Origin of the sequence: Streptomyces sp. NPDC001933 (assembly GCF_042890955.1) — a bacterium.
In the GTDB taxonomy this organism is placed as follows: Bacteria; Actinomycetota; Actinomycetes; order Streptomycetales; family Streptomycetaceae; genus Streptomyces.
Genome location: NZ_JBIASS010000014.1, coordinates 148,887 through 205,453 on the forward strand (window position 1 = coordinate 148,887; position 56,567 = coordinate 205,453).

General features: G+C 72.0%; 49 protein-coding genes (1 of these 49 only partly in view). 26 read left to right on the forward strand and 23 right to left on the reverse strand.

Going from position 1 to position 56,567, the window contains the following annotated elements; translation table 11 throughout:
* Positions 1-9: 9 nt before the first annotated feature.
* The 4 genes from ACFYY7_RS30050 (at position 10) to ACFYY7_RS30065 (ending at position 6,912) form a co-directional block, all read left to right on the forward strand.
* Positions 10-591 carry a MarR family winged helix-turn-helix transcriptional regulator gene (locus tag ACFYY7_RS30050; RefSeq protein WP_388666395.1) on the forward strand — a complete coding sequence of 194 codons (582 nt, stop codon included), beginning with the start codon at positions 10-12 and terminating at the stop codon, positions 589-591.
* Between the two features lie 408 nt (positions 592-999).
* Complete coding sequence (locus ACFYY7_RS30055) at positions 1,000-1,986, forward strand: hypothetical protein (RefSeq protein WP_388666398.1); 987 nt, start codon at positions 1,000-1,002, stop codon at positions 1,984-1,986.
* Between the two features lie 106 nt (positions 1,987-2,092).
* Positions 2,093-3,940, forward strand: a complete 1,848-nt coding sequence (locus tag ACFYY7_RS30060) for an HSP90 family protein (RefSeq protein WP_388666401.1) — start codon at positions 2,093-2,095, stop codon at positions 3,938-3,940.
* A 2-nt stretch (positions 3,941-3,942) separates the two neighbouring features.
* Positions 3,943-6,912, forward strand: a complete 2,970-nt coding sequence (locus ACFYY7_RS30065; protein WP_388666405.1) for a hypothetical protein — start codon at positions 3,943-3,945, stop codon at positions 6,910-6,912.
* A gap of 76 nt (positions 6,913-6,988) precedes the next feature.
* Here ACFYY7_RS30065 and ACFYY7_RS30070 read toward each other — a convergent pair whose 3' ends face one another.
* On the reverse strand, positions 6,989-7,945 hold the full coding sequence (locus tag ACFYY7_RS30070; RefSeq protein ID WP_388666408.1) for a helix-turn-helix transcriptional regulator: 957 nt from the start codon (positions 7,943-7,945) through the stop codon (positions 6,989-6,991).
* 96 nt (positions 7,946-8,041) lie between these two features.
* Here ACFYY7_RS30070 and ACFYY7_RS30075 point away from each other — a divergent pair, with 96 nt between their 5' ends.
* The 3 genes from ACFYY7_RS30075 (at position 8,042) to ACFYY7_RS30085 (ending at position 11,547) form a co-directional block, all read left to right on the forward strand.
* The gene (locus ACFYY7_RS30075; protein WP_388666411.1) at positions 8,042-9,031 is read left to right on the forward strand and encodes a zinc-binding dehydrogenase; all 990 of its coding nucleotides are present in this window, start codon (positions 8,042-8,044) and stop codon (positions 9,029-9,031) included.
* Positions 9,028-10,152 (forward strand): winged helix DNA-binding domain-containing protein, encoded by a 1,125-nt coding sequence (locus ACFYY7_RS30080; RefSeq protein ID WP_388666414.1) that lies wholly within the window; start codon positions 9,028-9,030, stop codon positions 10,150-10,152. Before ACFYY7_RS30075 ends, ACFYY7_RS30080 begins: the two co-directional genes overlap by 4 nt.
* A gap of 156 nt (positions 10,153-10,308) precedes the next feature.
* Positions 10,309-11,547: a serine hydrolase domain-containing protein gene (locus ACFYY7_RS30085; RefSeq protein ID WP_388666417.1), complete on the forward strand. Its 1,239-nt coding sequence runs from the start codon at positions 10,309-10,311 to the stop codon at positions 11,545-11,547.
* Between the two features lie 21 nt (positions 11,548-11,568).
* Here ACFYY7_RS30085 and ACFYY7_RS30090 read toward each other — a convergent pair whose 3' ends face one another.
* Positions 11,569-12,249 carry a phosphotransferase gene (locus ACFYY7_RS30090; protein ID WP_388666420.1) on the reverse strand — a complete coding sequence of 227 codons (681 nt, stop codon included), beginning with the start codon at positions 12,247-12,249 and terminating at the stop codon, positions 11,569-11,571.
* 185 nt (positions 12,250-12,434) lie between these two features.
* Here ACFYY7_RS30090 and ACFYY7_RS30095 point away from each other — a divergent pair, with 185 nt between their 5' ends.
* The 3 genes from ACFYY7_RS30095 to ACFYY7_RS30105 all read left to right on the forward strand — a co-directional run bounded on the left by ACFYY7_RS30095 (position 12,435) and on the right by ACFYY7_RS30105 (position 15,221).
* Positions 12,435-13,796 (forward strand): alpha-lytic protease prodomain-containing protein, encoded by a 1,362-nt coding sequence (locus ACFYY7_RS30095; RefSeq protein WP_388666642.1) that lies wholly within the window; start codon positions 12,435-12,437, stop codon positions 13,794-13,796.
* 208 nt (positions 13,797-14,004) lie between these two features.
* Positions 14,005-14,838 (forward strand): carbohydrate-binding protein, encoded by an 834-nt coding sequence (locus tag ACFYY7_RS30100; RefSeq protein ID WP_388666423.1) that lies wholly within the window; start codon positions 14,005-14,007, stop codon positions 14,836-14,838.
* A gap of 152 nt (positions 14,839-14,990) precedes the next feature.
* Positions 14,991-15,221 carry a hypothetical protein gene (locus ACFYY7_RS30105; RefSeq protein ID WP_388666426.1) on the forward strand — a complete coding sequence of 77 codons (231 nt, stop codon included), beginning with the start codon at positions 14,991-14,993 and terminating at the stop codon, positions 15,219-15,221.
* Here ACFYY7_RS30105 and ACFYY7_RS30110 read toward each other — a convergent pair.
* The 6 genes from ACFYY7_RS30110 to ACFYY7_RS30135 form a co-directional block, all read right to left on the reverse strand.
* On the reverse strand, positions 15,184-16,881 hold the full coding sequence (locus ACFYY7_RS30110) for a bifunctional 3'-5' exonuclease/DNA polymerase (protein WP_388666429.1): 1,698 nt from the start codon (positions 16,879-16,881) through the stop codon (positions 15,184-15,186). The two genes, ACFYY7_RS30105 and ACFYY7_RS30110, sit on opposite strands and share 38 nt — an antisense overlap.
* 150 nt (positions 16,882-17,031) lie before the next feature.
* Complete coding sequence (locus tag ACFYY7_RS30115) at positions 17,032-18,090, reverse strand: type III polyketide synthase (protein WP_376305940.1); 1,059 nt, start codon at positions 18,088-18,090, stop codon at positions 17,032-17,034.
* A gap of 542 nt (positions 18,091-18,632) precedes the next feature.
* A complete protein-coding gene (locus ACFYY7_RS30120) occupies positions 18,633-19,838 on the reverse strand; it encodes a cytochrome P450 (RefSeq protein ID WP_388666432.1) in 1,206 nt (401 codons plus the stop codon).
* Between the two features lie 209 nt (positions 19,839-20,047).
* Positions 20,048-21,049 (reverse strand): DUF1259 domain-containing protein, encoded by a 1,002-nt coding sequence (locus ACFYY7_RS30125; RefSeq protein ID WP_388666435.1) that lies wholly within the window; start codon positions 21,047-21,049, stop codon positions 20,048-20,050.
* Between the two features lie 223 nt (positions 21,050-21,272).
* Positions 21,273-23,432, reverse strand: coding sequence for an FtsX-like permease family protein (locus ACFYY7_RS30130; protein WP_388666438.1), 2,160 nt, complete (start codon positions 23,430-23,432; stop codon positions 21,273-21,275).
* Positions 23,426-24,235, reverse strand: a complete 810-nt coding sequence (locus tag ACFYY7_RS30135) for an ABC transporter ATP-binding protein (RefSeq protein ID WP_388666441.1) — start codon at positions 24,233-24,235, stop codon at positions 23,426-23,428. Before ACFYY7_RS30135 ends, ACFYY7_RS30130 begins: the two co-directional genes overlap by 7 nt.
* A 105-nt stretch (positions 24,236-24,340) precedes the next feature.
* Here ACFYY7_RS30135 and ACFYY7_RS30140 point away from each other — a divergent pair, with 105 nt between their 5' ends.
* Positions 24,341-25,531 carry a DUF2786 domain-containing protein gene (locus tag ACFYY7_RS30140; RefSeq protein ID WP_388666443.1) on the forward strand — a complete coding sequence of 397 codons (1,191 nt, stop codon included), beginning with the start codon at positions 24,341-24,343 and terminating at the stop codon, positions 25,529-25,531.
* Between the two features lie 136 nt (positions 25,532-25,667).
* Positions 25,668-27,902 carry an FUSC family protein gene (locus ACFYY7_RS30145; RefSeq protein WP_388666446.1) on the forward strand — a complete coding sequence of 745 codons (2,235 nt, stop codon included), beginning with the start codon at positions 25,668-25,670 and terminating at the stop codon, positions 27,900-27,902.
* A gap of 16 nt (positions 27,903-27,918) precedes the next feature.
* Here ACFYY7_RS30145 and ACFYY7_RS30150 read toward each other — a convergent pair whose 3' ends face one another.
* A complete protein-coding gene (locus ACFYY7_RS30150; RefSeq protein WP_388666449.1) occupies positions 27,919-28,407 on the reverse strand; it encodes a hypothetical protein in 489 nt (162 codons plus the stop codon).
* A 265-nt stretch (positions 28,408-28,672) separates the two neighbouring features.
* Between ACFYY7_RS30150 and ACFYY7_RS30155 the strand changes: the two genes are divergently transcribed.
* The gene (locus ACFYY7_RS30155; protein WP_037690973.1) at positions 28,673-28,915 is read left to right on the forward strand and encodes a DUF397 domain-containing protein; all 243 of its coding nucleotides are present in this window, start codon (positions 28,673-28,675) and stop codon (positions 28,913-28,915) included.
* 170 nt (positions 28,916-29,085) lie between these two features.
* Here ACFYY7_RS30155 and ACFYY7_RS30160 read toward each other — a convergent pair whose 3' ends face one another.
* A complete protein-coding gene (locus tag ACFYY7_RS30160; RefSeq protein WP_388666453.1) occupies positions 29,086-29,583 on the reverse strand; it encodes an ATP-binding protein in 498 nt (165 codons plus the stop codon).
* Between the two features lie 326 nt (positions 29,584-29,909).
* On the opposite strand from ACFYY7_RS30160, the gene ACFYY7_RS30165 reads away from it, so the two are divergent.
* From ACFYY7_RS30165 to ACFYY7_RS30180, 4 genes are all read left to right on the forward strand, one after another.
* Positions 29,910-30,791: a helix-turn-helix transcriptional regulator gene (locus tag ACFYY7_RS30165; RefSeq protein WP_259927850.1), complete on the forward strand. Its 882-nt coding sequence runs from the start codon at positions 29,910-29,912 to the stop codon at positions 30,789-30,791.
* A gap of 55 nt (positions 30,792-30,846) precedes the next feature.
* Positions 30,847-32,304: an aldehyde dehydrogenase family protein gene (locus ACFYY7_RS30170; protein WP_388666457.1), complete on the forward strand. Its 1,458-nt coding sequence runs from the start codon at positions 30,847-30,849 to the stop codon at positions 32,302-32,304.
* Positions 32,305-32,398: 94 nt separating this feature from the next.
* Positions 32,399-32,950, forward strand: a complete 552-nt coding sequence (locus ACFYY7_RS30175; protein ID WP_388666460.1) for a DinB family protein — start codon at positions 32,399-32,401, stop codon at positions 32,948-32,950.
* Positions 32,951-32,968: 18 nt separating this feature from the next.
* Complete coding sequence (locus tag ACFYY7_RS30180; RefSeq protein WP_388666644.1) at positions 32,969-33,589, forward strand: PadR family transcriptional regulator; 621 nt, start codon at positions 32,969-32,971, stop codon at positions 33,587-33,589.
* Positions 33,590-33,612: 23 nt separating this feature from the next.
* On the opposite strand, the gene ACFYY7_RS30185 is transcribed toward ACFYY7_RS30180, so the two are convergent.
* The 3 genes from ACFYY7_RS30185 to ACFYY7_RS30195 all read right to left on the reverse strand — a co-directional run bounded on the left by ACFYY7_RS30185 (position 33,613) and on the right by ACFYY7_RS30195 (position 37,112).
* The gene (locus ACFYY7_RS30185; protein WP_388666463.1) at positions 33,613-35,037 is read right to left on the reverse strand and encodes a glutamate decarboxylase; all 1,425 of its coding nucleotides are present in this window, start codon (positions 35,035-35,037) and stop codon (positions 33,613-33,615) included.
* Positions 35,038-35,049: 12 nt separating this feature from the next.
* Positions 35,050-35,673, reverse strand: coding sequence for an NAD(P)H:quinone oxidoreductase (gene wrbA, locus ACFYY7_RS30190; protein ID WP_388666466.1), 624 nt, complete (start codon positions 35,671-35,673; stop codon positions 35,050-35,052).
* Between the two features lie 152 nt (positions 35,674-35,825).
* Positions 35,826-37,112: an ion channel protein gene (locus tag ACFYY7_RS30195; RefSeq protein WP_388666469.1), complete on the reverse strand. Its 1,287-nt coding sequence runs from the start codon at positions 37,110-37,112 to the stop codon at positions 35,826-35,828.
* Positions 37,113-37,248: 136 nt separating this feature from the next.
* Here ACFYY7_RS30195 and ACFYY7_RS30200 point away from each other — a divergent pair, with 136 nt between their 5' ends.
* Entirely contained in the window at positions 37,249-38,007 is a 759-nt protein-coding gene (locus ACFYY7_RS30200; protein ID WP_388666472.1) for a MerR family transcriptional regulator, read from the forward strand.
* A gap of 57 nt (positions 38,008-38,064) precedes the next feature.
* On the opposite strand, the gene ACFYY7_RS30205 is transcribed toward ACFYY7_RS30200, so the two are convergent.
* Positions 38,065-38,430 carry a YbjQ family protein gene (locus ACFYY7_RS30205; RefSeq protein WP_388666475.1) on the reverse strand — a complete coding sequence of 122 codons (366 nt, stop codon included), beginning with the start codon at positions 38,428-38,430 and terminating at the stop codon, positions 38,065-38,067.
* A 171-nt stretch (positions 38,431-38,601) separates the two neighbouring features.
* Between ACFYY7_RS30205 and ACFYY7_RS30210 the strand changes: the two genes are divergently transcribed.
* Positions 38,602-39,315, forward strand: a complete 714-nt coding sequence (locus ACFYY7_RS30210; RefSeq protein WP_388666478.1) for a DedA family protein — start codon at positions 38,602-38,604, stop codon at positions 39,313-39,315.
* Between the two features lie 24 nt (positions 39,316-39,339).
* Here ACFYY7_RS30210 and ACFYY7_RS30215 read toward each other — a convergent pair whose 3' ends face one another.
* Complete coding sequence (locus ACFYY7_RS30215; protein ID WP_388666481.1) at positions 39,340-41,049, reverse strand: threonine/serine exporter ThrE family protein; 1,710 nt, start codon at positions 41,047-41,049, stop codon at positions 39,340-39,342.
* A gap of 326 nt (positions 41,050-41,375) precedes the next feature.
* A complete protein-coding gene (locus tag ACFYY7_RS30220) occupies positions 41,376-41,870 on the reverse strand; it encodes an inorganic diphosphatase (protein ID WP_031090989.1) in 495 nt (164 codons plus the stop codon).
* A gap of 86 nt (positions 41,871-41,956) precedes the next feature.
* On the opposite strand from ACFYY7_RS30220, the gene dacB reads away from it, so the two are divergent.
* The 6 genes from dacB (at position 41,957) to folE (ending at position 49,585) form a co-directional block, all read left to right on the forward strand.
* Positions 41,957-43,462 (forward strand): D-alanyl-D-alanine carboxypeptidase/D-alanyl-D-alanine-endopeptidase, encoded by a 1,506-nt coding sequence (gene dacB / locus ACFYY7_RS30225; protein ID WP_388666484.1) that lies wholly within the window; start codon positions 41,957-41,959, stop codon positions 43,460-43,462.
* Between the two features lie 49 nt (positions 43,463-43,511).
* A complete protein-coding gene (locus tag ACFYY7_RS30230; protein ID WP_388666487.1) occupies positions 43,512-44,645 on the forward strand; it encodes a zinc-dependent metalloprotease in 1,134 nt (377 codons plus the stop codon).
* A 200-nt stretch (positions 44,646-44,845) separates the two neighbouring features.
* Entirely contained in the window at positions 44,846-45,928 is a 1,083-nt protein-coding gene (gene tilS / locus ACFYY7_RS30235; RefSeq protein WP_388666490.1) for a tRNA lysidine(34) synthetase TilS, read from the forward strand.
* A gap of 100 nt (positions 45,929-46,028) precedes the next feature.
* Complete coding sequence (hpt, locus tag ACFYY7_RS30240; protein WP_072487175.1) at positions 46,029-46,568, forward strand: hypoxanthine phosphoribosyltransferase; 540 nt, start codon at positions 46,029-46,031, stop codon at positions 46,566-46,568.
* Positions 46,569-46,795: 227 nt separating this feature from the next.
* Positions 46,796-48,826 (forward strand): ATP-dependent zinc metalloprotease FtsH, encoded by a 2,031-nt coding sequence (gene ftsH / locus ACFYY7_RS30245; RefSeq protein WP_356084181.1) that lies wholly within the window; start codon positions 46,796-46,798, stop codon positions 48,824-48,826.
* A 153-nt stretch (positions 48,827-48,979) separates the two neighbouring features.
* Positions 48,980-49,585, forward strand: a complete 606-nt coding sequence (folE, locus tag ACFYY7_RS30250; RefSeq protein WP_388666493.1) for a GTP cyclohydrolase I FolE — start codon at positions 48,980-48,982, stop codon at positions 49,583-49,585.
* A gap of 52 nt (positions 49,586-49,637) precedes the next feature.
* Here folE and ACFYY7_RS30255 read toward each other — a convergent pair whose 3' ends face one another.
* The 6 genes from ACFYY7_RS30255 to ACFYY7_RS30280 all read right to left on the reverse strand — a co-directional run bounded on the left by ACFYY7_RS30255 (position 49,638) and on the right by ACFYY7_RS30280 (position 54,613).
* Positions 49,638-50,120, reverse strand: coding sequence for a DUF3180 domain-containing protein (locus ACFYY7_RS30255; RefSeq protein WP_383712086.1), 483 nt, complete (start codon positions 50,118-50,120; stop codon positions 49,638-49,640).
* 51 nt (positions 50,121-50,171) lie between these two features.
* A complete protein-coding gene (folK, locus tag ACFYY7_RS30260) occupies positions 50,172-50,783 on the reverse strand; it encodes a 2-amino-4-hydroxy-6-hydroxymethyldihydropteridine diphosphokinase (RefSeq protein WP_388666496.1) in 612 nt (203 codons plus the stop codon).
* Positions 50,780-51,139, reverse strand: coding sequence for a dihydroneopterin aldolase (folB, locus tag ACFYY7_RS30265; RefSeq protein WP_266731883.1), 360 nt, complete (start codon positions 51,137-51,139; stop codon positions 50,780-50,782). Before folB ends, folK begins: the two co-directional genes overlap by 4 nt.
* Positions 51,140-51,340: 201 nt before the next feature.
* Positions 51,341-51,823, reverse strand: coding sequence for a nuclear transport factor 2 family protein (locus ACFYY7_RS30270; protein WP_266731884.1), 483 nt, complete (start codon positions 51,821-51,823; stop codon positions 51,341-51,343).
* Positions 51,820-52,617, reverse strand: coding sequence for a dihydropteroate synthase (gene folP / locus ACFYY7_RS30275; RefSeq protein WP_388666647.1), 798 nt, complete (start codon positions 52,615-52,617; stop codon positions 51,820-51,822). The genes ACFYY7_RS30270 and folP overlap by 4 nt, the downstream gene beginning before the upstream one ends.
* Before the next feature lie 94 nt (positions 52,618-52,711).
* Entirely contained in the window at positions 52,712-54,613 is a 1,902-nt protein-coding gene (locus ACFYY7_RS30280) for a phosphatidylglycerol lysyltransferase domain-containing protein (RefSeq protein WP_388666499.1), read from the reverse strand.
* 138 nt (positions 54,614-54,751) lie between these two features.
* Here ACFYY7_RS30280 and ACFYY7_RS30285 point away from each other — a divergent pair, with 138 nt between their 5' ends.
* Positions 54,752-55,876 (forward strand): alpha/beta hydrolase, encoded by a 1,125-nt coding sequence (locus tag ACFYY7_RS30285; protein WP_388666502.1) that lies wholly within the window; start codon positions 54,752-54,754, stop codon positions 55,874-55,876.
* 21 nt (positions 55,877-55,897) lie between these two features.
* Here ACFYY7_RS30285 and ACFYY7_RS30290 read toward each other — a convergent pair whose 3' ends face one another.
* Positions 55,898-56,567, reverse strand: partial view of an ABC transporter ATP-binding protein gene (locus ACFYY7_RS30290; protein ID WP_388666505.1) — the 3' portion only. The gene runs 533 nt beyond the window's last position; 670 of the gene's 1,203 nt are visible here — the last part of the coding sequence; its start codon lies off the right edge, out of view — the gene reads right to left on this strand; its stop codon occupies positions 55,898-55,900.

The window sequence follows — 56,567 nt, forward strand, 5'->3', positions numbered from 1 at the left end:
CTTTGTGCCATGAGCGAAGGTGATGCGGACGCGGTGGACGGAATCGCCGAGGACTGGCGACGGGAACGGCCGGACCTGGAGGTGTCCGCGCTGGCGACCGTCGGCCGACTGGCGTTCGTCGCGGAGAACGTCATCGGCCCGGTGGGGGAACGCGCCGTAGGGCGGCACGGCATCGGCAAGGGTGACTTCGATGTCCTCGCGACGCTGCGGCGCACCGGCGCCCCGTACGCCCTGAGCCCGTCCGCACTCTCCGCCGAGCTGATGATGTCGCGAGCGGGAATGACGAAGAGGCTGGACCGCCTGGAGAAGGCCGGCCTCGTGGAACGCGCCCTCGACACCGGTGACCGCCGCAGCTTTCGTATCACCCTCACCGCAGAGGGCCGCCGCGTCGCCGACGCCGCCCTCACCGACCTCGCGGCCAGTCTTTCGGTCCTGGTCTCCGGGCTCACCGACACCGAGCGTCACGGCCTCGACCGGGCGCTTCACGCCCTCCTGCGCGCCGGGCGGGATCTGTCGCACGAAAAGACAGAAGGGTCAGGTCCGGTGAGCCCGTGCGCGGGAAGGAACGTGCGGGGCGGCGGCCCGGGGTGAATCCCCGGAGCGTGCGGACTGGTCGACCGGGAGTCTCCTCGGAATCGGATGCGTGAGTGACGCGTGAGCGGACGGTGCGGCACCCGTTGGATCGGGCGTCACTCCGTCTTGGTCGATGCGCCTGTGACCAGGTGGAACCGGATCGCGTGCGATCGCGGAGCAGCGAACGGCGCGCACTTGCAGGCCCTCGCAATGCGTAGGTCCCGGGTGCGAATCCCGAAGGCGGCTCCGTAGAAAACCCCAGGTCAAGATTTTGACCTGGGGTTTTTGTCATGGATGGCGCTCGGGGCCGATGGATGACCTTCAGGGCCCGGGTTGTGAAGCATCCGTGAATACTCCGTGGAAGCGATGTCGGTGGGGCCGCTTATGCTGCACCGGACGATCGCGCGGGACCAGGGGAGGGCTCGGATGTTCGGCAAGCTGTTCGGCAGGGGTGGGGAGAGACCGGCGGCGGATCCGTACGCTCTGCCCGTTCCGCGTCGGCAGAGGAACGGGATGTACACGCTGCACGCGCTCGGCGATCAGCGGGTGCTCGGGCTGGTGGAGGCGGCCGGGGCGGGGGACTGGGAGGGGGTCAAGGCGGCGTTGGTGCCGTTCGACCTCGGGCGTGACCACGGAGTCCTGGACCAGTTGGCCGACTTGGACGGTGTGCAGGACTGGATCGGCCGTGCCGTCGAGGAGGACAAGGAGCACCGGGCGACGGCGCTCCTGATATCCGGGGCGCGTCACGTCAGCTGGGGCTGGGAGGCGCGTACGGCCGAGCGTGCGGTGAACGTCACGCAGGATCAGTGGCGGGTCTTCCACGAGCGGCTCCACATCGCCGAGGAGCAGCTGTTCGAGGCCGCCGAGTTGCGGCCGGAATGGGTCGCGCCGTGGCACCGCCTCCTCATCTCGGGCCGCGGCATGTCGCTGGGGACCGTCGTCAACCGGACCCGTCTCGACGCCGCCCTGCGCCGTGATCCGCTGGACCTGGAGACCCACATCGACTGGGTGTCGCAGTTGCAGCCCCGTTGGGGCGGCGAGCCGGGGCAGGCCCTGGCGTTCGCCCGCGACGCGTTCGCCCGCGCCCCCGAGGGGCACCGGATCGGCTGTGTGATCGCCATGGCGCACATCGACGAATGGGTCGAGTCGGAGAGCGTGGGCTGCCTCGAAACCCCTGAGATCCAGGCCGAGTTGAGGAACGCGGCCGATCACAGCATTCTCCATCCCGGCTATGTGCGGAATCCGGGCTGGCAGCGGGACTTCAACATGTTCGCCATGGCCCTGTCGCTGGCCGGTGAGCGTCACACGGTCCGGCGCGTCTTCCAGGCGCTCGACGGCGCCTGCACGGAATGGCCCTGGTCCTACTTCGCGGAGCCCCAGAAGCAGTTCGCCCGCTTCCAGCGCCGCGCCTGAGCGTACGCCGGTCCCGGTCCCGGCCCTCGTGCCGATACCGCCTGCTGCCGGTGCCGATGCCGGCCGCACCCTGCCACCCGTCGCCCCTTTCACCCCGGACTGCCTGATGACATTGCCCGACACCGCCGCGACCCCGGCCGGCGCCGATCGCACCTTCCAGGTGGATCTGCGCGGCCTCGTCGATCTCCTCTCCCACCACCTCTACTCCAGCCCACGCGTCTACCTGCGCGAACTCCTGCAGAACGCGGTGGACGCGCTGACCGCGCGGAGCGGCCTCGCGCCGGACGCCCCCGCCGACGCCTTCGGCATCCGCCTGTACGCCGACGGTTCGGTGGTGCGCGTCGAGGACGACGGCGTCGGTCTCACCGAGGACGACGTGCACGCCTTCCTCGCCACGATCGGGCGCAGCAGCAAGCGCGCCGAGCGGATCGCCGAGCAACGCGGCGACTTCATCGGCCAGTTCGGGATCGGGCTGCTCTCCTGCTTCCTGGTCGCGGACGAGATCCACGTCCTGAGCCGCTCCGCCCGCACCCCCGACGCACACGCCGTGGAGTGGCGAGGGCGCGGCGACGGCAGCTACACCGTCCGCACCCTGCCCGCGTCCGCCCGCCCCCGGCCCGGCACCACCGTCACGCTGACGCCGCGCGCGGACACGGACGAGTGGACCCGGCCGGCGCAGGTGCACGCGCTGGCCCGGCAGTTCGGCTCCCTGCTGCGTCATCCGGTGACCTTCGACGACGGCACGGGGGAAGCGGGCGTGGCCGTCAATCCGGAGCCCGCGCCCTGGGCGCGTTCGTACCTCACGCCGGGGGCCCGTTCCCGGGCGCTGGCCGCGTACGGCGAGGAGGTCTTCGGGTTCACGCCGCTGGACACCATCGAGCTGGACCTGCCTGCCGTGGGCCTGAAGGGCATCGCGTGCGTGCTGCCCGAGGCGGTGCCGGCCGGGCGCCGCCACGGCCACCGAGTGCACGTCAAGGGCATGCTGCTGTCCGAGCAGGCCGAGGAGATCCTGCCCGAGTGGGCGTTCTTCGTCCGCTGCGTCGTCGATGCCGAGAGCCTGCGCCCGACGGCGTCCCGCGAGTCCCTGTACGAGGACGACACGCTCGCCGCCGTCCGCGACGCCCTCGCCGAGCGGCTGCGCGCGTGGATGGCGCGGGCCGCCGCCAGCGATCCGGACCTGCTCGGCCGGTTCCTCCAGGCCCACCACCTGGCCGTGAAGTCGCTCGCGGTGCACGACGACGAGATCCTGCGGATGCTGCTGCCCTGGCTGCCGTTCGAGACCACCGACGGGCACAGCACTCTCGACGAGTTCGCGCGTACCCACCGCACCGTGCTCGTGACGTCGAGCGTGGAGGAGTTCCGGCAGGTCGCGGCGATCGCCTCGGCCGCCGGGCTCGGCGTCGTCAACGGCGGCTACACGTACGACCGCGAACTGGTCCACCGGCTGCCCGAGATCAGGCCCGAGGTCAGCGTCGCCGACCTCGACCCGGCGACCCTCACCGCCCACCTCGACCCGGTCGACCGCGAGACGGAACTGGCCGCCGTGGCCTACCTCGCCCTGGCCCGCGACGCCCTCGCCGTCTTCGACTGCGATGTCGCGCTGCGCACCTTCCAGCCCGCCTCCGCCCCCGCCCTCCTCGTCGACAGCCGCGAGGCCCGGCACGAGCGGACCCGTTCCCGGCTCGCCCGTGAGCAGGAGGGCGGCGTGTGGGGCGACATCCTCGGCGCTCTGCGCCAGGAGGCCCCGCGGGCCCAGCTGATCCTCAACCAGCTCAATCCGCTGGTCCGCGCCGCCGTCACCATCGAAGAGCCCGAACTGGCCCGTACCAGCGCCGAGGCCCTCTACGGGCAGGCCGTGCTGCTGTCCCGGCGCCCGCTCAGGCCCGCCGAATCGAGCCTCATCAACCGCTCCTTCCTCGACCTCCTCGCCCACGCCCTCCGCAAGGACAGCTGACGATGACGACCGCACCCCAGAACACCGACGAGCTGTACCAGGCGCTCCAGGAGAACGACCGGCGCCCCTACGGCCGCGCCCGCACGGTCACCGCCGAGGAACTCGTGGACGCCGCCGAGCAGTTCGCGGAGCCCGTCCCGCTGGTCCACGCGCTCTTCGAGCTCCAGGAGGCGTACACGTACGGCTCCGAGCCCCGGAAGTCGCCCGTCGTCTTCGCCCGCCTGCTCACCCTGTTCGACGAGCAGCCCGACGTCTTCGACGAGCGCCGGCGCCACACCCTGTTCTGGCGGTTCAAGTGGGTGGCCAACGCCCTGCGCGTGCTGCCCGAGATCCCGCTGGCCAGCCTGCGCCAGTGGCTGACCGAGATGCGCGACCGGTACGAGAAGGCCGGCCTGGGCCTTCAGCCGTACTACGGCCAGGCGTACCAGCTGGCCGCCCACATCGGCGAGGACACCACCCTCGCCTACGAGCTGTGGGCCGGCCGCTCCCGGACCCGGCTCAGCGACTGCGAGGCCTGCGAGACCTGCGAGCGCGCCCTGTACCACCTCGCGGCGGGCGAGGACGAACGGGCGCTGAGCGCCTGGGAACCCGTCCTGGCCGGGACGGAATCCTGCCAGGAGGAGCCGGCCCGCTCCGTCTCGTACGCGCTGCTGCCCCTGCTGCGCGACGGCCGCGCCGACCGGGCCCGTGAACTGCACCTCGCCGGTTACCGCAACTGCCGCCGCAACCCCTCGATGGCGGGAGAGGTGGGACGGCACCTGGAGTTCTGCGCGCTGACCGGCAACGAGACACGCGGCCTGGAACTGCTCGCCGAGAACCGGAACCTGTTCGGCGAGGTGGACTCGCCGCTGGACCTGTTCGACTTCCTCACCGGCGTGGAGGTCCTCCTCCAGCGCGTCGAGCTCCTCGGCCACGGCGAGCTGCCCGCCGCCGGATACGCGGGCCGCAGCTGGACGGTGGCCGGACTGCGCGCCGAGGTGCGGGGCCGCGCCGACGACCTTGCCGCCCGCTTCGACGCACGCAACGGAACCACGGCCCAGACCGACCGCCGCCGGGCCCGTCTCGACCGGGCCCCGCTCGTGGACGCGCTGGAGCTCACCCTGCGCACCCGCGGCCTCGACGAGGTGACCCCGGCCGCCCCGGTTGCCGCTCCCCCGGCCCGTACGGCCGCCGCCGTCCCGGACTCGCTGCCCGAACTCATCGTTCGCGCCAGGGAGTTGGATGTGCAGGGGCACCCGGACGCGAAGGCGTGCTGGGCGAAGCTGCGTACGCTCGTCGCCGCCGGCGACTACACCCACCCCGACGACCCGGCCGTGGGGCCGCTCGCACAGCTGCGCGCGGACCTGCTGGGCGACGAGGCGAGCCGGGCGGGTGACCGGGACGAGTTCGCCGAGGCCGCCGCTCTCCAGGAGGAGGCCGCGGGCCTTTACGACGACGCCGGGCTGCCGGGCCATGCGGCGGTCGCCCGCGCCTGCGCCCTGCTCGCCGCCGCCGAGGCCCCCGCCGAGACCTCCGCGGAGGGCGACGCCGAGACCCCCGCGGAGGGTGACGCCGCCGCCGAGGCGAAGGCCGCCGCGCTGGGCGCCGCCCACGCGTCCATGGTCCGCCTGCACGAGGAGACGGCCGGCCTCGCCCCGCACCAGGAGGCCCGTCTGCTGCGGCTGCGGGCGACCGCGCTGGGCATGCGCCTGCAGAACTCGGGGAACGAGGAGCACGTCGCGCCGGTCCTCGCCGAGGCCGACCTGCTGCACGCGCTCGCGACCCGGCACGACCTCGGCGGGCAGATCTCCCGCGCGCTGCTGATCCGGGCCACCACCCACGCCCTCTCCGGTGACCTGCCCACCGCGGTCACCGGGATCGACGGCCTCCTCGACCGGCTGAGGACGCACGGCCCCGCCTGGTACCTGCCCCACACGCTCGCCCTGCGCGGCCGGATCCACCTCGCCCTCCAGGACGCGCGGACCGCGCGGGCGGACCTGGCCGAAGGCCTGCGACTGGCCGCCGACTGGCCGGCCGACGTGGCCGAGACCGCCCGCCTCCACAGCGATCTGGCCGAGGCGTGCATGCACCTCGGCAGCCCCGACGAGGCGCTGCGGCACCTGACGCGCTCGGCGGAGCTGCAGCTGCGCGGTGGCAGCCGGACGGACGCGTACTGCGCCTACAGCAACGCGGCTCAGCTCTGCCTCGACCTGGGCCGGGTCGAGGACTGCATCGCGCTGCTCGACTCCCTCCTGGCCGAACCGGACGTCACCGCCGGAGAGGTGGACGACCGGCTCGTCGCCCAGCTGCGCCTGACCCGCGCCCGCGCGCTGCACGCGGGGGAGGACCTCAAGGTCGCCGCGGCGGAGCTCGTCGCCCTCGCGGCCGAGTCGGCCGGCTGGGAGGACGACCCGGGGAGCCACGCCATGATCGCCGCGGAGGCGGCCGTACTCCTCGGCGAGTCCGGCGAGTTCGGCCGGGCGCGCGAGGCCGTGGACCAGGCGCTCGCCGCCCATGCGCGGGCCCCGCGCTACGAGCAGCTCAGCAACTGCCTGCGGGAACTCGCCCGTCTCCAGGCCGAGCAGCAGGGCCCCGACGGCCTGGCCGGCGCCCTCGCCCTCCTCGCCGAGGCCGGCCGGATCGCCGACGAGGCCCGCGCCGCCGAGTACGAGGCCCGCGGCCGCTCCCTGGACACCGCCCTGGCCTACGAGCACGGGCGGGTCAATGCCTACGCCGGTGAGTACGAGGACGCCCTGGCCGCCCTGGAGAAGGCCCTCGCCCTGCTCGGTGAGCCGGGGGCGGAGGAGGACCACGCCGGCGAGTGGGCCGAGTGCGTCCGTCTCGCGGGTGCCGTGGAGGGCATCTATCTGGAACGGCCCGCCGCCGCCCTGCCCCGCCTCGCCGCGGCGGTGTCGCGACTGAACGCCCTGGGCCACACCGAGGAGACCGAGCCGCTGACCGCCTTGGCGGCGCGGCTGCGGGACGAGGAGTGACGCCCCGCCCGTCCCTGCGCGCGTCGGACGGATGCGCGCAGGGGCGGGCGATCTGCCCGCGCGGTGGCGGGGCAGGTCACCGGGGCGGGCGGGTGGCCCGGAGGAAGCGGGCGCCCCATTCGTGGACGTGTGCGACGAACTCCGGTGGTCCGAGGACCTCGAACTCGGCTCCCATGTTGCCCAGTGCCTGGGCCGGCCAGTCGAGGGAGGTGGAGGACATGGTGAGGCGGCAGCTGGTCTCGTCGAGCGGTTCGATCGTGCCCCACTGACCGACCGTCCGCCGGATCCGCTCGGCGGGCGCGTGGACCAGGACCTCGACCCGGTACGGGGCGGGGGCGCCGCTCGTCGTCCGGACGAAGGCCGCGGCGTCATCGGCCGGGAGCGGGCGGGGCCGGAAGCGCGTGCCGGTCGCCGTCGGCCCGGTCAGCCGGTCGAGGCGGAAGCTGCGCCAGTCGTGCCGGTGCAGGTCGTAGGCGACCAGGTACCAGCGTCCGTCACTGGCGACGACGCGGTGCGGCTCGACCTCGCGCTCGGTCGGTGCCGAGCCCCTGGCCGTGTAGCCGAACCGCAGCCGTTCCTCGTCCCGGCAGGCCTGGACGATCGCGGTGAGCACCCCCGCCGCGACGACCGGCCCGGACACGGAGGCGGAGACGGTCATCGCGCCCAGGGCGTCCACCCTGGCCCGCAGCCGGGGCGGCAGGACCCGTACCACCTTGGTCAGCGCCCGCAGGGACGCCTCCTCCATCCCCGCGATCCCGCTCCGTGCGGCGTCGCCGATGCCGACCGCGAGAGCCACCGCCTCCTCGTCGTCCAGCAGCAGCGGCGGCAGCACGGCGCCGGGTGCGAGCTGGTAGCCGCCGTCCGTGCCCCGGGCGGCGCTGACCGGGTAGCCGAGCTCGCGCAGCCGGTCGATGTCGCGGCGCAGGGTCCGCTCGGACACCCCGAGCCGGCCGGCCAGTTCCAGGCCGGGCCAGTGGCGGTGGGTCTGCAGCAGCGAGAGCAGTCTGAGCGTCCGTGAGCTGGTGTTCGCCATGCCCGGATCCTCTCGCGACTTCCGGCCGGAAAGTGGCCGGAAGCGTTCCTAGAGTCGATCCCGAAGGCCGAACCGGACCGACGTGAGGACCAGAGAATGATCACCCGTGAGATCCAGCTGGCAGCCCGGATCACCGGCATCCCCACCCCCGAGCACTTCACCGTCGCCAAGACGGAGGTGGACGGCGAGGTCCTGGTGCGGACCGACCAGGTGGGGCTCGCCGCGACGTATCTGGAACTGATGCGGGCCGACTGCACCATCCCGGTGCCCGCCTGGGAGCCCGGCCAGCGGGTGGGGGTCGCCACCATCGGCACGGTCGTCCGGTCCGACAGCCCCGAGCTCGCGGTCGGTGACCTGGTCCAGTCGATGAGCGGCTGGAGCGAGTACTCGGCGGGTCCGGCCGCCGGGTACGTCAAACTCGACCGCGGGCTCTTCGCCGACCCCGGCTACCACCTCGGCCAGGGGCCGACCGCGTACTACGGGATGGCCGACGTGGCGGGCGTGGGCGAGGGCGACGTGGTGTTCGTCTCCGGGGCGGCGGGCGGGGTCGGCTCGCTGGCCGGGCAGATCGCCAGGTGCCTCGGGGCGGCGCGGGTGATCGGCAGCGCGGGGAGCCCGGAGAAGGCCGACTATCTGGTGAACGAGCTCGGTTACGACGCCGCGTTCGACTACCACGACGGCTCCCCGGCGGACCGGCTGAGGGAGCTCGCGCCCGACGGCATCACGGTGTTCTTCGACGTCGTGGGCGGCGAGCAGTACGACGCCGCGTTGCGGGCGGCCCGGCCCGGGGCGCGGTTCGCGCTGTGCGGCTCGCTGTCGAGCCAGCTCGGCGACGCGGCGGAGCGCTTCCCGAAGCCCGACCAGGAGGCGGCCGGGGCCAGGGGCGTGAAGCTGCTGCCGTTCTCCTGCTACCACACACCCGATCAGATCGCGGCCTGGCGGGAGTGCTTCAGCACCTGGCTGGACGCGGGCCGGTTCGTCTACCCGCAGACGGTGGTCGAGGGCGGGATCGAGGACGTGCTGGCGGCGTTCCTGGCCCTGCTCCAGGGCTCCTACCGGGGCAATGTGTCGGTACGGCTGTCGTGACCACCCTCTCCCTCCGGGCCCTGAACCGGGCGTTGATGGACCGCCAGTTCCTGCTGGCCCGTACCGATCGCACCGTGCTGGAGGTGATCGGGCGGCTGGTCGCGCTCCAGGCGCAGGAGCCCAACTGGGCCTACGTGGGGCTGTGGAGCAGGATCCACGGCTTCACGCAGCCGCAGCTCACCGCGTTGCTGGCGGACCGGCAGGTGGTCCGCTCCGGACTGCTCCGCTCCACCCAGCACCTCGCCGGGGCCGACGACTTCCGCCTGCTGCGGCCGCTGCTGCAGCCAGTGCTCGACCGCACCGCCGGTTCGCCGCACTTCACCCGGAACAGCTCCGGCCTGGACGCGGCTTCCCTGGTGGCCGAGGCGCTCGGCCTGCTCGCGGGCGGAACCCTGTCGCGCAAGGAGCTGGCCCGGCGGCTGGCCGAACGCCATCCGGGCCGCGACGGGCGGATCCTGGCCGGACAGGTGGAGCTGAGCACCCCGCTCGTCCACGGCGCGGCCACCGGCGCGTGGGGCTCCTGGGGCAACCGGTCGGCGGTCTCCGTCACCCCCGCCGAGGTCTGGCTGGGCCGGCCGATGGCGACCGCGGCGACGGCGGCTTCCGCCCGGGAAGCGGCGAAGGGGTTGATCCGCCGCTATCTGGCCGGCTTCGGTCCGGCCGGGGTGAAGGACGTGCAGGCGTGGTGCGGGCTGACCCGCCTGGGCGAGGTCGTCGCGGAGATGGGCGGCGAACTGCGCCGCTACCGCGACCCGGACGGCCGGGAACTCTTCGACCTGGCCGACGCGGAGCTGCCCGACCCCGGGACCCCCGCCCCGGTGCGGCTGCTGCCGGCCTTCGACAACGTCCTGCTCGGCCACGCCGACCGCACCCGGGTCATCAGCGACGAGGACCGCGCACACGTGATGCCCGGCCAGGCGCGGGTGCGGCCGAGCTTCCTGGTCGACGGCCGGGTGCACGGAACGTGGTCCCTCGACGCGGGCACGCTGCGGCTCACTCCGTTCCGGCCGCTCTCCGCGACCGACCGGGCGGCCCTGGAGGAGGAGGCGGAGCGGCTGCTGCCGTTCGTGGGAGGCGCGGCGGTGCGCTGCGGCGAGGCGGCGGTGAGCCGGTCGTCCTGAGCCCCGCCGCCGGCGATACGCCGATACGGCGGCCGCGGCCGCTGTCCGTGCGCCCCTGTCGGCGATACGGCAGCGGCGGTCGCTGTCCGTGCGCCCCCGCCGCCGCGGGCCTACGCTGCTTGTGGAGTTCTGTTCCCTCGCGATGGGAGTCGGCCCATGACGCGCTCGCACATCCGGCCGCGCAGGGGGGCCGCAGCCGCGATGGCGGCGGGGTTGCTGGTGGTTTCGGTGCCGGTGGGGAACGCCTGGCCGGAGGGGACTCCGTCACCCTCTGTGTCTGCCTCGTCCGCGTCGTCCGCATCCTCCGCATCGCCCTCCGAGGAATTCCCGCCGCTCACCCCCGCCGTGGCCGAGAAGCTGGACCAGGCGGTCCAGCAGGTCATGCGCGATGCGCGGGTGCCCGGTGTCTCGGTCGGGCTGTGGGTTCCGGGAAAGGGGAGCTACGTACGGGCCTTCGGGGTCGCCGACAAGAGTTCGGGGGCGCCCATGTCGGCCGGTCTCAACATGCGGGTGGGCAGCGTGACCAAGACGTTCACGGTGACTGCGCTGCTCACCCTGGTCGACCAGGGCAAGGTCGGGCTGGACGATCCGATCGGGAAGTACGTGAAGGGGGTTCCCGACGGGGACCGGATCACGTTGCGCGAGCTGGCGGGGATGCGCAGCGGACTCTTCAACTACTCCATGGATCCCGGCTTCTTCAAGGCGCTGACGAGCGACCCGCAACGGCACTTCACGCCGCAGGAGTTGCTGGACCACTCCTTCAAGCACCCCATGCAGTTCCAGCCGGGTGAGAAGTTCGAGTACTCCAACACCAACGCGATTCTGCTGGGGCTCGTGGTGGAGAAGGCGAGCGGCCGGTCGCTGGCGGACTACCTCGAACGGAACGTCTTCGAGCCGGCGGGCATGAACCACACGTTCCTGCCCCGGACCGCGGCGTTCCCCGCCCCGCACGCCCAGGGGTACACCGACCAGACGGCGACCGGCAGGACCGAGAACGCCACGTACTGGAACCCCTCCTGGGCATGGGCCGCCGGGGGTGCGATCTCCGACCAGCGGGACCTGCGGACCTGGGCCCGGGTGCTCGCCACCGGCACGCTGCTCAGCCCGGCCACCCAGGCCGAGCGGCTGAAGACGGCCCCCAGCAACCTGCCGGACACCGGCTACGGCCTGGGCATCTTCGACGCCCATGGCTGGATCGGGCACAACGGCTCGCTGCCGGGGTACGAAGCCCTGGTCATCTACCTGCCGGAGGCGAAGGCGACCCTGGTCGTGCTCCTCAACACGGACACCGACTACCGGGGTTCGGAGCCGAGCACCCTCTTCGGCGAGGCGATCACCCGCGTCGTGGCCCCGCAGCACGTCTATTCGCTGCCGGCCCAGCCCGCCGCGAAGTGAGCCGGGCGGCGGGGGCGGTTCTCAGGCCGTCAGCTCCGTGATCAGGGAGGTCGCCTCGCCGATGAGGTCCACCTCGTGCGGGCTCATCGTCGGGTCGGCGGCGCGTCGCGAGGCGGCCCCGGCCAGCTGACGGGCGGGGATGCCGCCGGACGCGGAGAGGTGCGGCAGCAGGGCGTCCAGCAGGGAGCGGGCGTCGGCCGACGCGGGGGAGCGGGGGTCGACCGCCACCTGGGCCAGGATCAGGGACGACATGGCCCGGTCCGCGGCCGGGACGCCCTCCTCGGTGTTGCTCCAGTCGATCACCACCGGACCCCGGTCCGTCAGCATCACGTTGTCCGGGTGCAGGTCCAGGTGGAGGATCCGGTCCTCGGGGTCCGGGGACAGCCGGGCCGGGACGGTGTGGAGTTCGGCCAGGAGACCGGCCAGCATGGCTGCCGCCTCGGCCGCCGGCAGTTCGCCGGCCACCATGGAGTCCAGCATCGTCGGGCCGGTCAGGCGTTGCAGCATCAGGTCGCAGGGGGGCGTCTTCGAGTTCCGGGGGCCGAGGCGGGGGACCGGGAAGCCGTGCGCGCCCAGGTAGGACATGACCATCCACTCATGGGTGGCGTCCTTGCCGTCGCGGTAACGGCGCAGCACCCACTTCTCGTCGAGTGCGTACACATCGGCGGACCGTCCCGCACCCAGCAGCTCACCAATTCGCATGAGGCGAACCTACGGGGGCGGACACCGGGTGTGGGGGCGCGGCGGGCGATACGGGGCCGAAAGCGCTGGTCAGGGGCCCCATAACGCGAAGTGAGGGGGCGAACGGGATCTCCTGGGGATGACGTGTACGCGGCTACCTTGACGTCAATTCCCCCGAAGTCAAGGAGAGTTCCGTGGAGAGCTCCATGCTCCGCAGACGTGCCCTGGCCGCGTGTACCGCCACCATGGCCGTCGGCGCGCTCGCGCTGGCCGGTCTGACCGGCAGTGCGTCCGCCGATCCGGCCCCCCAGCTCCGCACCCCCACCGCCACGTGGACCGGGCAGCTCCCGCCCGGTCTGCTGAAGGCCATGCAGCGCGACCTCGGACTGACCGCCGACGAGGCGCGCGGCCGGATCGGCCACGAGACCCGGGCGGCGGCCGTCGCCGCCGGGCTGCGGCACTCCCTCGGCGCGGACTTCGCCGGGGCCAGGGTGAGCGGTGGCGACGTGGCCCTGATCGTGGCCACCACCGATGCCGGGGACGCCGCCCGGATCCGCGAGGCCGGTGCCCGGCCTGTGATCGTCGAGCACAGTCAGGCCGAACTCGACGCCGCCAAGGCCGCGTTGGACCGGGTGGCGCTGCGCAAGGCCCCTGCGGGCGTGCCCGTCTGGTACGTCGATGTGGCCACCAACCGGGTCGTCGTGCAGGCCGCCCGCACTTCCGCCGCCGACCGGTTCCTCGCCGATGCGGGAGTGTCGAGCAGCATGGTGACGGTACGTCAGTCGGCCGAGCGGCCCCGTACGTTCGCCGATCTCCGGGGCGGTGACGCCTACTACATGAACGGTTCGGGGCGCTGCTCCATAGGCTTTCCCGTCAAGCGCGGCAGCAGCCAGTCGGGCTTCATCAGCGCCGGCCACTGCGGAACGCCCGGGGTCAGCACCAGCGGGTACAACCAGCAGGCCCAGGGCTCCTTCCAGGGCTCCACCTTCCCCGGCCGCGACTACTCATGGGTCGCCACCAACACCGGCTGGACGCCGCGCGCCCTGGTCAACGGCTACGGCAACGGCGATGTGACGGTCACCGGGTCCACCGAGGCGCTGGAGGGGGCGTCGGTCTGCCGCTCCGGCTCGACGACCGGCTGGCACTGCGGGACGGTCCAGCAGCGCAACACCAGCGTCACCTACCAGGAGGGGACCGTCTCCGGCGTCACCCGCACCAATGTGTGCGCCGAACCCGGTGACTCCGGCGGTTCGTTCATCTCGGGCAGCCAGGCGCAGGGCGTCACCTCCGGCGGCTCCGGCAACTGCTCCCAGGGCGGTACGACGTACTTCCAGCCGGTGAACCCGGCGCTCCAGGCGTACGGACTCACCCTGGTCACCAACGGCACCCCGACCGACCCGCCCACCGACCCGCCGACCGAGCCGGGCGGTACCTGGGCGGCCGGTACGACGTACGCGGCGGGCGACGTCGTGACGTACGGCTCCGACAGCTACCGCTGCCTCCAGCCGCACCAGGCGCAGCCCGGCTGGACGCCGCCGAACGTGCCGGCCCTCTGGCAGCGCGTCTGACGGCCCTCCCGCGCAGCCCCGGCCGTTCCGTGATCCCGGCGGGTCCGTGATCCACGGCCGGTCCGGTGGCCCCGGCGGCTCCGGCGGGGCCGCCGCCGCACACTGCGCCCGCCCGGCCTCAACTCCACGCCTCCCGGCCGGGCGGCGCGCACCTCCCGCCCCCGCTCTGTGTCATGCACGTGCTCTTCCCCCACCCGAGGAATCAGCCATGACCCCAGAACCGACCGAAGGCCCCGGCGGCGACCGCCGGATCAGCCGCAAGACACTGCTCAAGGCGGCGCTCGTCGCCGGAACCGTCCCGCTTCTCGCGGGTGGAGGCGTCGCTCTGGCCCGCGACGCCGGTTCCGGTGGCCGGCCGCTGGTGCCCACGCCGAACTGCGACGACGGCGACGGCCCGACCCACGAGCAGATCGAGGGGCCCTACTTCAAGCCCGACTCCCCGCTCCGCACCAGCCTGGTGACCGGCAGCACGCCCGGTGTGCCGCTGACCGTGAGCGGCTTCGTCTTCGGGCGGGGCTGCAAGCCCGTCCCCGGAACACTGCTGGACTTCTGGCAGGCCGACACCAATGGCGCGTACGACATGAGCGGATTCGCCTTCCGCGGGCACCAGTTCACCGACCGGTCGGGGGCCTTCACCCTGACCACGATCGTGCCGGGGCTGTACCCGGGGCGCACGCGCCACATCCACGTCAAGGTCCGGGCACCCGGCTCGGGCATCCTGACCACGCAGCTGTACTTCCCCGACGAACCGCGCAACAACACCGACTCGATCTTCGACCCGGCGCTCCTGATGAACGTCCGGGAGATCGGCTCGGGGCGGGAGGGGACGTTCGACTTCGTCCTCGACATCGACCAGGGCCCGACCGACCCGCCCACGGATCCGCCGACCGACCCGCCCGGCTCCACCTGGGCGGCCGGAACGCTCTACAGCGCGGGAGACCGCGTCACGTACGGCGGGGTCGCGTACCGCTGTCTGCAGGCGCACTCGGCGATGGCCGGCTGGGAACCGCCGAACGTCCCCGCGCTGTGGGAACGCGGATAGACACGCGGCACGGTGGGCGTACGCCGCTGCGCGGGCGCGCTCCCGGGGGTTCTTCCCCGTGGGCACGCTCCGCGTGGCGGAGTAGCCTGGATGCGTACGGCTCCCGGTGAGCCGCTCGTGTCGGCCTGCGCATCGAAGGGGGCCGGTATCGCATGGAAACCCTGGTCACCGTCGTCGTCGTGCTCGCGATGATCGCGATCGCAGCGTTCGTCATCCATCTGCTCAATGCCCGGCACCGGCATCAGCATCTGCGTCCGGCGCACTACGACGGCGGGCTGGCCGGGTTCGACGAGGGTCCCGGCCCTGCTCCCCGCACCGGCCCCGGTACCGGCGCCGGTACCGGCTCTACTTCGCATCCGAATAACGCTCCACCACCGCCGTAGTGAAAGGGAAACGCACCGGTGTCTCACCGAAGGCGGTCCGCCCGGCCAGCTCACCGGCCGCCCGGATCGCCTTCACCACGGTCTGAGCCTCCTCCTGCGGGCAGTGCACGATCACCTCGTCGTGCTGGAAGAAGACCAGCTCCGCCCGGAGACCGGCCGAGGCGAGCGACCGGCGCAGGGCGGCCAGGAGCAGCAGCGCCCAGTCGGCGGCGCTGCCCTGCACCACGAAGTTGCGGGTGAAGCGGCCCCGGGCGCGGGCGTTCGACGACGCGTAGCCGGGGGTGAACCCGCCGCTGTCGGCGGGGGACGGATCGGGGCTCTCCTGCGGGATGCCGGCTTCCTCGTCCGCCCCGCTCCCGGCCGCGGGAGGACTGGTCCGGCCCAGCCACGTCCGTACGAGACGGCCTTCCTCGCCCGCCTTCGCGGCGTCGTCGACATAGGCCACGGCCAGCGGGAACCTCCGGCGCAGGGCGGCCAGATTCTTCAGGCCGTCGCCCGAGGTCTGGCCGTAGACCGCGCTCAGCAGCGCGAGCTTGGCGTGGTCCCGGTCGCCGTGGAACGCCCGGTCCGACAGCGCCGTGTACAGGTCGCCGTCATGGCCGGCCACCTCCATCAGACCGGGGTCGCGGGAGATCGCGGCGAGCACCCGGGGCTCCATCTGGTCGGCGTCCGCGACGACCAGGCGCCAGCCCTCGTCGGCGACGACCGCCCGGCGTATCACCTTGGGGATCTGGAGCGCCCCGCCGCCGTTGGTCGTCCAGCGGCCGCTGACCGTGCCGCCCGGCAGGTACTCGGGGCGGAAGCGGCCGTCGCGCACCCAGTCCTGGAGCCAGCTCCAGCCGTGCGCCGTCCAGATCCGGTACAGCTTCTTGTACTGGATGAGGGGCTCCACCGCCGGGTGGTCCAGCTCCTCCAGCTCCCAGCGGCGGGTGGACTTCACCTTGATCCCGGCCTGCGCGAACGCCTTGACCACATCGGCGGGGAGGTCGGGGCGGACCCTTCTGCCGAAGGCGGCCGACACCTCGTCGGCCAGCTCGGCCAGCTTGCGGGGCTCGCCGCCGCCCGCGTAACGCTCGCCGAGCAGCTCGTCCAGCACGTCGCGGTGGACGTCGGCGCGCCAGGGGAGGCCGGATCCGTTCATCTCCGCGGCGACCAGCATGCCGGCCGACTCGGAGGCCGTGAGCAGGCGCATCCGGCCCGGGTGCGCGGTGGCGTCGTGCCGGCGGAGCTGGTCGGCGTACACCTGGAGCAGGTCCTCGAAGGGGAGCTGCGTGCCGGAGCGGGGCTCGAAGAGCGAGGACTGCGAGCCGGGCTCCGCGGAGCGGGCCGGGGGATCGGGGGGCACGGGGGCGTTGTGCAGGCGGGCGTGGGCGGCGGCCGCGGAGCGGGGTTCGCCGAGCCGGCCCTCATGGGCGAGGAGGAGGGATTCGGCGACCTCGATGTCGTAACAACGGTCCACGGGGACGCCGGCCGCGAGCAGCCGCGGGTAGATCTCGGCGGTGGACCGCCACACCCAGCGGGTGACGTCGGGGCGGGAGCGGACCGCCGCCACCAGGTCGGGTTCGGCCACGACCGGGGCGGCGGGCAGGCCGGTGGGGGCCAGCGGGGCGAGGAGGGCGCCGCCGGTCTCCGTCATGGCCAGAGCCCACCGTTCGGTCATGCCTTCGATTCTGGCAGTCGGCACTGACAGCGGACGGTGGGCGGGCGGTGCGTGTCCCCCGGTCCGCGTCCCCCGGCCCACGGGCTCCGGTCCGCGTCCCCCGGTCCACGGGCGCCGGGAACGGCACCGGGACCGGGGGAGCGGCGGGCGTCAGGACTCGGACTCGCTGGTCCAGGTGCCCAGCGAGATCTCGGCGGTGATGCCGGGGCCGAAGCCGGCCATCAGGCCGCGCTGCCCGTCGAGGGTCGATGCCTCGTCGAACATGCGGCCGAGGGCGTCGAGCACCACGGCGCTGGCTATGTTGCCGTACTCGGTGAGCGTGGCGCGGCTGAAGCGGAACGCCTCGGGCGGCACGTCCAGGAAGTGACTCAGGTCGTCCAGGATGCGCGGGCCGCCCGCGTGGATGATGTAGAAGTCCATCTTGCCCGCGTTCCACTGGTGCTCCTCGGCGACCGCCTCCAGGGCCGGTGCGAGGGGCTCCATGGTTCCGGGGACCCGCTTGTCGAGCTGGAAGTGGAACCCGGTGGACCGGACCGCGTAGGAGATCCAGTCCTCGGTGGCCGGGATGACGAACGAGCCGTTGCGCTCCAGACGGACTCCGGTGCCCCCGCTGCCGCGGAGCACGACGGCGGCTATGCCGTCGCCGAACAGCCCGTTGGACAGCAGCGATCCCACGCCCAGGTCGGTGGGCTGGTAGCAGAGCGAGCAGAACTCGCAGGCCACGATCAGCACGTTGGCGTCGGGGTACGCCGTGCAGAAGTCATGGGCCCGGTTGACCGCAGCGCCGCCTGCGGCGCAGCCGAGCTGGGCGATCGGCAGCTGCCGGGTCTCCGGCCGGAAGCCCAGCTCGCCGATGAGCCACGCGGTCGGCGGCGGCATCATGAAGCCGGTGCAGGAGACGTAGACGATCAAGTCGATCTGCCGCGGCTCCAGTTCGGCCTGGTCGAGCGCCTGGCGCACCACCGCCGGAACACGGGCCTTGGTGTGTTCTTCGTAGGTGATGCTGCGGGCGTCGAAGCCCGGGTGCTGCAGCACCTTGTCGATCGGCTGGATCAGATGCCGTTTCTGCACCCCGGTGTGTTCGATCAAACGAAGGACCAGGTCGATCTGCGGGTGGTCGCCGTGCAACCGTTGCGCCAGCTCAAGGGTTTCCTCGTTCGTGATTACGTACTCGGGAACCGCGATGGCCGGCTTGCAGAGAACCGCCATGGAACTCCTCCTAGCGGGCATGGTCCAACACGGCCGGGCCCGAAGGGTTCCGGGGCATCCCGGCCGGAGGCGGCCACCACGGTGCCGCACGCGCGGCGTCGCACGGATGCGGACACGGGTGGATTCCGGCGCCGGGTCAGGTACCCCTGGAACGGGCGCGGACGGGCCGACCGTCGAAGACTGACGTTCTAGCCGTTCGTGGGCGGAAGCGGATCCGCCACGGCTTGGGTGGCCGTCGGGAACACGCTACGGCAGGTGGACCGGGGCCGCACGCCGAGCGCACGCCGACGGCGCCGCGCGGGCCCTGCGGAGGAGTGGGCGCGGGCCCTGTGGAGAGTGGCGCGGGCCCTGTGGAGAGCGGCGCGCGCTCTGCGGAGGAGTGGGCGCGGGCCCTGTGGAGAGTGGGCGGGGGGTCGTACGCCGGAGCCCCCGGCCGGGGCCCGGAGCGGTCCGGGCCTGCCCCGGCCGGGGCCCCGGAGGCGTCCGGGTTGCCGACGGCCGGGGGCCGAAGCATCATCGATGACGGCTGCCGGGGCGCCTGCTCACCAGGTGACGGGCAGTTCGAGGGGATAGCGCCAGATCGACGTCTTGTTCCAGCGCACCTCCTCGGCCGGAGCCGCCAGTTTCAGTGCGGGGAAGCGCTTCAGCAGCGTCCCGATGGCGATCTGGAGCTCGGTGGCCGCGAGCGGGGCACCGAGGCAGTGGTGCCCGCCCCACCCGAAGGTCATGTGGGACGGCCCCTGGCGCTCCAGGTCCAGCTCGTCGGGGCGGTCGAACTTCCGGCCGTCGCGGTTGGCCGTCAGATAGGAGACGTGCACGATGTCCCCTTCCCGGATTCGTACGCCGCTCAGCTCCACGTCCTCCAGGGCGACCCGGGGGATGCCGACGCCCTTGCGGAAGGGGATGAAGCGCAGCAGCTCCTCGATGGCCTGCGGGAGCATCTCGGGGCGGTCGCGCACCACGGCGAGCTCATCGGGCCTGGTGAGCAGCGTGTAGGCGATGTTCCCGATCTCGTACGTGGTGGTGTCCTGGCCGGTGATCAGCAGGACCATGGCCATGACGGCCAGTTCCTGGTCGTCGAGGAGCTCGTCCCCGTCGCGGGCGGTGGCCAGCGCGCTGATCAGGTCGTCGCCCGGGTTGGCGCGCCGTTCGGCGGTCAGCTCCTCGAAGTAGGCGCGGAGCTCGGCCTTGGACCGGATCGCCGCTTCCTTGTTGTCGACGGTGGTGTCCATCATGGTCCGGGCGTGGGCGCGCAGTTGTGCCTGGTCGGCGTCCGGGATGTCGAGGACCTCGCAGATGGTGGTCAGGGGCAGCGGCGCGGCCAGATGCTCGAACAGGTCGGCCGGGGCGCCGTGCTCCTCCATGCGGTCCAGCAGCTCGTCGACCACATGCTGCGTACGCACCCGCATGCGCTCCAGGTGGCGGGGGGCGAAGCCCTTGGAGATCAGGCTGCGCAGGCGGCTGCTGCCCGGCGGGTCCATGACGTTGATCGCCTCGTCCTGGACGATCGGTTCGGGGGTCATGCGCGGGAAGTTCCGGCCGATGATGGCGCTGCGGCTGAAGCGCCGGTCGGTGGTCACCGTACGCACGTCGTCGTAGCCGGTGACGAGCCACGCATCGCCGTCGCCGTGCGGGAGGCGGATGCGGGAGACGGGCTCTTCGGTCATCAAGTGCCTGAGCACCGGGTCGAATTCGAGGGCCTCGGCGTAGTCGAACGGGCAGTGCCGTGCGCCGGCTACTGGTTCCATGCGGAGCTCCAGACGGGGATCTGACGGGTGGTCCACGCGATCGCGGGCTTGGACGGGACATGGGTGCCCGGTCGTCCGCCGGGCCACGCGCCGCTCCGGCCCGATTGGTCCATATGAAGAGCGGATCGGATTGCGCCGGTCGCTGGACCGGCGCAATCCGGTCCGGCGACCGGCGGAAGGGGCGGTGGCCGGTGGGTCCGCGGCCGGGGTCAGCCGCCCGGCACGACGTCGGTGGCGTCCACCGCGGGGCGCAGCGCGCGGGCGAGCGCGACACCGTCGCCCACCGCCCAGAAGTGGATGAAGAACAGGCGGGGGTCCTCCGACAGATGGTGGTTGTGCAGTTCGACGAGCTTGATCCCGCCGCGCCGCAGCGCCTTCAGTACGTGCGGGACCTCGTCGGCGCGCATGGCGCAGTCGCCGCTGAGCGCGGCCCGGCCGCCGCCCAGCGGCTGGAAGTTGAACGCGCTGGTCGACCCCAGGCCGGGCGGCAGGATCAGATGGCCGTCCGCGATGGTCTCGCGGCGGACGAAGAGGACCTTGTAGAGCCCGTCCTCGGTGGACCCCTTGGCGCCCAGCGCCGCCTCCATCCCGGCGGTGTCCAGGTCGACCGGGGCCGGCGGCTGCGGCCGCTCCGGGGGCGGGGTGCCGGTCCGGTCGAATCCGGCGCGCAGCCCGCGGGCCAGGGCCACCGCGTCGTGGCCGTGTCCGTGGACATGGGTCCACCAGAGGTCGGGGGTCTGGGCGAGCAGGTGCTTGTGGAGCGCGGTCTGCTCGATCCCGTTCGCCTGCCACGCGTCGGTCACGTGCTGGAGCTCGTCCTCGGTGACCACCACGTCGCCCATGACCATCGTGGAGCCGTCGGCGTAGCGGACGAAGGCCACGTGGGTGCCCAGTGCCAGACCCGGTGTGACGACGACGCCGTCGGAGACCACCAGGAGATCCCGCCGGGGGAAGCCCGTGTGGTACGTCGTGTCGCGCAGCATGTTGCCGCCCCGGCCCAGGGCCTTCGCCACGTCCGCCCAGTCGTCCAGGGTGGTCCGTACCGGCCTGATCCGCCTTCCGTGCCCCGGCCCGGTCATTCCGGCGGGCAGGGCGCGGGCCACGCCGGGGCTCGCCGCGGTCAGTACCGGCGCGAGCGCGGCGGCTGCCAGCAGGCGCCGCCGTGACGTGATGGCCCGTGGGTCCAGGCTTTGCCGTCGGTCTCCGGTCATCATCCGATCGCCTCCATCGGTCGCTTTCATGGCGAGATAAAAGCATGCGAAATCATGACGAAAGGATGAAAGCGGATACATCGTCAACGGGTGGGGCTGGATGGACTAAGCGCGGTGTCCGGCCGGGCCCGGTGGGGGCGGCCGGACAGCACGAGCGCACTGCGCCTCGGCCCGTCCCCGGTGAGCGGCGCCGCACCGCCCCCACCGTGACCGCCCCACCGCCTCAGCCCGTCCTCGGTGAGCGGCGCCGCACCGCCCCCGGCAGCAGCGCCGCCCCCACCGCGACCAGCGCGCACGCCCCCGCCGCCCCGCCCATCAGCGCCCACGGCACCGACACCACGACCGGCGCCGACACCGAGGCCAGCGCGGCGGCCAGGCCCGCCAGATGCACCCCGGCCACGGCCAGGCCGAGCAGCGCCCCGAGCCCGACCGCGAACAGGGTTTCCCCGGCCACCACCGCGAGGACCCGCGGCCGGGTGGCGCCGGCCAGCCGGAGCGCGTCCAGCTCCGAGGACCGTACGGACCCCGCCATCAGCATGGTGTTGGCCAGCGCGATCAGGGTGTAGACCAGCGCGATCCCCAGGATCACGACCAGACCGGTCCGGGTCTGCGGACCGGCGCTCGGGTACGTCGTCTCCAGCCACTGCTCCGTGGACCGCACCGTGCCGCCGGTCCCGCGCAACCGGGCCTCGACGAGAGCCCGGTCGGCGCCCGGCGAGAGACGTACCTCGATCCGGTCCACGGCCGCCGCCGGGGCGTTCGCCCTGGTCACATAGGCGCCGTTGTTCCCCGTGCCGAGGGACAGCACCGCCGCGATCCGCAAGGAGGCGGGACGCCCGTCGCCGAGCCACACCCGTACCGTCGAGCCCACCGTGTGCTGGGCCCACTCCTCGTTCACCACGATCGAGCCGTCGTCCAGGTCCGCGATGTCGCCCGCCACCACCGGCAGCCGCCCGACCCGGGCCAGCGCCCTCGCGTCGTCCACCGCGCGGGCCCCGGAGGCGACGAGGGCGGTGCCCTCCTCGCGCACGTAGACGGCGGTCGGGGCGGAGGCGGACAGCGTGGCACCGGGCACCGGACGGGGCCTCAACTCCTCGCCCGTCACGACCAGATCGGCCCTGGTGTGCTCGCGAGCCTCCGCTGCCTTCGCCGCCGGACCCGTCATCGCGGAACCGGCCACCGCACCCGCCAGCGCCACGGTGATCAGGACCGGAGCGGCCACCGCCGCCGTACGCCGCAGCGCCGCCGAGGTGTTCGCGGTCACCAGCATCCCGATCGCCCCCGGCAGCCGGACCAGCCGGGACAGCGGGCGTACGAGCAGCGGCGAGAGCAGGGCGACGGCCGTGATCAGGACCATCGGCTGCGTGATGTACGTCTTCCGCTTCAGCAGCGCGGACGGGTCGGTGGCGAGGGTCCGCGCCATCAGGAACGCGGCGCCCGCGAGCAGGGCGAAGCCCAGCAGCCGGCGGACCGGCGGGAGCACCCCCGTATCGACATCGGCCTCGCGCAGCGCCTCGGCGGGGCCGGTCCGGCCCGCCCGCCGCGAGGCGGCCCAGACCCCGGCGAGGGACACCGCCTGCCCGGTCCAGAAGGCGGCGTGCAGCGGCCAGGCGGCCGGACGGATGACGAACCAGGGCGGCGCCATCCCCTCGTCGACGAGCAGCCCGGCGAGCAGCGGCGCGCCCAGACCGCCCAGCACGCACCCGGCGGCGGAGGCCAGGGTGCCGACCACGGCGGCCTCCGTCAGCAGCAGCCGCCGCAGCTGGCCCGGCGTGGCGCCCGCCGTGCGCAGCAGCCCGAACTCGCGCCGGCGCAGCGCCACCGCGAAGGCGAACGTCGACGCGACGACGAAGACCGAGACGAAGGCGGTGAGGCCGCCCGCGGTGCCGAGCAGCACGTTCGCGGTCAGCAGCCCCTCGGCGTCCCGCTCGGTGGCCGGGTCGGCCCGGCGGCGGTCGTCCCCGGTGAGGACCTGTGCGCGGTCGCCGACCACCCGGCGCACCTCGGCGACGGGCGCGTCCACCCCCACGGCGTCGGGTTCGTGCCGGGCGCGTACGGCGTCCTTCCCGTCGTCACGGGTCACCGGGCCGAGCGCCCGGAGCTCGCGCAGGAGTTCGATATCCACAGGGTGTGGATGGGCGAGCTTCCGGCTCGCGCTGCCTGTGGACGGTCCGCGCCGCACCGGCACGGTCAGGGTGTCGTCGCCCATCACCACCACCGGCGACGAGGCGAAGCGCTGCGGTGCCCGGTCCGGGGCACCGAAGGTCGAGGCGAGGCCGAGACCCATGGCCGCGATCAGCCCCACGCCCAGCGCGAGCGCGACGAAGGTGCCGGTCAGCACGGTCCAGCGGGTGCGCAGGGAGGCCAGGGCGACGGTCAGCACGACGCCTCCCGGACGTGAGCCGGGACGGCCCGTCCACCGGCGGAGCGGCGCCCCGCCGCCATCCGGGCCGCGATCCGCCCGGCGTCGAGTCCGGTCAGATCGTCCGCCACCCGCCCGTCGACCAGGAAGACCACCCGGTCCGCGTACGCCGCGGCCACCGGGTCATGGGTGACCATCACGATCGTCTGCCCCGCCAGGTCCACCAGCTCCCGCAGCATCCCCATCACCTCCTGGCTCGTCGCGGTGTCCAGCGCGCCGGTCGGCTCGTCGCCGAAGAGCACCGCGGGCCGGGTGATCAGGGCCCGTGCCAGGGCCACCCGCTGCTGCTGGCCGCCGGACAGCTCGGCGGGCCGGTGCCCCGCCCGGTCCGCGAGACCGACCCGGGCCAGGGCGTCCCGCACCTCGGTACGGGACGGGCGGCGGCCCGCGAGCCGCAGCGGCAGCGCGACGTTCTGGGCGGCGGTCAGCGAGGGGATCAGGTTGAACGCCTGGAAGACGAAGCCGATCCGGTCCCGGCGCAGCAGCGTCAGCCGGCGCTCGCTCAGCCCGGTCAGCTCCACCCCGCCCACCTCGACGGTGCCGGACGTCGGCCGGTCGAGCCCGGCCGCGCAGTGCAGCAGCGTGGACTTGCCGGAACCGGACGGGCCCATGACGGCGGTGAAGGTGCCGGTGCGGACGGTGAGGTCGATGGAGCCGAGGGCGTCGACCTCACCGTAGGCGCGGCGCACGGAGCGGAGCCGTACGGCGTCGGCGGCGCTCGCACCCGCCCTCGCGGGGGCGGCGGTTGCTCGGGAGGAAGTCATACGCCGATCGAACCGTTTCCGCACCCCTCGATCACGACCACCAGAGCCCGTCCGAGGGGTAGGGCCAGCCATACCCCGCCGCACCGTCCTGCCTACCCTGACCTCATGGAACCGGTGACCGACCAGGCATTCGCGGCAGCCCTCTACTCGGACGGCGACGCCGGTCTCGACGCCGGCGCCTCCCTCCTCGCCGCCGATCCGACGGCCGACGCGGAACTGTTCCGGCGCGGCGAGGAGTTCGTCCGCCGGGCCTGGGAGCGCGGCTGGCAGCCCGCCGATGTCGTACGTCTGGTCCGCCGCGACCTCGACGAGACGGCGGCCTGCCTCGCCGCCGGGCTGATCGTCTCGGAGACCGCGCGGTACGAGCGGCTGCCGCCGCGCTGGCGTGCCCAGCTCGACGGGCTCCCGGGCGCCCCGCCCCGTAACCGTCCGGACCGCTTCTCCTACGCGTCCGCCGTCCTCGGCCTGTACCGGCTGCTGCTCCGGCTCCCCACGATCGAACCGGTCGGGCCCCCGCCCGGCGCCGCCCCGCACGGGCTCCACCTGCCGCCGGCGCACGACGAACCCCGGATGCTGACCCGGATCCGCGCCCTGCTCGCCAAGGCGGAGGCGACCGGCTTCCCCGAGGAGGCGGAGGCCCTCACCACCAAGGCGCAGGAGCTGATGGCCCGCCACTCCATCGACGAGGCCCTGCTCGCCGCCCGTACGCACAGCAAGGAGGCGCCGGGGGCGTGCCGGATCGGGGTCGACGCGCCGTACGAGACGGCGAAGGCGATCCTGCTCGACGCGGTCGCCGCCGCGAACCGCTGCCGTGCGGTGTGGAACAGCGACCTCGGCTTCTCCACGGTGGTCGGCTTCGAACCGGACCTGGACGCCGTGGAACTGCTGTACACCTCCCTGCTGGTCCAGGGCACGGTGGCGATGACGAAGGCGGAGGCGGGCCAGCGGGCCGGGGGGCGCAAGCGGACCAAGACGTTCCGGCAGTCCTTCCTGATGGCGTACGCCCAGCGGCTGGGCAGCAGGCTCGCCGCCGACACCGCCCGGGTCACCGCCGCCGCCGAGGCCGGGGCCGGGGCCGGGCCGGCGGAGGCCGGCGACCCGGATCTCCTCCCGGTCCTCGCCGCCCGCGACATGGCCGTCACGGACACCGCCGAGCGGATGTTCCCCGAGACCACGACCACCCGGGTCCGGGGCGCCACCGACCTGGACGGATGGACCCATGGCACGGCCGCGGCGGACCGGGCACGGATGGGCGGGAACGGCCCGGAGCTCCGTGGCGGACGCGGGAGGCGGTAGGCGGCGCCGCCCCGACGAACGTTGGCAGAGGGCAGGCAGTGCCGCCCCGGCGGACGCGGGCGGAGGCAGGAACCGCCCACACGATCCGATTTCTGGGCAACTCGGGCTAAACGGTAATTCCGGTTAGGCTCTGGGCATGAGCTGGCTCCGGGCGCTGAAGGAGACCGCCCGCTCGGGGCTTTCGATCGAGCGGCGGCGTCTCGAACCGCTCATCGCGATCCGGGGCGCGGCCGGTCTCGCCCTCGTCATCGGGATCAGCCTCGCGTTCTTCGGGCCGGTGGTCGCCGCGAGCTCCGCGTTCGGCGCGTTCCAGGCGGCCATCGCCACCTTCCAGCGCAGCTGGCGCCCCCGGCCCGTCCTCGCCCTGGTCTCCGGGGCGAGCCTCGCCGTGTCGACGTTCCTCGGCTATCTCACCGGCTCCCGGCTCGTGCTGTTCCTCGCCCTGCTGGTGCTCTGGACCTTCGTCGCGGGCCTGGCCTGGGCGGCGGGCCCGACCGCCGGCATCATCGCGGCGTCGAACGTGGCGATCATGCTGGTCACGGTCACCCTGCCCACCTCCGTCGCCGACTCGGCCGTGCACGCCGTGATGATCCTGTTCGGCGGGATCGTGCAGGCGGCGCTGATCGTGCTGTTCCCGGTACGCAGATGGGGCGCCCAGCGCGACGCCCTCGCCGACGCGCTGGCCGCCGAGGCCGACTACGCCCGCCGGCTGCGCCACGACCCGCGCGCCCCGTTCGACCCGGTGCCGCTGATGACGGCCCGCAGCGCGGCCGCGGTCACCCCGCGCCAGGCCCGCCGCCGGCCGCCCGAGCTGCGGGGCTCCCGAAGGATCGCCGAACGGATCAGGCCGGTGCTCGCCTCGCTCGCCGACCCGTCCCTGGGGGTGCCGTCCGAGGGGCCGGAACGGGAGCGCGTCCGCGAGCTGCTCGCCGCCGCCGGATCGGTGCTCGACTCGGCGGCCCGCGCGATCCGCCACGGCGACCCGGTCGAGCTCGCCCCGTCCGCCGTCGCCGCGCTGAAGACCCCGGACACCGGAACGCTCCTCACCGGCCCACCGCTCCGCGCCGCCGACCGGCTCGGCGCACTGCTCTCCGACGTCATCGAGACGGCTGAGGGCGAGGGCACGAAGGAGCAGGAAGCCAAGGCCGAGGCGGCCGCCGAGGCCATCAAGGCACCCGCGAACGGGACCCCCGCCGCCGAGGCCGTCAGGACCACCTCGCGCGGGACCCCCGCCGCCAAGACCGCTTCGGACGGGACTCCCGCCGCCCCGCACCGCCGCCGCCCCACCCTGCTCCGGCTGGTCCCCGTCGTCCTGGCGGCGATGCGCGCGGAGCTGCGCCCGGGTTCACCGATCCTGCGGCACGCCGTCCGGGTCTCCGTCGTCGCGGCCGGCGGCTATCTGATCGGCACCGTGCTGCCGTTCGGCCACGGCTACTGGGCGCCGATGGCCGCCGTCATGGTCATGCGGCCGGAGTTCTCCCAGACATACGCGCGGTCCGTGGCCCGGTTCGGCGGCACGATCGTCGGCGTCTCGCTCGCCACCGCGATCGTGCAGACCGCCCACCCAGGGGTGACCACGGCCGCGGTGCTCTCCGTGCTCTGCGCCCTGCTGATGTACCTGCTGATGGGCACGGGGTACGTGGTCGGCCAGGCCTGCGTCTCGGCGTACGTCGTCTTCCTGCTCGGCATGGCGGGCGACAGCTGGTCGCAGACCGTGCTCGAACGCGTCGTCCTCACCCTCGCGGGCGGCCTCCTCGCGATGATCTCGTACGCCCTCTACCCGGCCTGGGAGACCCCGCGGCTCCGCGGCAGGCTCGGCGACTGGCTGAAGGCGGACGGGCGGTACGCGGCCTCGGTCGTCGACCAGTACGCCGAACCGGCCGAGCGCGGCCACGACGACGTGCGTTCCGCGCTGCTCGACACCCGTGAGGCCCGGGTCGCCTGGCAGGAGGCGCTGGCCACCGCCCAGCACGAACCGGTGCGCAACCGCGGCCTCTCGCGCTCCGCCGCCGACGACACCCAGCACGCGCTCGCCCAGCTGGGCCGGGCCGCGATGCTGCTGGAGGCCCACCTCCCGGGTGGCGGAGCCACCCCCGTACCGGACGCGGCGCACCTGGCCGAGGCGCTGCGCCGGGCCACCGAGCAGGGGGCGAAGGCGGTGCGGGAGCGGCGGGTGCCGGACTGGACCGAGGTGCGCGAGGCGCTGGCGGAGTGGGACGCGCGGCAGCGCACGGACGAGGGCGAGGCGGACCCCTTCGTACGGGAAGGGGCCCACCTGCTCCTCGAAGCCCTGGAGGAGTTCTCCCGGGGGCTGGACGGCAGGTCCGGGTCCGGGGCGAAGCCGAAATCGCCCGGAGGCAAGGCGGATTGAGGCCGGGCGGCGGCCGTCAGGGGGCCGTGGTCGGCAGGTCGGCCAGGTCCGGCAGACCGGACGGCAGGGCACCCGGGTCGGTCTTGGCCAGGGTGTCCTTGACCCCGCTGTCCCAGGAGACCACGACGGTCTTGCCGTCGTTGGAGTCGACGGACCCCGAGGTGCGGTCTTCGCCGCCGTCGACGCACTTCAGCGTGAGTGTCACCTTGCCCGCGCCCTGCACGGTGCCCGTGCAGGCATGCTGTTCGGTGACGAGCGCGGCCTTCCCCGACGCCACCGACAGGACGACCGCCTTGCCGTCGGTCTTTCCGGCCCAACCGCCTTCCAGCGCAGCGGCGTCGGTCCCGGACCCGCTGTTGTCATCGGCCTGGCGGCCGGGCCGGTCCGAAGCGGTGGAGCCGCCCCGTTCGTCGCTCTTCCCGCTGTCGCTGCTGCAGCTGGTCAGTGCCGCGGTGCAGAGGATTCCGGCGGCGATCGCCGCGCCGGTCCGTACGACTCCGTGCATCTGTAATTCCCCCTTGTTGACGAAAGACCGAGCCAAGTTAGCAGCGCGTTCTGCCGGGATGGAGAGCTCGACCGGGGGTAGACGCAGCCGAAACGGCGTTCCGTGCGTCTGTCCATACGGAGTATGGATCGGACTAAAGCTGTAATCGCGAGAACACCCCGCGTGCACGTGCATCGGCACATGCATCTGCGCATGCAGCAATATTTGAACAGAGCTATGATCCGAGACAGTTGACACTTGCACCTTGCAACTCGGGGAGCGTCCTGTGCACCACGTGTACAACGGCATGGCGGCCACAGAGCTTCGCGGAGTCGTCTGGCAGAAGAGCAGACACAGCAACTCCCAGGGTTCCTGCGTGGAGTTCGCGAAACTGCCCGACGGAGATGTGGCGATGCGGAATTCGCGCCACCCCGACGGGCCGGCGCTGGTCTATACGCCGGCCGAGATAGAGGCACTGCTGCTCGGGGTGAAGGACGGGGAGTTCGACCACCTCATAGCGGGCGGCTGACCGCCTCGCAGCGGGTGGGTGACCACTTCACGGACGGTGGCCGACCACTTCACAGCGGGTGGCTGACCGCCTCGCAGCAGGCGACCGGCCACCTCACGGCAGGCGGCAGACCACTTCCCGCAGGCCGGTGTCCGGCCGGGACCCCCGGCCGCTCGCCGCGGCCGGGCGGGTCACATGCCGTCGGACAGCCGGAACAGCGCCCAGACCACCTTGCCGCGCGATGCCGCCGGGGTGTGCGGGCTCTCCGTCTCCGGTGCGGGGTGCCAGCCCCATGAGTCGCTGAAGGACTCCACGAGGAAGAGGCCGCGGCCGGATTCCGCGCAGTCCGGTGCCTCGGAGGCGACCGGGCTCTCCCGGCTGGGATCGCGCACCGCGCACACCAGTCGCGAGCTCCAGCGCATCAAGTGCAGCCGTACCGGCGGGTCCTGGGGCTCCAGTGCGGAGCTGTCCGAGGGCAGGGCGTGGCGCAGGGCGTTGGTGACGAGTTCGGAGACCACCAGCGCGACATCGTCGAAACGCTCGGCCAGTCCCCATCCGTTCAGCGTCGTCCGGGTGAACCGCCTTGCCCCGCCGACGGCTTCGTAGCGGGCGGGCAGTGTGCAGGTGGCCGATCCGGAGACGGCTGAGGGATCGATGGGGGGAAGCCCCTGCCGTAACGGCTCGAGCATCGTCGATCCATTCGTCCCCATGCGAGGCACTCCCGGGATTCGCGGCTGTATCAGTACTGCGGGGGTACAGCGGCACAACACGAACGAGCACGCAGGTGCGCGAGCCCCATGGTTCCCAATGCGTTGGGCAGATGCAAGGGCAGATGCACGTGCACGCGCCTGACCTGTCCGACCCCGTGCCGGTTCTTGGTCATTTCTTCCTGCGTGTATTTTCACAGCCCTCTGGAAGGCTTCTCATTTCCGTAATCGAATGAGTACGGGCTGAAGCGTTTTGATGGCAGAATCCGGCACTTGGGGTCGGGGGGAGCCCCGATGCCAGGGAAGCGATGGGGAGGACCGGGCCAGTGGCGGCAGGCGAGTCGAGTGGATCTGTGGTGCGGCGCATCCTGCTGGGCTCGCAGCTCAGGCGGCTGCGCGACTCGCGCGGCATCACCCGTGAGGCGGCCGGCTACTCCATCCGGGCCTCCGAATCGAAGATCAGCCGCATGGAGTTGGGACGGGTGAGCTTCAAGGCCAGGGACGTCGAGGACCTGCTCACGCTCTACGGAGTCACGGACGAGGCGGAGCGGGACGCTCTGCTCGGCCTGGCCCGGGAGGCGAACGTGGCGGGCTGGTGGCACAGTTACGGAGATGTGCTGCCCGGCTGGTTCCAGACGTACATCGGGCTGGAGGGAGCGGCATCCCTCATCCGGGTGTACGAAGTCCAGTTCGTCCACGGCCTGTTGCAGACCGAGGCGTACGCACACGCGGTCGTCACCCGGGGCATGGGCGCCGCGCCCGCCGTCGAGATCGACCGCCGGGTCGCGCTGCGGCTGGAACGCCAGAAGGCCCTCGTCTCCGAACGTGCACCCCATCTCCACGCCGTACTGGACGAGGCCGCGCTGCGCCGGCCCTACGGTGACCGCGAAGTGATGCGTGGGCAATTGCGGCATCTGATCGAAATGTCGGAACAGCCCAACGTCACTCTCCAGGTGATGCCCTTCAGTTTTGGCGGGCATGCCGGCGAGAGCGGTTCTTTTACGATGCTGCGATTCCCGGAATCCGACCTGTCGGACATTGTCTATTTGGAGCAACTGACAAGTGCTCTCTATCTGGACAAGGCCGAAGAAGTCGCGCAGTACGAAAAGGCCATGGTGCGGCTCCACGAGGACAGCCCGGGGCCCGAGGAGAGCCGCGATCTGCTCCGTGGTCTACTCCAACTCACCTGATTTGTCAGTACGATGACGGTTCGACGGGAGTCTGCACCTGAATCAAGGGATCTGCATGTCCTTCTTCTACGAGCTGGCCGACCAATACATCGACGGTGAGTGGCGGACCGGAACCGGCTCGTGGGACATCATCGATTTCAACCCCTACAACGGGGAGAAACTCGCCGCGATCACCATTGCCACCGCGCAGGAGATCGACCTGGCCTACCGCGCCGCGGAGCGCGCCCAGCGGACCTGGGCCACCACCGGACCGTACGAGCGCCGCGAAATCCTGGAACGCGCACTGCGCATCACCGGCGAACTGCACGAGGAAATAGTCGACGCGATCATCGACGAACTCGGCGGCACCCGGGTCAAGGCGGAGTACGAGGTCCGGGTCGCCGAGGAATTCCTGCGCGACGCGATCCGTCAGGCGCTGCGTCCGCCGGGCGCCCTGCTGCCCGCCCTGGCGGACGGCAAGGAGAACCGCCTCTACCGGCTGCCCGTCGGCGTCGTCGGCGTGATCAGCCCCTTCAACTTCCCCTTCCTGGTGGCGATGAAGTCCGTCGCACCGGCCCTCGCGCTCGGCAACGCGGTCGTCGTCAAGCCCAACCAGAACGCCCCGGTCGTCGGCGGCACGCTGATCGCGAAGATCTTCGAGGACGCCGGGCTGCCCGCCGGGCTGCTGAACATAGTGATCACCGATGTCGCCGAGATCGGTGACGCGTTCATCGAGCACCCCGTGCCCAAGGTGATCTCGTTCGCGGGCTCGGACCGGGTCGGCCGCCATGTCGGCGCCGTCGCGGCCGGGCACTTCAAGCGGACGATCCTCGAACTCAGCGGCAACAGCGCCCTGGTGGTGCTGGAGGACGCGGACATCGGCCACGCGGTCGAGGCCGCCGTGCACAGCCGCTTCGTCTACCAGGGGCAGGTCTGCATGGCCGCCAACCGGATCCTGGTGGACCGCCGCGTCGAGCGGGAGTTCACCGAGAGGTTCACCGCCGCGGTGGCCGCACTGAGGACCGGTGACCCGCGTGAACCGGAGACCCGGATCGGCCCGGTCATCAACACCTTCCAGGCCGACGCCCTGACCGCCCTGGTCGACCAGGCGATCGCCGAAGGGGCCACCGCACTGGTCCGGGGCCGGACCCGCGGCAACCTCGTGGAGCCGACCGTGCTCGCCGGGCTCCCCGACGGCTCCCCGCTGCTGTCCCAGGAGATATTCGGCCCGGTGGCGCTGCTGATGACGTTCGACGGCGAGGACGAGGCCGTACGCATCGCCAACGACACCCCGTACGGGCTGAGCGGCGCCGTGCACACCCGCAGCACCGAACGCGGGGTGCGGTTCGCGAGGCGCGTCGTCAGCGGGATGTTCCACGTCAACGGCTCGACCGTCCAGGACGATCCGCTGGTGGCGTTCGGCGGCGAGAAGTCCTCCGGGCTCGGCCGGCTGAACGGCGAGGCGACCGTCGACGCCTTCACCACCCAGAAGTGGATCTCGATCCAGCACGGCCGGAGCGAGTTCCCTTTCTGACCGCGCGTTCCCGTTGCGGACGGCAGTTGACCGCAAGGGTCCGTAGCTTGGCCGGTGTCAGGAAGAACCGGCACGGATCATCAAGGCGGACACCATGGTCACTCACGTTCCCTCGGAAGCTCCCGGCGACGAGCGCGGCATGTTCCTCTCCTTCATCGAGGCCCAGCGCGGTGCGATCCGGCGCTCGCTGTTCGGGCTGACCGAGGAGCAGGCGGCGAGCCGCCCCAGCGCCAGTGAGCTCTCCCTCTCCGGACTGGCCAAGCACGTCGCCGAGGTCGAGCTGAACTGGCTGCGGATGGCCCAGCAGCAGTTGAACGAGGCCGTCCGGAACGAGAACACCTGGGCGGACGGCTTCCGGCTCGTCGGCGACGAGACGGTGGAGCAGGTGCTGAAGTTCTGGGACGGCGTCGTGGCCGAGGAGGAGGAGTTCATCCGCTCGGTGCCCAGCCTGGACGACACCTTCCCGCTGCCCGAGGCGCCCTGGTTCCCGAAGGACGGGCGGGTCTCGATGCGATGGCTGCTGGCCCACCTCGTGGAGGAGATCGCCCGGCACGCCGGGCACGCCGACATCATCAGGGAGTCCCTGGACGGCCGCACCGCGCTGGAGCTGGTCGCCGAGGCGGGGGGCTACTCTGATCAAAGCTGAGCAGAAGGGGTGCGTGAGATGTCCGCGATCCGGCTGCTGGTCCTGTGCGCCGTGCGCCAGCACGGCCGGGCGCACGGCTACCAGGTCCGCAACGACCTGGAGTACTGGGGCGCGCACGAGTGGTCCAACGCCAAGCCCGGCTCGGTCTATCACGCGCTGAAGCAGATGGCGAAGCAGGGACTGCTGCTCGCCCACGAGACCGCGCCGAGCACGGCGGGCGGCCCGCCCCGTACCGAGTACGAGATCACCGAGCGGGGCGACGAGGAGTACTTCACGCTGCTGCGCGCGGCGCTGACCTCGTACGACCAGAAGCCGGATGTGCTCTCGGCGGCCCTCGGCGGCATGGTCGACCTGGAGCGGGCCGAGGCGGTCGCGCTGCTCAGGGAGCGGGTCGCCGGACTTGAGGCGTGGCGGGCCACGGTCACGGAGTACTACACGCCGGAGGCCGGGCCCGAGTCGATCGGCCACATCGGCGAGATCATGAACATGTGGGTCCACTCGGCGGACGCCGGGGCCGAGTGGACGCGCGGGCTGATCGCTCGTATCGAGGGCGGGGCGTACACCTTCGCGGGGGAGGGCGAGCCCTTCGTCGGGGTGCTCGCCGAAGGGCAGGAGAACCCTTACGCGACGGGGCACTGACTCCGCTCCGTGGTGGACGCGTCTCAGTGGTGGAACGACGTCGCCATCTGCCGGTCGCGGCTCATCGGATGCGCCTGGCGGCGCAGGTCGGGAAGGATCAGTCGGAGGTCCTCCAGCAGCAGTTCGGCGAGGTCGGACGAGAAGCCGTTGCGGCACACCACCCGCAGCACCGACAGGTCCTGCCGGTTGGCCGGGAAGGTGTACGCCGGTACCCGCCAGCCCTCTTCGCGCAGTCGCCGCGACACGTCGAAGACATCGAAGGCCTCCACGTCCGGCGCGGTCGTCAGCGCGAGGACGGGCAGCTGGTCGCCCCGGGTGAGGAGCCGGAAGTCGCCGATCTCCTCGATCCGTTTCGCGAGCCCGCAGGCCACGTCCCGGGACGCCTGCTGGACGGCCCGGTAGCCCTCCCGGCCCAGCCGCAGGAAGGTGTAGTACTGCGCCACCACCTGCGCCCCCGGCCGGGAGAAGTTCAGCGCGAAGGTCGGCATGTCGCCGCCCAGGTAGTTGACCCGGAAGACCAGCTCCTCGGGCAGGTCGGCGGGCGTGCGCCACAGCACCCAGCCGACGCCCGGGTAGACCAGGCCGTACTTGTGCCCGGAGGTGTTGATGGAGGCCACCCTCGGCTGCCGGAAGTCCCACACCAGGTCCTCGTCCAGGAACGGCGCCACCATCGCCCCGGAGGCCCCGTCCACGTGGACGGGGATGTCGAGGCCGGTGCGTTCCTGGAGGGCGTCCAGCGCCGCGCACAGCTCCGCGACCGGCTCGTACGAACCGTCGAAGGTGGAGCCGAGGATGCCGACGACGCCGATGGTGTTCTCGTCGCAGAGGTCGGCCGCGGCCTGCGGGTCGAGGTGGAAGCGGTCGCCCTCCATCGGGACCAGCCGGGGCTCGACCTCCCAGAAGTTGCAGAACTTGTCCCAGCAGACCTGCACATTGATGCCCATGACCAGGTTCGGCCGGGCGGTCGCCGGATAGCGGTCGGCGTTCCGGGCCGCCCAGCGGCGCTTCAGCGCCAGCCCGGCGAGCATGCAGGCCTCGCTGGAGCCGGTCGTCGAACAGCCCACGACCGCCGAGGGATCGGGGGCGTTCCAGAGGTCGGCGAGCATCGCCACGCAGCGCCGCTCCAGCTCGGCCGTGCGCGGGTACTCGTCCTTGTCGATCATGTTCTTGTCGCGGCACTCGCCCATCAGCACCCCGGCCTGGGGCTCCATCCAGGTGGTGACGAAGGTGGCGAGGTTGAGCCGTGAGTTGCCGTCGAGCATCAGCTCGTCATGGACCAGGCCGTACGCGGTCGACGGCGGCATCGGCCCGTCGGGCAGCCGGTGCCGGGGCGGCGCCGACTCCATGCCGGCGGCCGGGTCGGCCTCCCCGTAGAACGGGTTGAGGGCGAGTCTGCGGCGGGCTTCGGACGGTTCCGTCTTCTGGGACGAGCCCTTGTGGAGAGGCATCGGGGAGCCCTTTCAGCTCTCGGCGGCGAGGCCGTCCTTGATGGCCCGGGTGAACTTCACGACCCGCTCGGCCTGGACCCGGGCGGCGGTCAGGGTCTGCTCGCCGACCGGGATGTCGCCCTGGCCGGCCACGTGCGAGGTGCCGTACGGATTGCCGTCGACGAACTTCGACGGGTCCGTGTAGCCGGGGGCGACCAGGATGCCGCCGAAGTGGTGGATCGTGTTGTAGAGCGCGAGCAGCGTGGACTCCTGGCCGCCGTGGGCGGTGCTGGTGGAGGTGAAGCCGCTGTAGACCTTGTCCGCGAGGTGGCCCGCCTGCCAGTGGCCGCCGAGGGTGTCGAGGAACTGCTTGAGCTGGGCGCTCACGTTGCCGAACCGGGTCGGCGTACCGAGGATCACGGCGTCCGCCCAGATCATGTCGTCGGGCGAGACCTCGTTGATGTCGGCGGTGGCCTTCGCGTTGGCCGCCCACGCCGGGTTGGAGTCGATGGCCGCCTGCGGGGCGAGCTCGCGGGCCTTGCACAGCCGCACCTCGGCACCGGCCTTCTCGGCGTACTGCGCGATGGCCTTGGCGATCGTGGCGACGGTTCCGGTCGACGAGTAGTAGATGACGGCGACGTTGACGGGCGTGGGCATTGCGCGAACCTCCGGCAAGCTGATGGGACGCATCCGTACGGACCCGCGGGCAGGGGCTCTGCGGGAGGAATGCGTACGGATGCGACGATACGGAAGAGCCGGGCATTCGGCGCTTCGAGCGCGCGCCCTTCGTCCGTCCCGCCCCCGACGGCTCACTTCAGCGGCGTACCGTCCTCGTGCAGCTGCATCTGCGGCCGCCCGGTCACCAGCAGCCAGGCGGGCAGCGAGGCGATGCACAGGATCGGCAGCACGCCCGCGTCGCCGACCAGCACCGCGGCGGTGAACAGGCTCAGCCAGCCCTGCCGGGTGATCGCCAGCAGCACCCCCAGCACCCCGCAGGTCACCGCCAGCGCCACCGGCACCGAGGTGACCAGGGCGTGGGCGCTGAGCCCCAGAGCGACGCCCACGAAGACGGCGGGGAAGATTCGCCCGCCCCGGAAGCCGCAGCTCGCCGCGATCACCAGCGCGGCCGCCTTCACCAGGGCCATGAGCGCGAACTGCCAGGCCGAGTGGCCGCCCGGGTCGGCGGCGAGCTCCTTCACCTCGTCGAGCCCCTTGAACAGGGTGAGATGGCCGCCCAGTGCACCCAGCAGGCCGAGCAGCAGCCCGCCCGCGGTCAGCGCCAGGACCGGATGCCTCAGGGCCCGGAAGAGCCGGTGCGCGTGCGGGAACGCGTACACCGTCAGCATGCCGAGCGCCGCCCCGGCCAGGGTGATGACGATGGAGGAGGGCAGGTCGCCCCAGTGCGGCCGGTCGTAGGACGGCAGTGCCAGGTCGAAGCTGGGGTGGGCCAGCAGCGTCATGGTGAGCGCGCCCGCGGTGCCCGCCGCGAGCGGGCCGAAGAGGCGGTCCCAGAGCGCGCCCGGCTCGGCGCGCGAGGCGAGGATCTCGGAGAGGATCAGCGCGGCGGCGACCGGGGTGCCGAAGAGCGCCCCGATGGTGCCGGCCGCGGCGAGCGAGAGCCAGAGCGCCACCGGTGTGCCGGGCATGAGGCGGCGGCCGAGCCAGCAGGCCAGCGCGATGTTGGCGGCCGTGATCGGATTCTCCGGACCGAGGCTGACCCCGCCCGCCAGGGTGATGACCGTGACGAGCAGCAGCCCCGGCACCACGGCCGGCGCCAGCGGCGGATCGACCAGCCCGGTGGTCGCCGGGTCGGGACCCGCGTGACCGGGCACCGCCCGGACGAGCAGGCCGACCGCCAGCCCGCTCGCGGTGAGCATCACGATCATCCAGAGCGCGGAGTAGCGGCCGACGGAGAGCGCGTCGGGGAGCGTCTCCCAGAGCACGCCCTGAAGCTTTTCCGCGAGCAGGCTGATGCCGAGCAGGACGAGGGCGGAGAGGACCCCGACGGCCAGCGCGGGCACGATGACGGGCAGCAGCCGCTGTACGGGGGTGGGTTCGGGGGCGGATCCGGCGAGGGCGGAGGATTCGGTGGCCACCGGATCACCATAACGGCGTAAAAGGCATATAACCCTTCTGGGGGTGCCGGAGTGGCGGCAATTCGGGCTTGCACCTCACGTCACGTCAGGGCCCAGGCTCGGGACGTACCCGATCGGAGAAGGGAGCGAAGGAGCCATGGATCACTCCGTGGGACAGGTCGCCGGATTCGCCGGAGTCACGGTGCGCACCCTGCACCACTACGACGGCATCGGACTGCTCTCGCCCAGCGCGCGCAGCCGGGCCGGGCACCGCCGCTACGACGACGGCGATCTCGACCGGCTCCAGCAGATCCTGTTCTACCGGGAACTCGGCTTCCCGCTCGACGAGATCGCGGTACTGCTCGACGATCCGCGGGCGGACCCGCAGGAGCATCTGCGGCGCCAGCACCGGCTGCTGTCCGACCGGATCGCCGAGCTGAGAAGGATGGCCGACGCCGTCGAAACAGCACTGGAGGCACGGAAGATGGGCATCAACCTCACGCCCGAGGAGAAGTTCGAGGTCTTCGGGGGCAAGGACCCCGAGGAGCACGCGGAGGAGGCCGAAGCCCGCTGGGGCGGCACCGCCGAATACGCCGAGTCGCAGCGCCGGGCCGCCCGGTACACCAAGGACGACTGGAAGCGGATGCAGGCGGAGGTCGCCGAGTGGGGCGCCGCCTACGACGCGCTGATGGAGGCCGGGGAGCCGGCCACCGGCGAGCGGGCGATGGAGCTGGCCGAGGCCCACCGGCTGCACATCGGCAAGTGGTTCTACGAGTGCTCCGCCGAGATGCACCGGGGGCTCGGCGGGATGTACGTGTCCGACGAGCGGTTCCGCGCGTTCTACGACTCGATGCGGCCGGGCCTGGCCGAGCACCTGCGGGACGCGATCGAAGCCAACGCCCGACGCCTGGAGTGACCGCCACGGGGCGGGGGCGCCGGGCGGGGGCGTCCTCGCTCCCGTGGCCGTGCCCGCTCAGCTCCGGCTGATCACGACCGCGGTTTCGTACGCGCACACCTCCGTGCCCACGTCGGCCGCCTCGGTCACGTCGAAGCGCATCATCAGCACAGCGTTGGCGCCCCGGGCCTTCGCCTGCTCGACGAGCCGCTCCATCGCCTGGTTGCGGGTCTCGACGAGCGTCTTGGTCAGCCCCTTCAGCTCGCCGCCGATCATGGACTTCAGCCCGGCGCCGATCTGGCTGCCCAGATGGCGGGAGCGGACGGTGAGGCCGAACACCTCCCCGATCACTCGCGTCACCTGGTGGCCCGGTACGTCGTTCGTCGTGACGACCAGGACGTCCGACCGCTCCGTCTGCCCGCCGCCGTAATCCTCAATGCCCATCGTGTGGCACCTCCTGGGGGCCAGCTTTGTCCCGGTTGGCCCGGTGTGCATCCCCGGTCGGGCCGGGGAGTGTCCTCGCGGGGGCCATCTGGAACCCGGGGGCGTCATCCTGCGTTGATAGCTTTGGGCGGCCACGCAGCCGCCATCGATCGATCCAGGAGCCCCGGACCCTTGAATACGCTTGCGCTCGGCCCGAGCTGGCTGGACCCGGACTATCTGATCAACACCTTCGGGCTTCCCGGCGTCCTCCTCATCGTGTTCGCCGAGTCCGGACTGCTGATCGGCTTCTTCCTCCCCGGCGACTCGCTCCTGTTCACCACAGGGCTGCTGGTGACCACCGGCCAGCTGAAGACCCCGCTCTGGCTGGTCTGCCTGCTGGTGGCGCTGGCGGCGATCATCGGCGACCAGGTGGGCTATCTCTTCGGCCGCAAGGTCGGCCCCTCGCTCTTCAACCGCCCGGACTCCCGCCTCTTCAAGCAGGAGAACGTTGAGAAGGCGCACGAATTCTTCGAGAAGTACGGCCCGAAGTCGCTGATCCTGGCCCGCTTCGTGCCCGTGGTGCGTACGTTCACGCCGATCATCGCCGGTGTGAGCCGGATGAACTACCGCTCGTTCATCGTGTTCAACATCATCGGCGGAGTCCTCTGGGGTGTCGGCGTCACGCTGCTCGGCTCGGCCCTCGGCAAGATCGACTTCGTCCACGAGAACATCGAGGCGATGCTCATCCTGATCGTGCTCATCTCGGTGGTGCCGATCGCGATCGAGTTCCTGCGGGCCCGCTCCAAGTCGAAGAAGGAAGCGGCGTCCGGCGGCGGCGAGGCCCACGGCCCGTCCGCCGGGGGCAGCCCGTCCCCGGGCCAGCGCGGCCGTCACGCCAAGCGCTGACGCACACGCTCCGGCCGCAGGGGATCAGAAGCCGCGCGTCCGTTTGGCCGCGCGGCGCCCCGCCCCGCCGACCGCACCCGGCACCCGCATGAACAGCCGGGAGATCTCGCTCCCCAGGTTCACCCCGATCGCGATGGCCAGCGCCGTGGCCACCGCGGTCGACAGCGAGGAGAGCCCGGCGTTCACCCGCCCCTGGGCCACGGCCAGCAGACCGAAGTACGTGGCCGAACCGGGCAGCAGCGGGCCGATCGCCGCCGTGATGAACGGCAGCGACGAGGTGTACCGGTAGCGCGAGAGCAGCTGCCCGAACAGACCCACCAGACCGGCCGCCGTCGCCGTCGCCGCCACCGGCGAGATGTTGCCGGTGCGGGCCATCGCCCCGTAGATCACCCAGGCCACACCGCCGTTGAGGGTCACCGCCAGCACCGTGGACCGGTCCTGCTGGAGCAGGATCGCGAAGGCGAAACAGAGCGCCATCGACGCCAGGATCTGCACCACCGGCCGGTCCGGGGCGACGAACCTGGCCTCGGGGTTCAGCTGGGCGCCCAGTTGGAGCCCCAGATACAGCACCAGCAGCACACCGACGACGATGCCGATGAACAGGTACATGACTTCGAGCAGCCGCGCGGCCGCGGTGATGTAGAAACCGGTCAGCCCGTCCTGCACCCCCGCCACCAGGGCCCGCCCCGGCAGCAGTGCGAACAGCCCACCGGTGATGACCGCGGACGGCTGCAGGTCCGACCAGTGGGTCAGGGTCAGCGCCACCCCCAGCGCGGCCGGCGGCATCGCCGCAGCCACGAACTGGTAGAACTCCGGCAGCCCACGCCCGGCACAGAGCCAGGCGAGCCGGTCGCCGAGCATCGCGCCGACCGCCGCCACCAGGAACACCAGCGGACCGCCGCCGAGCAGCACCGACGCCGCCCCCGCGAGCCCGCCGGCGGCCAGCGTCAGCACCCAGCCGGAGTACGGGTGCCGGTTGCGCCGGATCTCCGCCAGCCGCCGGTAGGCCTCCTCCAGCGAGACCTCGACGTCCTCGGTGGTGATGTCGTCGATGAGCCGGAACACGGCGGCCAGCCGGGTGTAGTCGGTGGCGCGGCGGCGTACGGTACGGCTCGACGTCACCGGGTCGTCGACCAGCGACGGCTGGTGCGAGATGGACAGCAGGGTGAAGGTGACCGTGGGCTCGCAGCGGTCCAGGCCGTAGCTGCGGGTCACCGCGAACATGGCCGCCTCGACGTCCTCGGCGCCCTCGCCGCCCGCCAGCAGCAGCTCCCCGATACGCAGCGTCAGGTCGAGCACGCGGGGCACCGCGGGCCCCACCTCGTCGGCCTTCTGCACCGTCTCGGGCGCCGGGCGCTCGGCGACCGGCATCCGCAGCATCGTGCGCATCCGGTCCTGCCAGGGGGCCTCCTTGGTCAGCCGGATCATCGGGCTGCCGTGGGCCGGGGTGAAGGCGGGCGGCGAGTGCTGGGCGCTGTAGGTGCGCGGCGGGGCGAAGGCCGAACCGATCGTCTCCGAACCCGAACCGGACCCCGGGGCGGAGCCCGAAGCGGAACCTGTTCCCGGCCCCTGGGGCTCGGCCGTCAGACCGGCCGGAATGGCGAACTCCGATGTCGGGTGGTCGTCGTCGGGCGCGGACGCGCGCCGGTCCACCCCGGCCGGCGGGGTGAAGGCGCTGCGCGCCTCGTCGGACTGGGGCTTCTGGTCCTCCGGACCGCCCTGTTCCGCCACCACTCGACCTCGCTCCTCTCGGCTGCGCGCCGTCGGCCGCACCTGTGCCCAGTATGGCCACGGGAAGCGGCCCGGACGCCAGGAGGGCTCCACACGGATCGCGGCGGACCCGCGGAGCAGGTGACACGCGGATCGCGGCGAACGCGCGGAACGGGCGGCATACGGGTTGCGGCGGACATGCGGAGCAGGTCCCACGCGGACTGCGGCGGACACGCGGAACGGGCGGCACTCCGCGATGGGGAGTACCGCCCGTTCCCGGCCCGGAACCGTGGAAACGGAACCGGAACCGTGTCACGTACCTCGGCCGGAATCCGGCCACGACCCTCGGGTCAGTGCGCGCCGCCCTGCGCCTCAAGGCGCTTGTAGGAGGCCTCGATCTCGGCCTCGGCCTCGGCGCGGCCGACCCAGTCGGCGCCCTCGACCGACTTGCCGGGCTCCAGGTCCTTGTAGACCTCGAAGAAGTGCTGGATCTCCAGGCGGTCGAACTCCGACACGTGGTGGATGTCGCGCAGGTGCTCCACCCGGGGGTCGGAGGCCGGCACGCACAGCAGCTTGTCGTCGCCGCCGGCCTCGTCCGTCATCCGGAACATGCCGATGGCGCGGCACTTGATGAGGCAGCCGGGGAAGGTCGGCTCCTCCAGGATGACCAGCGCGTCCAGCGGGTCGCCGTCCTCGCCGAGGGTGTTCTCGACGAAGCCGTAGTCCGCCGGGTAGCTGGTCGAGGTGAAGAGTCGACGGTCCAGGCGGATCCGACCGGTCTCGTGGTCCACCTCGTACTTGTTCCGCGAACCCTTCGGGATCTCGATAACGACGTCGAACTCCACGGGTGGCTCCTCCATGATCAACACATACGACTGGTGATTAAGTGTCCCCCACGCAGATGTGTGCTCGCGAAAGGGGCTGGTCAACGGTGGACGAGCCGGTGAAAAGACCGTCGGTCAACCCGCTGGACAAGCTGAGCAGGCGCACCCTCCGGGCCGCCGTGATCAGGTTGAAGGGACTGAACGACCGGCAGTTCACCGCCGTCTCCGCCGGCCTCGGCCTGGCGCTCGCAGCCGGCGCCGTCCTTGCCGCCGGCCCCTGGGACTCGGGTCAGCGTAAGGCCGAGATCGACTGGGCCGCCGCCCGGAACCGTACAGGTGGCGCACATCACGAGCCCGCCGCGCCGTCCGGACCGGCCCCCGCGCCCAGCGCCCCGGCCGTTCTGGCCGCCCTCTCCGCCGCCGTCGACAACGCCGCCCCGGACGCCCGCACCACACCGAACGGCACAGCCGCCGCCCTCCGCGCCGCCCTCGGCCCGCTGCTGAAGGACTCCGCCCTGGGCGACCGGCGCGCCGCCGTCGTCATCGACACCGCCACCGGCGAGCGGCTGTACGGCCAGGGCGCCGGCACCCCCATGACGCCCGCCTCCACCGTCAAGATCGCCACCGCGGTCGCCGCCCTCGGCGCCCTCGGCCCCGACCACCGCATCGCCACCGAGGTCCGGGCGTCCGCCGACCTCCGGTCCATCGCCCTGGTCGGCGGCGGCGACCCCACCCTCGACAAGGCCGCCCTGCGCAGGCTGGCCACCGACACCGCCCGCGCCCTGAAGGACCGGGGCGTCGGCAAGGCCCGCCTCACGTACGACACCTCCCGCTACTCCGGGCCGGCCAGGCACCCGATCGGCCCCAACGAGAACATCGCGCCCGTCAGCGCCCTGATGACCGACGAGGGCAGGCTCGACAACTCCGCGAGCGGACCCGCCCCGCGCAGCGACGACCCGGCCGGGGACACCGCCCGTACCTTCGCGAAGCTCCTCCACGACGCCGGGATCGACACCGCGGCGGAGCCGAAGCCCGGCCGCCCGGCCGCCGGGTCCCGGAAGGTCGCCGAACACCGCTCCGTCCCGCTCTCCGCCCTGGTCGAACGGGCCCTGACCAACAGTGACAACGACATCGCCGAAGCACTCGCCAGGCAGACCGCCCTCGCCGCCGGCGAACCGGCCGACTTCGCGGGCGGCCGACGGGCCGTCACCGCGCAGCTCAAGAAGCTCGGCCTGCCGCTGAAGGGCGCCGACCTCGCCGACGGCAGCGGACTGAACCGCAAGGACAAGGTCACCGCCGGACTGCTGGCCGGCCTCCTCGCCCGCGCGGCCGATCCCGACCATCCCGAACTCCGCCCGGTCCTCACCGGCCTCCCGGTCGCCGGTTTCAGCGGCACGCTCAGCGACCGCTTCACCGGGAAGTCCGCGGGCACCGGCCTGATCCGCGCCAAGACCGGCACCCTCACCGGCGTGAACACCCTCGCGGGAACGGTCGTCGACCGCCAGGGCCGGCTGCTCGCCTTCGCCTTCCTGGCCTCCGGCACGACCTCCCCGTCCGAAGCCCAGTCCGCCCTCGACGCCCTTGCCGCAGCCCTGAGCACCATCCCCCGCTGAGCCGGTCAACACCACACCGCGGACCGACCCGAGCACGTACGGTTGACGCATGACGAGCATCGGTGGTGCCGAGATGGTCGACTGGAATCTCGCGGTCGCGACCGCGACCCGACTTGTGCGGCCGGGGCCGGAGATCAGCCGCGAGGAGGCCCGCGAAGTCGTCGCGGAGCTGCGCCGGCATGCCAAGGCCGCGGAGGAGCACGTCCGTTCCTTCACCCGGATGATCCCGGAGGGGACCCGGCCGGAGGACACCCCGGTCCTGGTCGTGGACCGGGCCGGCTGGATCAAGGCCAATGTCGCGGGCTTCCGCGAACTGCTCCGCCCGCTGCTGGGGAAGATGCAGGACCGGCGCGCGGGAGGCCCCGGCGGCGCGGTGCTCGGCGCCGTCGGCGGCAAGGTCACCGGCGTCGAGGTCGGGATGCTGCTGTCGTTCCTGGCCTCCCGGGTCCTCGGCCAGTACGAGACGTTCGCCCCGGCCACCCGCGAGCTCCCGGCCTCGGCCGACGGTGGCGGCAGGCTGCTGCTCGTCGCCCCGAACATCGTCCACGTCGAGCGTGAACTGGATGTCGACCCGCACGACTTCCGGCTCTGGGTCGCCCTCCACGAGGAGACCCACCGCACCCAGTTCACCGGCGTGCCCTGGCTCCGCGACCACCTCCAGGGCGAGATCCAGTCGTTCCTCGACGAGACCGACATCGACCCGATGACCGTGCTGGAACGGCTCCGCGAGGCAGCCCAGTCCCTGGCCGGGGGGCGCCCCGAGGGCGAGGAGGGCGAGGACGGCGGCCGCAGCCTGGTCGAACTCGTCCAGACGCCCTCCCAGCGCGAGATCCTCGGCCGGCTCACCGCCGTGATGTCCCTGCTCGAAGGCCACGCCGACTACGTGATGGACGGCGTCGGCCCCGAGGTGGTCTCCTCCGTCGGCGAGATCCGCGAGAAGTTCCAGCAGCGCAGGGCGCGCGGCGCCGGCCGCCTCGACCAGGCGCTGCGCAAGCTCCTCGGCCTCGACGCGAAGCTGCGCCAGTACCGCGACGGCGAACGGTTCGTCCGGGCCGTGGTCGACGAGGTCGGCATGGACGGCTTCAACCGGGTCTGGACCTCGCCGAACACCCTGCCCACCAAGGCGGAGATCGCGAAGCCCGCGGACTGGATCGCGAGGGTGCACCGTAAGGCAGAGTCCTGATCATGGGCGGTCCGACGGCGGACGGCAGGATGAGAACGCGCCGGTAATCACCCATCCGAGGGACCGTAGGGGCATGGGAAGGCGTGCAATGCTCGATGGACGGCTTGCCTCTGTCACCATCGACGCACTCTGAGTGACGGCACACTTTCCCGTCCGCCGCTCCGAGGCACCTCACCGAACCTTCATGAAGGGCACCGGACATGGGTCCCCATCCTGCGGTCGCGGCGATACGCCTGGCGGTCCGCCGCGTACTCCACGACGTACTCACCGATCACATCCGAAGCGCCGACCTCAACCGGCGCACCCCGCACCCCGAGCTCGCCGAAGCCGGTGCGGGCAGGCAGCGCGCCGCACTCCCCGAGCGCCCCGACACCCCGCTGGTGCTGGTGGCATGCTCCGGCGGCGCCGACTCCATGGCCCTCGCCTCGGCCCTCGCCTTCGAGGCCCCCAAACTCGCCGTCCGGGCCGGCGGAATCACCGTCGACCACGGCCTCCAGGACGGCTCCGACGCGCGGGCCGCCGAGGTCGTGGACCGCCTCACGGACCTGCGCCTCGACCCGGTCGAGTCCGTCGCCGTGCAGGTCGGCCACGAAGGCGGCCCCGAGGCCGCGGCCCGGGACGCCCGCTACGCCGCCCTGGACGCGGCGGCGGAGCGGCACGGCGCCGCCGCCGTCCTGCTCGGACACACCCGTGACGACCAGGCGGAGACGGTGCTGCTCGGCCTCGCCCGGGGCTCCGGCATCCGCTCGCTCTCCGGCATGGCCGCCGCGTCCGGACCGGCCGGCCGCTACCGCCGCCCCTTCCTCCAGCTCGACCGGCAGACCGCCCGCAAGGCGTGCCTCGTCCAGGCGCTGCCCGTCTGGGACGACCCGCACAACATCGACCCCGCCTACACCCGCTCCCGGCTGCGCCACGAGGGCCTGCCCGCCCTGGAGAAGGCGCTGGGCAAAGGGGTCGTCGAGGCCCTGGCCCGTACCGCGCAGCTCTCCCGCGACGACGCCGACGCGCTGGACACCTGGGCCGCCGAGGCCGACCGTGCCGCGCGGGACGACGCGGGCCGTCTGGAGTGCGCCAAGCTGTTCGCACTGCCGCCAGCCGTACGCCGCCGGGTCCTGCGCCGGGCCGCCATGGAGGCCGGTTCCCCGGCCGGTTCGCTCTTCGCCCGGCACATCGAGGAAGTCGACCGTCTGATCACCGGCTGGCGCGGCCAGCGCGCCATCAACCTGCCCGGACGCGTCGAAGCCATGCGGCAGGGTGGCAGACTGGTCATTCGGCAGAGCTGAAGCACAAGCGGCTGACATGCAGGCGAGCGGCCGCGCAGGTGCGGGGGCAACACCCCGGACCCGGCAGGCAGAGAAAGAGACGCGGGTGAACGAGAAGGACATGGGCACCGACCTTCAGTCGGTGCTCCTCACCAAGGAAGAGATCGACGCGAAGCTCGTCGAGCTGGCCGCGAAGATCGACGCGGAGTACGCGGGCAAGGACCTGCTCATCGTCGGCGTCCTCAAGGGCGCAGTGATGGTGATGGCGGACCTGGCGCGCGCGCTGTCCACCCCCGTCACCATGGACTGGATGGCCGTCTCGTCGTACGGCGCCGGCACCCAGTCCTCCGGAGTGGTCCGGATCCTGAAGGACCTGGACACCGACATCAAGGGCAAGCACGTCCTGATCGTCGAGGACATCATCGACTCGGGCCTGACGCTGTCGTGGCTGATGTCGAACCTCGGCTCGCGGGAGCCCGCCTCCCTGGAGATCTGCACCCTCCTGCGCAAGCCGGACGCGGCCAAGGTCGCGCTCGACTGCAAGTGGGTCGGTTTCGACATCCCCAACGAGTTCGTCGTCGGCTACGGGCTCGACTACGCCGAGAAGTACCGCAACCTCCCCTTCGTCGGCACCCTCGCCCCGCACGTCTACGGGGGCTGACCTCCGCCCGGAGCCCTTCGCCCGGCCCCGGCCGTGCCCGGACCGACCGGAGCCGACGGCGGGAACCTTTCAGGGGTTTCCCGCCGTTGAGCTTTCGAAGGCGGGTTTTGACAGACGTCCCCGGCAGTCGCGGGTGACAATGCTGGGGTACCGTCCGAAGAACAGTCTTTTCTCACAGCAGCATTTACCTACGGGCAGGAGGGACGGGGCGGCTTCGCCCCGTATGGATGGACGTGAAGCGATACTTCCGTGGGCCGGTCATGTGGATCGTGCTGGCCGTCCTCGCCGTGGTCGTGTTGATGACAGTCGTCGGCTCGTCGGGCGGCTACAAATCGGTGGACACCGGCAAGGTGATCCAGGCGATCAGCAAGGACCAGGTGGCGCAGGCCAAGCTGACCACCGGTGACGAACAGATCATCAAGATCGAGTTGAAGAAGGGCCAGAAGCTCTCGGGCGAGTCCGGCACCAAGTTCCAGGCGAGCTACATCGGCAACCAGGGTGTCCAGATCGCGGACACGCTGCAGCAGAAGTTCGAGAGCGGCAAGATCGACGAGGGCTACACGGTCTCGCCGTCCAAGCAGTCCCCGTTCATCTCGATCCTCCTCTCGCTGCTGCCGTTCGTCCTGATCGTGGTCGTCTTCCTGTTCCTGATGAATCAGATGCAGGGCGGCGGCTCCCGGGTCATGCAGTTCGGGAAGTCCAAGGCCAAGCTGATCACCAAGGACACGCCGAAGACGACGTTCGCCGATGTGGCGGGGTCGGACGAGGCCGTCGAGGAGCTCCAGGAGATCAAGGAGTTCCTCCAGGAGCCGGCGAAGTTCCAGGCCGTCGGCGCGAAGATCCCCAAGGGCGTCCTGCTGTACGGGCCTCCCGGTACGGGCAAGACGCTGCTCGCACGCGCCGTCGCCGGCGAGGCGGGCGTCCCGTTCTACTCGATCTCCGGTTCCGACTTCGTCGAGATGTTCGTCGGTGTCGGTGCCAGCCGGGTCCGTGACCTCTTCGAGCAGGCCAAGGCGAACGCCCCGGCGATCGTCTTCGTCGACGAGATCGACGCCGTCGGCCGGCACCGCGGTGCCGGAATGGGCGGCGGGCACGACGAGCGCGAGCAGACGCTGAACCAGCTGCTCGTCGAGATGGACGGCTTCGACGTGAAGGGCGGCGTCATCCTGATCGCCGCCACGAACCGGCCGGACATCCTCGACCCGGCGCTGCTGCGTCCGGGCCGCTTCGACCGGCAGATCGCGGTCGACCGGCCGGACATGCAGGGCCGCCTGGAGATCCTCAAGGTGCACCAGAAGGGCAAGCCGGTAGCGAAGGACGTCGACCTCGGCGCCGTCGCCCGTCGTACGCCCGGCTTCACCGGTGCCGACCTGTCGAACGTGCTGAACGAAGCGGCGCTCCTCACCGCGCGCGGCAATCTGAAGCTGATCGACAACAAGATGCTCGACGAGGCCATCGACCGCGTCGTGGCGGGCCCGCAGAAGCGGACCCGGATCATGTCCGAGAAGGAGAAGAAGATCACCGCGTACCACGAGGGCGGACACGCCCTGGTCGCGGCGGCTTCCCCCCAGGCGGACCCGGTCCACAAGATCACGATCCTCTCCCGCGGCCGCGCCCTCGGTTACACGATGGTGCTCCCGGAGGAGGACAAGTACTCCACGACGCGCAACGAGATGCTCGACCAGCTGGCCTACATGCTGGGCGGGCGCGCGGCCGAGGAGCTGGTCTTCCACGACCCGACCACCGGCGCCGCCAACGACATCGAGAAGGCCACCGCAACGGCCCGCGCGATGGTCACGCAGTACGGCATGACGGAGCGGCTCGGCGCGATCAAGTTCGGCGGCGACAACACCGAGCCCTTCGTGGGCCGGGAGATGGGCCACCAGCGCGACTACTCGGAAGAGGTCGCGGCCCTGGTCGACGAGGAGGTCAAGAAGCTCATCGAGACCGCCCACAACGACGCGTGGGAGATCCTCGTCGAGAACCGCGACGTCCTGGACAACCTGGTGCTCCAGCTCCTGGAGAAGGAGACGCTCGGCAAGGAGGAGATCGCCGAGATCTTCGCCCCGATCGTGAAGCGCCCGGCCCGTCCGGCGTGGACCGGTTCGGCCCGGCGTACGCCTTCGACGCGGCCCCCGGTGCTCTCGCCGAAGGAGCTCGCCCTCACCAACGGCGCCACCACGGCGAACGGCACGGCCGTCCCCACGGACACCGTCCCGGCCACCGAGGTCGTCCCGGAGGACCGGCCCGAGAGCTGATCCCGTTCCCCGGTGTGGCCCCTTTCACGGGGGTCGCGCCGGGCCCGGAATGGAAGCCGCGCCCCCACAGGTTCTAGCCTGTGGGGGCGCGGCTTTTTCGTACGCCCGTGCGGAGGTATGGCGCGGGTGACAGCTCAGAGGAACGAGGCACAGATGACCGACCCGGTGACGCTGGACGGCCAGGGTCCGATCGGCGACTTCGACGAGAAGCGGGCCGAGGCCGCCGTACGCGAACTCCTCATCGCGGTGGGCGAGGACCCGGACCGCGAGGGACTGCGCGAGACGCCGGGGCGGGTGGCGCGGGCGTACAAGGAGATATTCGCAGGCCTCCACCAGCAGCCCGAGGACGTCCTGACGACCACGTTCGACCTCGGTCACGACGAGATGGTGCTGGTCAAGGACATCGAAGTGTTCAGCACCTGTGAACATCATCTGGTCCCGTTCAGGGGCGTCGCACACGTCGGGTACATCCCGGCGACCACCGGCAAGATCACCGGTCTTTCCAAGCTGGCCCGGCTGGTCGACGTCTACGCCCGCCGCCCGCAGGTCCAGGAGCGGCTGACCACGCAGGTCGCCGAGTCCCTGATGGAGATCCTGGAGCCGCGCGGGGTCATCGTCGTCATCGAGTGCGAGCACATGTGCATGTCGATGCGCGGGATCCGCAAGCCGGGGGCCAAGACGCTGACCTCGGCGGTGCGCGGACAGCTCCGTGACCCCGCGACGCGTGCCGAGGCGATGAGCCTGATCATGGCGCGCTGAACGGACCCGGATTCGGACCCGGAAGCAGCCTCACCACAGGAGCTCGGTGGCCCTACGCGGCCGCCGAGCTCCTGTCGTTGTCCTCGTCCTCCGGGAGCTTGCAGATGCGCTCCAGCCAGAGGGCCGCGGCGACCACGGCGATGCCCGCCAGGACGGCGAAGCCCGCGTAGATGGCCTGGTCGCGGCGGGCCGGGATGTCGAGGGAGCCGAGCAGGAAGACGCCGATGCCGCCGTACATGCCGGAGACCAGGGAGACGACCAGGGCGCTGGCCTGGCCGAAGACGACCGCGCGGGCCGCCATCAGGGGCTCGATGCCCTTGGCTCCCGGCCGGCGCTCGCGCTGGGCGCGCAGCCGGGAACGGACGGAGAGCGCCGTCGCCAGCAGGATGACGGCGATCACCGCGAGCACGATCGGCGCGGCGAGGGGAACGCTCGGCAGGCTGCCCAGGGAGTCCCAGAGGCGGGCGCCGCCCCAGGAGAGCACCCCGGCAGCGGCGAAGAGGCCGGCCAGTACCCCGAGCCTGAGTTGCTTCACCGAGTGATCCGCCCTTCGCCGCCAGTGGTCAGTTTCCGTCGAGCCTAACGACTACTCGGGCAGGCGGAGTTCCAGATCGGCGCGGGGCAGCACGCCGTCCCGGCCGACTCCGGCCAGCAGCTCCGCGACGGGACCGGCGCCGGGCAGCTGGGCCTCGGGGTCGACGTCGTGCCACGGGGCGAGGACGAAGGCCCGCTCATGGGCCCTGGGGTGGGGGAGGGTGAGCACCGGGTCGTCGGAGACGACGTCCGCGTACGCCACGATGTCGACGTCTATGGTGCGCGCGCCCCAGCGCTCCTCGCGGACCCGGTCGAAGGCCTCCTCGACGGCCTGGCCGCGCTCCAGGAGGGAGGACGGGGGGAGCGTCGTCTTCACGACGATCACCGCGTTGAAGTACGAGGGCTGGGAGCCGGGGGCGACGCCCCACGGCTCAGTCTCGTACACCGGGGAGACGGCTTTGACCCGCAGGCCGGGGGTGTCCTCCAACGCGTCGATGGCGCCCTGGAGGGTCTCCAGGCGGTTGCCCAGGTTGGAGCCCAGGGAGATCACGGCGCGCTTGGGGTTGGAGAGGGTGACGTCCGCCGCGTCGACCTGCTCGACCACGGAGGCGGGCACCGGCTGGACGGTCGGGTCGCTCTGCCCTTCGGTGGAAAACGCAGTCATACTCGGCTCCGGGTGATGGTGATGGTCACATCGTCGAAGGGGACGGTGATCGGCGCATCCGGCTTGTGCACCACGACCTCCACCTCCTGGACTCCTTCGTGCTTGAGGCACTGCTGGGCGATGCGCTCCGCGAGCGTTTCGATCAGGTCGACGGGGTCGCCCTGCACCACTTCGACGACTTCCTCCGCGACGACGCCGTAGTGCACGGTCTTCGTCAGGTCGTCGGAGGCTGCCGCGGGGCGGGTGTCCAGGCCGAGCACCAGGTCCACGATGAAGGTCTGGCCCTCTTCCCGTTCCTTGGGAAAGACGCCATGGTGCCCACGGGCCTTGAGGCCGCGCAGCGCGACACGATCCACGCGAATCACTCCTGCTGTCGTTGGTCGTAGAGACACGGGGCCGCGTGCGGACGGCGAGGTGCTCTCTTTCGAATCTACCTGCGAGCACCGACAGTGCTCGCCCGCGGGGGCCGTGGACGCGGCCTCACGGACTGGTAGCCGCGTATACCCGCACTGCCCCGTTCCAACCCCGATCGGGGGCGCGGCCACCCGGCCGGCAGGTCAGGAGGGGGTCTCTTCGTCCTCTTCGTCACCGGTTTCGGTCAGTACGGGCGAGCCGTGGTGGGACCAGAGCTTCCAGCCGTCGGGTGTGCGCCGGAACACATTGGTGGCCACGACGAGTTGGCCGACCAGTGGGCCGAGGGCGTTGCCGTCCTCCGCCGGGCCGCCGCTGAGGATGTTCTCCGTGCAGGTCACCAGGGCCGTGTCACCGGTCATCGAGACCCCGACGTCGGTCAGGAAGAACTGGATGTACTCGGTGTTCGCCATGATCAGCGCGTAGCTGCGCAGCACCTCGCCGCGGCCGGTCAGCACCGGCCAGCCCGGGTGGACGCAGGAGACGGTGAGGTCCTCGCCCGGCAGCCAGAGCCCGGAGAGCTCCTCCAGGTCGCCGCGCTCCATCGCCTCGTAGAAGGCCGTGTTGGCCTGCTCGACGGCCGCGATGTCGGCGGCCGCCTCCGCGTGCTCGTCGCGGGGCCCGCTCACGAAGCTCCCTCGACGGCGCGGGCGACCCGTACGGCGTCGGCCGTGGCCCGGACCTCGTGGACCCGGACGGCCCAGGCGCCCGCGTGGGCGGACAGGGCGGAGATCGCCGCGGTGGCGGCGTCGCGTTCGCGGGCGGGCGGCGGTGCGGCGCCCTCGCCGGCCAGTACGTGGCCGAGGAAGCGCTTGCGGGAGGCGGCGACCAGCAGCGGGCGGCCCAGGGCGCGCAGCTCGTCGAGGTGGGCGACCAGGGCGAGGTCGTGGGCGGCGTCCTTGGCGAAGCCGAGACCGGGGTCGATCACGATCCGTTCCGGGGCGATACCGCCCGCGACCACGGCGTCCATCCGTTCCCGCAGCTCGGCGACGACCTCGGCGACGACGTCCCCGTACACCGCCCGGCTGTTCATGGACTCGCTGAAGCCGCGCCAGTGCATCACCACGAAGGGGGCACCGGCCGCGGCGACGACCCGGACCATGTCGGGGTCGGCGAGGCCGCCGCTCACGTCGTTGACCAGGACGGCACCGGCCGCGACCGCCTCGTCGGCGACCCGGGCCCGCATGGTGTCCACGGAGACCGTGACCCCCTCGGACGCCAGGCCCTTGACCACCGGGACCACGCGCCGCAGCTCCTCCGACGCGTCCACCCGGCTGGCGCCGGGGCGGGTCGACTCGCCGCCGACGTCGATCAGGTCGGCGCCCCGGGCCACCAGGTCGAGGCCGTGTTTGACCGCGGCCGTGGTGTCGAACCAGCGCCCTCCGTCGGAGAAGGAGTCCGGGGTCACGTTCACGACACCCATGACCGCGCAGCGGTCCCACTCCGGAAGGCCCTGGACCGTGCCTCGTCCACGCAACGTACTCATGCGACCAGCGTAGGCCCCGTACGGAGCGGAGCTACGCCGCGCGCGCGTGCTGCTCCCGGCCGGGTGCCGTGGTGTGGGCGCAGGGGCGGGGCCGGGGGGCCGGGAAGCGGCGGGCGAAGGGGCGGGGGAGCGCGAGGCTCACGAAGCCCTCCGCCTGCATGGCGGCGAGGGAGATGCGGGGCAGGTCGCGGGCGGTGCGGTAGACGACGAAGCGGGGCTCCCAGCGGGGGCGGAACTTGGCGTTGAACTTGTACAGCGACTCGATCTGGAACCAGCGCGACAGGAAGATCAGCAGTCCGCGCCAGGTCCGCAGCACCGGTCCGGCGCCCAGCTTCTCGCCCCGGGCGAGTGCCGAGCGGAACATCGCGAAGTTCAGCGAGACGCGTTCGACGGAGAGCTGGGGGGCCGCCTGGAGGGCGGCGACGATCAGCAGTTCGTTCATGCCGGGATCGGCGGAGCGGTCGCGGCGCATCAGGTCGAGGGACATGCCGTCGTGGCCCCACGGGACGAAGTGGAGCACGGCCTTCAGATCGCCGTAGGGGGAGTCGCCGGCGTGCTCGTCGGCCTTGTGGGCGGTGGCGATGACGCAGTCCCCGTCGGCCGGGTCACCGATCCGGCCCAGCGCCATGGAGAAGCCGCGCTCGTTGTCGGTGCCGCGCCAGTCGTCGGCGGCCCGGCGGATGCGGGCCAGTTCGGCTTCGCCGATCTCGCTCACGCGCCGGACCCGGGTCTCGTAGCCGAGCCGTTCAATGCGCTTCACCATCTGGCGTACGTTGCGCATCGCGCGCCCGGCGAGCGAGAAATCCGCGACGTCCACCACCGCCTCGTCGCCCAGTTCCAGGGCGTCGAGCCCGGTCTCGCGGGTCCAGACCTCGCCGCCGGTCTCGCCGCAGCCCATCACGGCCGGGGTCCAGGAGTGGGCCCTGGCCTCGTCCATGAACCGTTCGATGGCGCCCGGCCAGGCCTCCACGTCGCCGATCGGGTCGCCGCTGGCCAGCATCACCCCGGACACCACGCGGTAGCAGACGGCGGCCTTGCCGCTGGGGGAGAAGACGACACCCTTGTCGCGGCGGAGCGCGAAGTGGCCGAGCGAGTCGCGGCCGCCGTGCTTCTCCAGCAGGGCGCGCAGCCGGACCTCGTCGTCCTCGGTGAGGCGGGCGGCCGGGTGCTCGGGGCGGAAGGCGAGGTAGATGGTGGTGACGGCGGTGAGCAGACCGAGGGCGCCCAGGGAGTACGCCACGGTCCAGGAGGTGTCGCCGGCGTACTCGACGGGCCCCTCGAAGCCGAGCATTCCGTACAGCACGTGCTGGAGCCGGTCGGCGATGCTGGGGCTCCCGACCACCCGGCCGGGGTGCGCGCTGACGACGACGAGCCCGAGGGCCAGCGAACCCGCGCCGAGGAGCACGAAGTTGGCCAGCGCCCGCCAGCGGCTCCGGGGGTCGGGGAGCGCGGCGAACTCGCCGCGGTTGCGGACCAGCAGCAGGCAGAGCGCCAGCGAGACGAGCGTGCCGATGACCGAGTGCCGGTAGGTGAACTGCGCCAGCGCACCGGCCGGCAGCAGGACGACGGCGGCCCGCCAGGCCCGCCGCTTGCGCCGCTTGAGGCCGTGGGCGAGCAGCAGCAGCAGGACGCCCGCGCTCAGCGAGAGCGCGGCGGCGAACGGTCCGAGGGCGCCGGGCAGTACCTCGGCGAGGGTGTGCATCCGGCTGTGCCGGAAGCGCGGGAAGACGCCCGCGGCGACATCGATCAGGCCGACGACGGTGCAGGCGGTACCGACCAGCGTCGGTACGGATTCGGGGCGCGGGCCGCGTACGAACTTGCGTACAGGGGTCGGGCCGCGCAGGAACTTGCGTACGGGGCTCGGGCCGCGCGCGAACTTGCGTACAGGGCCCGGAACCGATCCCGAATTATCCCCATCTAGCGTGACAGACATCGCTTCCCGTGGTTCCGCGAGAGATTCTTGAGTCCTTCGGCCGTGGCCCTCCGGACGATGTGCGACCTGTAGGACGAGGCTTCCGGGGCCGGGGTTCACCCGAGAACCGGAAATTTCCAGACAAGAAAGCTCACCCCCATGGGCCTTACCGGCAATGTGTTCCTGGGCCTGGTCATCGGGCTGGCCGTGGTGTCCTTCGCCGCCACGATCTGGCTCTGGCCCCGGCTGGCCCGCCGCAGCGTGCGCGCGGTGCTGGGCAGGGTCGGCCTGCTGCTGGCGACCCAGGTGATGGTCTTCTCCTCGGTCGGTCTGCTGGCCAACAACTCCTTCCTCTTCTACGGGTCGTGGGCCGACCTGCTCGGCCAGAAGCAGGATCTGGGTGTCGTCACGGACCACGCGGCCGGGACGCTGGCGGCCAAGAACATCGTCCGGGTCGGGATGCAGCTGCCGGACGTGCCGGGCGCCTCGCAGCCGGTGAAGAGCGGGCGGATCGACAAGGTCGTGATCTCGGGCCGGCGGTCGGGGATAGAGAGCTCGGCGTACGTGTACCTCCCGCCCGAGTACTTCCAGCCGGCGTTCGCGCACCGGAAGTTCCCCGCCGTGGTGGTCCTCACCGGCTATCCGGGAATCCCGGAGAACCTCCTGAAGGGCCTCGACTATCCGCGGACCGCGCACGACCGGGTGAAGGCGGGCAAGGCGCAGCCGATGATCCTGGTGATGCTGCGGCCGACGCTGGCGCCGCCGCGGGACACCGAGTGCGTGGACATCAAGGGCGGGCCGCAGACCGAGACGTTCCTCGCGGAGGACCTGCCGAACGTGGTCTCGGAGGTGTACCGGGTCGGCAGGCTGGCCCACAACTGGGGCATCATGGGCAATTCAACCGGTGGTTACTGCGCGTTGAAGATCGGCCTCCACCACCCGGACCGGTTCACCGCGAGCGTCGGGCTCTCCGCGTACTACAAGGCGGCCGAGGACCCGACGACCGGTGACCTCTTCCAGGGCGACCAACGGGCCCGTGACCGCGCCGATCTGATGTGGACCCTGGACCACATGCCGAAGCAGCCCGACGCGTCCTTCCTGGTCACGACGTCCCGGCACGGCGAGGGGAACTACCGCTCCACGCAGCGGTTCATCTCCAAGGTGAAGTCGCCCGCCCAGGTCTCCTCGATCGTGCTCGACAGCGGCGGGCACAACTTCAACACCTGGCGGCGGGAGATCCCTTCGGCGCTGGACTGGATGAGCAGCCGGCTCAGCGAGAACTGACGCGGCCCCGGCCCCCTGGCTCTACCCGGTGGCGGTCGTCTTGCCGACGCTCTCCACGGTCTCGACCGCCGCTTCGGTGCGCGGTACGTCCTGGGCGTCCGCGTCGATCGAGCGGCGCAGCGCCTCGTGCAGCCGGGCCGGGGTGAGCACGCCGAGGAACCGGCCGGTGCTCTCCGCGTCGATGACGGCGATCCAGCCCGCGTCGTGCTGGAGCATGGTGGCGAACGCCTGCTTGAGCGGGGCGCCGACGGGCAGCCAGGCCTCCATCCGGCGGGCGTGCGCGCGCACGGTGCTGGTGGCTCCGGCCTTGGCATCGGCTCCGGCTCCGTCGGCCGGGATCCAGCCGTGCAGATTGTCCTGGCCGTCCAGCACGACGGCCCAGCGCGCGCCCTCGGCCCGCAGCCGCTCGGTCGCCTTTGCCAAGGAGTCGTCGAGGTGGACGACGGGCGGCTGGTCGAGGTCGCCCTCCTCGATGGGGGTGACGGAGAGCCGCTTGAGGCCGCGGTCGGCGCCGACGAAGTCCGCGACATAGGGGGTGGCGGGCGCGCCGAGCACGGTGGCCGGGGAGTCGAACTGCTCGATGGAACCCTGCCCGTAGACGGCGATCCGGTCGCCGAGCCGGACCGCTTCCTCGATGTCGTGCGTGACGAACAGGACGGTTTTACGGACCTGTTCCTGAAGTTTCAGGAAT

What these genes read in the sequence shown, in the direction of transcription:
- ACFYY7_RS30175 (WP_388666460.1), top strand. Translation starts at nt 32,399, where the DNA reads ATGGTCACTCACGTTCCCTCGGAAGCTCCCGGCGACGAGCGCGGCATG.
- ACFYY7_RS30280 (WP_388666499.1), bottom strand. Translation starts at nt 54,613, where the DNA reads ATGTCTGTCACGCTAGATGGGGATAATTCGGGATCGGTTCCGGGCCCT.
- ACFYY7_RS30095 (WP_388666642.1), top strand. Translation starts at nt 12,435, where the DNA reads ATGCTCCGCAGACGTGCCCTGGCCGCGTGTACCGCCACCATGGCCGTC.
- ACFYY7_RS30055 (WP_388666398.1), top strand. Translation starts at nt 1,000, where the DNA reads ATGTTCGGCAAGCTGTTCGGCAGGGGTGGGGAGAGACCGGCGGCGGAT.
- wrbA (WP_388666466.1), bottom strand. Translation starts at nt 35,673, where the DNA reads ATGCCCACGCCCGTCAACGTCGCCGTCATCTACTACTCGTCGACCGGA.
- ACFYY7_RS30150 (WP_388666449.1), bottom strand. Translation starts at nt 28,407, where the DNA reads ATGCACGGAGTCGTACGGACCGGCGCGGCGATCGCCGCCGGAATCCTC.
- ACFYY7_RS30090 (WP_388666420.1), bottom strand. Translation starts at nt 12,249, where the DNA reads ATGCGAATTGGTGAGCTGCTGGGTGCGGGACGGTCCGCCGATGTGTAC.
- ACFYY7_RS30085 (WP_388666417.1), top strand. Translation starts at nt 10,309, where the DNA reads ATGACGCGCTCGCACATCCGGCCGCGCAGGGGGGCCGCAGCCGCGATG.
- folE (WP_388666493.1), top strand. Translation starts at nt 48,980, where the DNA reads ATGACCGACCCGGTGACGCTGGACGGCCAGGGTCCGATCGGCGACTTC.
- ACFYY7_RS30075 (WP_388666411.1), top strand. Translation starts at nt 8,042, where the DNA reads ATGATCACCCGTGAGATCCAGCTGGCAGCCCGGATCACCGGCATCCCC.
- ACFYY7_RS30050 (WP_388666395.1), top strand. Translation starts at nt 10, where the DNA reads ATGAGCGAAGGTGATGCGGACGCGGTGGACGGAATCGCCGAGGACTGG.
- ACFYY7_RS30170 (WP_388666457.1), top strand. Translation starts at nt 30,847, where the DNA reads ATGTCCTTCTTCTACGAGCTGGCCGACCAATACATCGACGGTGAGTGG.
- ACFYY7_RS30230 (WP_388666487.1), top strand. Translation starts at nt 43,512, where the DNA reads ATGACGAGCATCGGTGGTGCCGAGATGGTCGACTGGAATCTCGCGGTC.
- ACFYY7_RS30180 (WP_388666644.1), top strand. Translation starts at nt 32,969, where the DNA reads ATGTCCGCGATCCGGCTGCTGGTCCTGTGCGCCGTGCGCCAGCACGGC.
- ACFYY7_RS30115 (WP_376305940.1), bottom strand. Translation starts at nt 18,090, where the DNA reads ATGGCGGTTCTCTGCAAGCCGGCCATCGCGGTTCCCGAGTACGTAATC.
- ACFYY7_RS30140 (WP_388666443.1), top strand. Translation starts at nt 24,341, where the DNA reads ATGGAACCGGTGACCGACCAGGCATTCGCGGCAGCCCTCTACTCGGAC.
- ACFYY7_RS30105 (WP_388666426.1), top strand. Translation starts at nt 14,991, where the DNA reads ATGGAAACCCTGGTCACCGTCGTCGTCGTGCTCGCGATGATCGCGATC.
- ACFYY7_RS30120 (WP_388666432.1), bottom strand. Translation starts at nt 19,838, where the DNA reads ATGGAACCAGTAGCCGGCGCACGGCACTGCCCGTTCGACTACGCCGAG.
- ACFYY7_RS30135 (WP_388666441.1), bottom strand. Translation starts at nt 24,235, where the DNA reads ATGACTTCCTCCCGAGCAACCGCCGCCCCCGCGAGGGCGGGTGCGAGC.
- ACFYY7_RS30100 (WP_388666423.1), top strand. Translation starts at nt 14,005, where the DNA reads ATGACCCCAGAACCGACCGAAGGCCCCGGCGGCGACCGCCGGATCAGC.
- folK (WP_388666496.1), bottom strand. Translation starts at nt 50,783, where the DNA reads ATGACTGCGTTTTCCACCGAAGGGCAGAGCGACCCGACCGTCCAGCCG.
- ftsH (WP_356084181.1), top strand. Translation starts at nt 46,796, where the DNA reads ATGGACGTGAAGCGATACTTCCGTGGGCCGGTCATGTGGATCGTGCTG.
- ACFYY7_RS30165 (WP_259927850.1), top strand. Translation starts at nt 29,910, where the DNA reads ATGGGGAGGACCGGGCCAGTGGCGGCAGGCGAGTCGAGTGGATCTGTG.
- ACFYY7_RS30070 (WP_388666408.1), bottom strand. Translation starts at nt 7,945, where the DNA reads ATGGCGAACACCAGCTCACGGACGCTCAGACTGCTCTCGCTGCTGCAG.
- ACFYY7_RS30110 (WP_388666429.1), bottom strand. Translation starts at nt 16,881, where the DNA reads ATGACCGAACGGTGGGCTCTGGCCATGACGGAGACCGGCGGCGCCCTC.
- ACFYY7_RS30160 (WP_388666453.1), bottom strand. Translation starts at nt 29,583, where the DNA reads ATGCTCGAGCCGTTACGGCAGGGGCTTCCCCCCATCGATCCCTCAGCC.
- ACFYY7_RS30185 (WP_388666463.1), bottom strand. Translation starts at nt 35,037, where the DNA reads ATGCCTCTCCACAAGGGCTCGTCCCAGAAGACGGAACCGTCCGAAGCC.
- ACFYY7_RS30200 (WP_388666472.1), top strand. Translation starts at nt 37,249, where the DNA reads ATGGATCACTCCGTGGGACAGGTCGCCGGATTCGCCGGAGTCACGGTG.
- ACFYY7_RS30125 (WP_388666435.1), bottom strand. Translation starts at nt 21,049, where the DNA reads ATGACCGGAGACCGACGGCAAAGCCTGGACCCACGGGCCATCACGTCA.
- tilS (WP_388666490.1), top strand. Translation starts at nt 44,846, where the DNA reads ATGGGTCCCCATCCTGCGGTCGCGGCGATACGCCTGGCGGTCCGCCGC.
- folP (WP_388666647.1), bottom strand. Translation starts at nt 52,617, where the DNA reads ATGGGTGTCGTGAACGTGACCCCGGACTCCTTCTCCGACGGAGGGCGC.
- ACFYY7_RS30285 (WP_388666502.1), top strand. Translation starts at nt 54,752, where the DNA reads ATGGGCCTTACCGGCAATGTGTTCCTGGGCCTGGTCATCGGGCTGGCC.
- ACFYY7_RS30205 (WP_388666475.1), bottom strand. Translation starts at nt 38,430, where the DNA reads ATGGGCATTGAGGATTACGGCGGCGGGCAGACGGAGCGGTCGGACGTC.
- ACFYY7_RS30065 (WP_388666405.1), top strand. Translation starts at nt 3,943, where the DNA reads ATGACGACCGCACCCCAGAACACCGACGAGCTGTACCAGGCGCTCCAG.
- hpt (WP_072487175.1), top strand. Translation starts at nt 46,029, where the DNA reads ATGGGCACCGACCTTCAGTCGGTGCTCCTCACCAAGGAAGAGATCGAC.
- ACFYY7_RS30145 (WP_388666446.1), top strand. Translation starts at nt 25,668, where the DNA reads ATGAGCTGGCTCCGGGCGCTGAAGGAGACCGCCCGCTCGGGGCTTTCG.
- ACFYY7_RS30060 (WP_388666401.1), top strand. Translation starts at nt 2,093, where the DNA reads ATGACATTGCCCGACACCGCCGCGACCCCGGCCGGCGCCGATCGCACC.